Origin of the sequence: Methylosinus sp. LW3, assembly GCF_000527115.1 — a bacterium.
Taxonomy (GTDB): Bacteria; Pseudomonadota; Alphaproteobacteria; order Rhizobiales; family Beijerinckiaceae; genus Methylosinus.
Map to the genome: position 1 here is coordinate 112,479 of NZ_AZUO01000001.1, position 57,671 is coordinate 170,149.

Consider the following 57,671-nt stretch of genomic DNA (forward strand, 5'->3'; position numbering starts at 1 on the left):
AGCTTGTTGTCGACGTGAAAGCTGACGCCCGGACGAACGCCATGCTCGGAGCTCATGCGCTCGTCGAAATTATCCATGTCGAACTCGACGAACTTGCGGGTCGCCGCTGTTCCCTTGTCGAAGTCTTCCTTGCCGTGGCCGGGCGAGTTGCCGGAGAGATCCGCCAGCACGCCCATCACGAAGGGAAGCTCGACCTTCTCGTCGGCGGTCGGATCGACATATTCGATTTGAACTCGCGGAGGGCGGTTGCGCGCGATGAATTTCTGCCCACTCATCTTCGCCATATACAATTATCCTTTATGAATTCGCGATAGAGAAGCCGAGCATCGCGAATCTGTCAAGCCGTGGACGCGCCGAGTCGGCTCGTGTTCGCGCTGCCCTCCGTATACTCATCGAACCACTTAAAATCGCTGTGTGATGGCGCACACTCATGTCAATCTTGCGACGGCCGTCAGCTCTCCTCGCGTTCGAGCACGGCGCCGAGCACGGCGATGAAGTCCTTGTCGGCGAGCGCGCGGGCGCGATCGATGAGGCAAGGAATCGGGCTCGACGGCTCGGCGATGCGGAAGTAGCGCGCTATGTCGTCCAGCAGCAGCAAGGCATGCGTACGCGTCGTCGCCGAGAAGCTCGGAGCGTCGATCTCATAATCCTCGGCATATTCGATCGCCTCCTGCTGGGGCTCGGGCTGCCCCGGCTCGGCGAAGACGATCGGAGCCGGGGCCTCTATCTCGCTCGATTCCGCGTATCCGTCCTGCGCGGCGTCGCTCATCGCCGCATCCGGCTCCTCCGGGCTCGCCGGCGCCTCCTGCTCTATATTCTCCGGCTCCGGTCGCTCTTCCTCGAAGGGCGCCGGCTCCTCGTACGGCGCCGGCGGCGCCACGCGGCGGCGCGTCTTGCGCGGCGTCTGGCGTTCGTCGAAATATTCGGCGCGCGTCGGCGTCATGTCGCCGAGCGGCGCGATGGCCAGCTTGAACGCATTCTCGCCGCCGATCGAAAATTGCGCATAGGAATGGCGGTCGGGCAGCAGAGCCGCGAGAACCTCGATGAATGTCTTGCCCTGCAGCGCAATCGCCTGCGCGACCAGCGGCAGGGCCGGATTGGACGGCTCGAAGAGGCAGAAATAATCCTTCGCCGCATCGAGCGCGCGGCGCGCGTCCGCGGCGCAGCCGATGGCGCCGCGCTGCGCCTCCCCGCCTGCTTCCTCTCCGTCTTCCGGCTCCGGCGCCGTCGGATCGGGAAACGCCAAGGAAAAGAACGTCAGCACGCCGCCGACGACCTTCAGCAGCGCGCCGAATTCCGGCGTCTCCGCGCCGCTCGTATGCTCGGCGAAACGCGCGCGAATATTTTTCAGCGCCGCCTCGAGGCGCTGGAAGCTGGCGCGCGTCGCCGCGACGACCTCCTCGCCGGCGTCGGCGAGGGTGCGCACGATCTGCTCCTGCGTCATCGCCGCTATGCGGCCGCCCGCGGGCTTCTCGCCGCCCTCCGCGCCTTCGGCCGCCTTTTCCTGCTCGGCGAGCACGGTTGAGCGAAAGGCGACAATGCCCTTGCGCCGATCCGTGTGGAGCGTGACGAATTGCAGCGAGATCGTCACGACGGAGACGTCGAGCTCATCGAGAATATCGGCGCGCGCCTTCACCGATCCGTCGCGGGGACGCGGATGCACGCCGTCCCAATAGCGCTCCAGCAAGGTCGCCATGGCTGCGATCGTGTCGACGAACTCGTCGAGGTTGCGCTTGAGTATGGCGAGACGCGCCAGAAAAACCATGAGGCGCAGATCGCGTGTGCGCTTCATCACATCGGCGAGCATCGCCGGTATGTATTCTATGGCTTCTCGGAATTCATTGTCGGTCGGGTCGAAGGGCCGGCCGTCGGTAAAGAAGGTCTCGGGAAGTTGAAACGGCGCAAAGGCGAAGAAATTCATGAAAGCGGCGTCGCCGTTCTCGTCGAGATCGGGACCGCAAGGGTCCGCCTCGGTGACGGGCGACGACAGAAAGGCCGGATCGACGATCGCCATGGCGGCTCAATCCTCCGCGCGGGTTTCGACGCGGCGATTGGCCGGGTCGAGCGGATCGCGCGCCTTCGGCCGCGTGCGGCCATAGCCCTGCGCGTTGAGCCGCGCGCCGTCGATCCCCGCCGAAACCAGATAGTTGCGCACCGCTTCGGCGCGACGTTGCGACAGCCGCAGATTGGTCTCGTCGCGGCCGCGCGCATCCGTATGTCCGTCGACATGGAAATGTCGCACGGCGAGCGCCGGATCGCGCAGCGCCTTGGCGAATTCGTCGAGATTCTTGCGCGCTGGCGCCGTCAGCCGATCGGAGCCGAGCTCGAATGTCACCTCGAGGTCGAAGCTCTCGCTCCGCGTGGCTTTCTCTGCATCGCCGGGGCAATCCGCCGCTGCGCCGATGCACAGCGAGCGCGACGCTCCGAAGGACGGCTCCGCGGCGAAATGTCGAACGATATCCGATGCGGAATAGGCCGGCGCGTCATCGGCGCGGCTAAGAGTCGACGGCGCGCACGCCGCGGCCGCCGACAATGCGAGAGCGAGAAGAAGCTTGCGTCCCAATATGTCGTCCTCGGCGCAAAAATACTTCTCGACACTATTTTTGCCGTTACGTATCGTCAAGGGCTTACCCGTTTCGCTTTCCTGGACCGTTTCGAGCTTCGGATGCACCATGTCTGAGATATTGATTCAGGACGGCCGCATCGCAATCCTGTCCACTCCATTGGGGAAGGACAAGCTCGCGATCACGGCGCTCGACGCGACGGAAGGATTGAGCGAGCTGTTCGAGATTCGCATCGAGACGGTGAGTCCCGATGCGAATGTCGATTTCGATCAGCTGCTCGGCCGCGACTGCACAGTGGCTCTGACGCTGCTCGATCGTCCGAAACGTCATTTCAACGGAATCGTCGCGGAAGCGCAGGCGATCGGCGCCTTCGAGGATCTCTATGTCTATCGTTTCGTGCTGCGGCCGGCCTTATGGCTGCTGACGCGCACGACCAATTGCCGGATCTTTCATCACAAGTCCGCGCTCGCCATTGTCTCCGACGTGCTCGGCGAGCGCAACATAACGATCGAGAACGCGACCAAGGGCAACTATCCGAAGCTCGACTATTGCGTGCAATATCGCGAGACCGATTTCGATTTCGTCTCGCGGCTCATGGAGCAGCACGGAATCTATTATTACTTCAAGCATGAGCAAGGCGCGCACACGCTGGTTCTGTCCGACTCGCGCTCCTCGCATCAGGCGATAGAGGGCGGCGCCTCCATCATCTTCGCCAATGCGCTGGCCGGCCTCACGCAGCAGGAGCAGGCGCTGTTCTCCTGGTCGTCGGAGCGGCGCTTCCGCACCGGCAAGATAGAGCTGCGCGATTATGCGTTTCGCGAGCCCGGCTCCAATCTCAAGGCCACGACGCAGGGCTCCGAGCGCTACGCGCGCGCGACGACCTACGAATATTACGATTATCCCGGCAAATATCAGAATGCGAACGACGGGCGCCTCTATGCGGACGCAAGGCTCGGCGCCGAGCAGGCGATCGATTATCGCCGCTACGCATCCGGCCAGGCGGCCAATCTCTTTCCAGGCGGGCTCGCCACGCTCGAGCGCCATCCGACCGGCGCGGAGAACAAGCAATATCTCATCGTCCGCTGCTCGCATCATTTCGCCGATGAGGCGTTTCGCTCCGCAGGCGGGCTCGACGGGCGTCAGCCCTATCACGGCAATTACGAGCTTCAGCCGGTCGATCGCGTGTTTCGCGCGCCCTTGGTGACGCCACGGCCGCTCGTCCATGGGCCGCAGACGGCGAAGGTGGTCGCACGCGACAAGGACGCCGACAGCGAGGAGATCGACACCGATCCCGACGGCCATGGGATGATCAAGGTGCGCTTCCATTGGGACCGCGAGGACAAGCGCTCCTGCTGGATGCGCGTCGCGCAGCTATGGTCCGGCCCTGGCTGGGGAGCGCAATTCATTCCGCGCATCGGCATGGAGGTGGTCGTCGAGTTTCTGGAGGGCGATCCCGACAAGCCGATCGTCGTCGGCGCCGTCTACAATGGCGGCAATAAATTTCCTTATCGGCTGCCGGACAACAACACGCAGTCGGGATTGAGATCCGACTCCTCGAAGGGCCATGGCGGCTACAATGAATTCATGTTCGAGGACAAGGCGAGCTCGGAGAAGATCCGCATGCACGCCGAGAAGGATCACGAGGTGGTGATTCGCAATTCCGAGACGACCGAGATCGGCGAGGCGTTCTCCGGCGGCGGCGCCTCGCGCAAGACGACGCTGAAGCAGGGCGGCGACGAGCTGACGCTGGAGTCCGGCTCGCGCAAGACGACGATTCATGGCGGCAAGGATGCCACGACCGTCGATCAGAGCATAACGATCGAATCGCTCGGCGACACGATCACGCTGAAGACGGGCGCGAGCTCGATCAAGCTGACGCCAAGCAAGATCGAGATCAGCTCGACGGCGATCGCTTTGTCCGCCGCCAAGATCGATCTGAACTGAGGGGGAGAGGGTGAGCGCGCCGAGCAAGATACGCTTCGCCACCGTGCGCGACCTCTACGCCGCTTTTCCCACGGCGGAGGTCGACGTCGGAATCGAGAGCTGCGAGGAGCCTTCCGCAGGTTTCGTCTCCCGTCTCGCCAAGGAGGGCGATCGTCGCGCGGCCTTGTCCTATTGCGCCTATCTTCTGGCGCGGCGCGAGGCGGTGTGGTGGGCGGCGCGCTGCGTGCGGCAGACGGAGCCGGCGGACGCCGTGTCGCTGCGCTGCCTGCAGGCGGCGGAGGAATGGGTGAGCGAGCCGAGCGAGGCGCGGCGCCGGCGCGCGCTGGAGGAGGCCGCGCAGGCGCGAAAATCGCTGGCCGCGGCCTGGGTCGCGCAAGCGGCGGGATGGTCGGGCGGCAATGTCTCGCCCGATCCCGCCTTTTATCTGGAGCCGCCGCCGCAGGCCACGGCGCAGGCGGCGCGCGGAGCGGTGCTGATCGCGCTCGGCGCCATTGCGGGGGATCGCCGTGAGGCCGTCGAGACCGGATGGATAGAGGCGGCGCTGCGTTGCGCGCTCGGCGATCTTCAACGGTCGTGACGCTATGAGGCGCGGGCTCGCGGCCCGCTGAGGGAGCCATCGGGGAATGCGCCTGACATTGACGATCGAGAATTTCAGCCGAAGGCCGGACGGCGGCCCGCTGACCTATGTCGCGGAAGGCCGCCGCAGCATCGACATCGGCCGCAATCAGCATCTCGACTGGTGCCTGCCGGACGAAAACCATTTCATCTCGGGGCGCCATTGCGAGATCGCGCCGCGCGACGGCAGCTATTATCTCACCGATGTCTCGATGAACGGCACCTTCGTCAATCATCCGGACAATCGCGTGCAATCGCCCTATCGGCTACGCGATGGCGATCGTCTCTATATCGGCGAATATGTCGTGGTGGCGCATGTGGAGGGCGACGCGCCCGCCCTCGAGCCCGCCGCCGTCTCGTCGACGCAGCCGGTTCCGGCCTATGACGATTTCTGGAGCTCCTCGGAGCCGGCGCCGCCCCCCATCGATCCACGCTCGCTCGATCCGCGCCGGCTCGACCCCGGACCGCAGACCGATTGGATCGACCATGTCGCCGATGTGGCGACGCCGATAGCGCCGACCCCGCGCCGACCTTCCGCCGACCCCGCGCCCGCCTCCTTTTGGGGCGAGCCGCCACAGCCGGCCGCGGCCGCTCCACTCGCCGCGCCGAACGACATTTGGGGCGCGCCGTCGCCGGCCGCGTCGACTCCCGCGCCCGTTGTCGACTGGGGCTCGCCTCCGCCAGCTCCGGCGCCTTCCGTCGCGCCTCTCGCCGCCCCTGCGCCTCTCGCTGCACCTGGGCCGATCGCTTCTGCGCCGATCGCCGCCGCGCCCGTTCCGCCGCCGACCCCTGCCGCCGCTGCGCCGGGGACCGAGGGCGCCTATGCCGAATTTCTGACGAGCTTTGCGCGCGCGCTGAACCTGCCGGAGCAGACCTTCGCCGGCGCGACGCCGGCGCAGCTCGGCGAGCAGCTCGGAGCGCTGACGCGGCTCATCGCCGAGGAGACGCGGCAATTGCTGCGCGCCCGCGCCGAGGCCAAGCGGCTGACGCGCAGCGCCAGCCATACGATCATCGAGGCGCAGGGCAACAACCCGCTGAAATTCGCGCCGACGACGGAAGAGGCGCTGCGCATTGTGCTAGGTCCGCCGCGGCCGGGCTATCTCTCCGCCGGCCCCGCCTTCGCCCAGGCCTTCGTCGATGTGAAGGCGCATGAGCTGCGCACCTACGCCGCCATGCAGGAGGCGATGCGCATGCTGAGCGACAGCCTCGATCCCGCGAGCCTCGAGAGAGCGCAGGGCAAGGACAGCGGCATCGCCTCGCTGGTCGGCTCGCGCAAGGCGCGGCTGTGGGACCGCTATGTCGAGCGCTGGACGGCGATGAGCCCGCGCTCGGGCGACAAGCTCGCCGACGCCTTCATGCGCAATTTCGCCGACTGCTACGACCGGGCCGACGCCCGGAAATAAAAATACACAGGGGGAGCAAATGTCTTGGCGCAGCAAGGTCGTGTGGAGCGAAGGATTGTTCCTGCGCCCGCACCACTTCCAGCAGGGCGACCGCTATCTGGAATGGGCGACGACGGCCCGCACGCGCAATCTCGCGCCCTTCTCCTGGGGCTTCTCGCGCCTCGACATCGACCATGGTCTCGCGCAGCGCGGCAAGTTCGGGCTGGAGGCCGCATGGGGCGTGATGCAGGACGGCACGCCCTTTCAGCTAGAGGGCAAGGAAGAGCTGCCGGAGCCTCTGCCGATCGACGACAAGATCGCCAATCGCATCGTCTGGCTCGCCTTCCCGGAAGCCTCGCCCAACACGCGCGAGGTGGCGCGGCGCGACAGCGTTTCCGCGAGCCGCTATTTCCATGCCTCCGAGACCTTCATCGACTCCACATCCGAGCTGCGCGTGGAGGAGGAGATAGAGGTCGCGCATCCGCGCATGGAGCTGCATCTCGAGAGCGAGCGCAAGCGCGGCTACAATAATCTACCCATCGCGCGCATCGTGAAGATCGAGAACGGAGCCGTGCTGCTCGATCCCGAATTCGCGCCGACCGTGCTGATCTGCCGCGCGCATGACGTCGTCGTCGGCTGGCTCAATCGCGTCATCGGCTGGATCGAGAACAAGCTCGAATCCATCGCGCGCTACGCCGCCGATCCCACCGCCGGCGGCGGCCTGCAGAATCGCGACTATCTGCTGCTGCAGACGCTCAATCGCGCTATACCGGCGCTCCAGCATTTCGAGCATACGGCCAATCATCTGCATCCAGAGCGGCTCTATGTGTTCCTCGTCTCGCTCGCCGGCGAGCTCGCCACTTTCTGCGCCGCCGATCGCCGCGCGCCGAGCTATCGCGCCTATGACCACGACAGTCTGAAGAACACATTCGAGCCGGTGCTGCGCGATCTGCAGGACTTCCTCAGCAAGGACGCCGATCATCGCGCCATTCGCCTCGAGCTGCAGCAGCTCGCGCCCAACGCGTTCAAATCGCCGATCAAGGATCGCTCGCTGTTCCAGAACGCCTCCTTCTATCTGGAAGTGTCGTCGCGGCGTCCGCTCAGCGAGATACAGATGCAATTTCCCAATCTGCTGAAGATCGGTCCCGATACGCGCATGAACGAGATCGTGCATTACAATCTCCCCGGCGTGCCGATCGTGCATCGGCCGTCGCCGCCGCCGCAGATCCGCCTGCTCGGCGATCATGTGTATTTCTACATCGACAAGAAGAGCCCGCTGTGGCCCGATTTCAGCGTCGCCGCCGCGATCGGCCTGCATTTCTCGGGCGATTGGCCGGATCTCGAGCTCGAGCTCTGGGCCATTCGGGAGGATAAGAGATGAGCGACAAGGACAATCCTTTCGGCTCCTCCGGCGGCGACCGCACGGTCTTTCAGCCCAATCCCGGCGGGCGTCGCCCGCCGCCGCGCCCCGCCGCGCCGCCCCCGCCCGCTCCGCCGACGCCCGGCTACACGCCGCAGACGGCGCCCGCCTATGCTCCGCAACAAGATTTCGGCGCGCCGCGCCCGGCCGAGCACCCTTACGGCCAATTCGCGCCCTCGCCCTTCGAGACCGCGAGCGCGCCACGCGCGCCGGCGCCCGACGCCTGGGTGACGGGCCGCGGGCAGCAGCAGCAGGCGGCCGCGCCCTTGCAGCGCGCCGAGGATTTGGATTTCGACGCGCTCGTCGCGCAGCATCCCAATCCCATATTGCGCGCCGCCGGCCCGCTGCTGCATCTGCTCGGGCGGCTGCGCGTCGCCGCGCTCAGCGCCGATCTCGAGAGCCTGCTCGAGCAGGTCGCCGCAGCCGTCGCCTTTTTCGACAAGGATATCCGCAGCGCCGGCGTCACGCCGGAGCAGGCGAACGTCGCCAAATATCTCATTTGCGCGACGGCAGACGACATCGTGCAGAACATACCGACCGACGACCGCCATTTGTGGACGCGCTACAGCATGACCTCGCGCTTCTTCGGCGAGCGTCTCGGCGGCGTGAATTTCTTCAAGCAGCTCGAATGGCTGCAGCGCGATCCGAGCGCCAATTTCGACGTGCTGGAATTGCAGCATGTCTGCCTCGCGCTCGGCTTTCAGGGCCAATATCGCGCCGCCGAGGGCGGACCCAATCAGCTGCAATACATCCAGCGCAATCTCTATGAGCTGCTGCGCCGCGTGCGGCCGAAGCAAGTGCTCGATCTCTCGCCGCGCTGGAAGGGCCAGGCGCTGCCGCTCGGCCGCAAAGGCTTCGTCTTGCCCGTATGGGCGAGCGCGGCGGTGGCGACGCTCTTGCTCTTCGGCGTCTTCATTGGCCTCCGCGCAAAGCTCGGCGGAATCGGCGAATCGGTCGCCGCGGAAATCGAGACGCTGCATCCTTCCACCAAGATCGCCTTGCAAGAGCGGCTGAATCTGCCGCGCGTGGAGCCGCCGCCGAAACCGTCCGTGCAATGCAAGCGCATCGGCGAGCAAGTGGGCGACGGCGTGAGCGTCACCTGCAATGGCAAATGGGTGCAGATCAAGGTCGGCGACGCGGTTCTGTTCCAATCCGGCAAGGCGGCGGTGCTGCCGCAATTCTCGCCCATCGCCGAGCGCATCGCGCGCGCGATCGAAGGCGAGACAGGGCCGATCAAAGTGATCGGCCACACCGACAATCAGCCCTTGAGCCCGCTCAATCCGTTCCGCGACAATCAGCGTCTGTCGGAGGAGCGCGCGCGCGCCGTCGCGGCGCTGCTGAAGCCTCTGCTCAAAGATCCTTCGCGCGTCTCGGAGGCCGGCCGCGGCCCGTCCGAGCCGATCGCAGACAACGCCAATGAAGCCGGACGGCGCCTCAATCGGCGCGTCGAAGTGCTCATCAGCCGCATAGACTGAGGAAACTCCCAATGTCCGAGAAGCCCGGCGTCAAGGGCGACATCGTCCGCATCATTCTGCTCGGCCTCGGCCTCGCGTCGATCTCGAGCATCATCTATCTCGCCGGGCCTTTCATCGCCTTCGGGAGCTGGCGCCCGCTCGAGAATGAGATCGTGCGCGACATCGTCATCGTGCTGATCGTCGCCATTGCGGCCTCGGTCGCGGGCTTCTCCTTCTGGCGTCGGCGCAAGAACGCCGCATCGCTGGCCGATGGCGTCGCCGAGGCCGAGGCGGAAGACGATTCCATCGTGCTCGACGAGCGCATGAAGGACGCGCTCGCGACATTGAAGAAATCCGCGAAGGGCGGCGCCACCTATCTCTACGATCTGCCCTGGTATGTCATCATCGGCCCGCCCGGCGCCGGCAAGACGACCGCGCTGGTCAATTCGGGCCTGCGTTTTCCGCTCGCGGGAGGCGCGACGCCGGAGGCGATCGCCGGCGCCGGCGGCACGCGCTATTGCGATTGGTGGTTCGCGGAGGACGCCGTCTTCATCGACACCGCCGGCCGCTACACGACGCAGGATTCCGACGCCGCGCTCGACAAGCGCAGCTGGTTCTCCTTTCTCGATCTCATGAAAAAGCATCGCCCACGCCAGCCCATCAATGGCGTGCTGGTGGCGATCAGCGTTCAAGATCTGCTGCTCTGCTCGCGCGAGGAGCGCGCCGCCCATGCGCGCGCCATTCGCGCCCGCCTGCTAGAGCTGCACGAACGATTGAAGGTGGATTTTCCCGTCTACGCCGTCTTCACCAAAGCCGATCTCGTCGCCGGCTTCACCGAATTCTTCGCCAATCTCGACAATGACAAATTGCAGAGCGTCTTCGGCGCGACCTTCCAGACGGCGGACAAGAAGCTCAATCTCGTCGCCGATATTCCGCGCGAGTTCGATGCGCTGATCGAGCGTCTGAATCAGAACATGCTCGACCGTTTGCAGGAGGAGCCCAATCCCGCCAATCGCGTGGCGCTCTACGGCTTCCCCGCGCAAATGGCGGCGCTCAAGCGTCCCGTGCATGATTTCCTCAACGCCATATTCGAGCCGACGCGCTATCACTCCAACGCCAATCTGCGCGGCTTCTATTTCACCTCCGGCACGCAGGAGGGCACACCGATCGATCAGCTCATCAATGCGCTGGTCAAGAATTTCGGCGCGCATGATGTCGGCGGCATCGGCTTCCGCGGCTTCGGCAAGAGCTTCTTTCTCTATGATCTCGTCGAGAAGGTCATTATCGGCGAGGCCGCCTGGGTGTCGACCGATCCGCGCGCGGTGCGGCGCGGCTTCGTCCTGAAGACGGCCGCCTTCGCGCTCATCGCGCTCATCAGCACGGGCGCGGGCTTCGCGATGTGGAAGAGTTACGCCGCCAATGCCGAATTGACGGCGACCGCGCAGACTTTGGCGCGCGAATATGCGGCGGACGCCGCCTATCCGTTGACGCGGCAAATGGTCGTCGAGGATCGCGACTATGGCAAGATTCTCGGCCTGTTGCAGAAGCTGCGCGACGCGCCGACCGGCTACGCCCATCGGGGCGATCCCGAATCCTTCTTCGAAGGATTGGGCTTCGGCCAGCGGCCGCGTCTCGTCGAGGCTTCCGTCGCTTCCTATCGCCTCGCGCTCGAGCGTCTGTTGCGGCCGCGTCTCTTGTTCCGCCTCGAGGAGTTGCTCGAGGAGCATCGCGACGATCCGGGCTTCATCTATGAGGCGCTGAAGGTCTATCTGATGCTCGGCCATGCGCGCACGCCCGTCGATCGCGAGGCGATCCTCGCATGGGAGCGGCGCGACTGGCGCGACAATCTCTTCCGCGGTCCGCTCGCCGACAACGCCAAGGCGCTGGAGCAGCATCTCGACGCCATGCTCGAGCTCGACAATGGTGAGCTGCTCGTCCATCCCAATCAGACGCTCATCGACGAGAGCCAGAAGACTCTCGCGCGCTTGAAGCTCTCCGAGCGCGCCTATCAGCTGCTGAAGTCCGAAGCGCGCACGCTCGACATCGCCGATTGGACCGCGCCGGGCGCCGGCGGTCTTCTGTTCGATCAATTGTTCGAGGAGACGAGCGGCAAGGATCTCGACTCGATCCGCGTGCCGGGCTTCTACACTTACGAGGGTTTCCGGCGCGCCTTTCTGCGCGGGCTGCCGGGCATCTCGGACCGCGTGCGCAAGGAGCGCTGGGTGCTCGGGCGCCCGGGGGAGGAGGAGACGCTCGGCGACGAATATCGTTCGCTCGGCAATGATCTGCTCGCGCTCTACGGCCGCGATTTCGACGCCGGCTGGCGCAGCGCGCTCTCCCGGCTGAAGATGAAGCGCCTCAACGCCGACAAGCCGCAATATCGCGCGCTCGGCGCCGCGACCGCCTCCAACTCGCCATTGAAGGCGCTGTTCGAATCTGTCGTCGAGGAGACGTCTCTCACCAAGGAGCGCAAGCTGCGCAAGGAAGCGCCGGCCAAGGAAGGCGCCGCCGCGCCGCAGATCGCTTTGAGCGACCTCTTCCCTGGTCGCGGCGACCGTCCGCCGGGCGAGGAGATCGAGAAGCGCTTCGTCCCCTTCCAGATTTGGCTGGATGGCTCGGGACCGCGCAAGCCGATCGACGAATTGCTCGCCGAGCTGAACGACATAAAGGACAATCTCGTCGTCGGCGCGACTCTGCCGGAGAATTCGCCGCAGGCGAATGCGGCGCTCGCCATGCAGCTGAAGAAATTCCGCGGCACGGCGGATCGGCTGCCCGAACCCTTCCGCCCCATGCTCACCGGCGCGGCCTCCGATTTCGATCGCGCCGTGCTCGATTCGGAGCTGATCCGGCTGACCGGCGCCTTTCGCGAGCAGGTCGCGACCTCCTGCCAGCAGCTGACGCCGGGGCGCTATCCTTTCGTCAAGGGCGCGGCCAGCGAGATCGGCCTCGCCGAATTCGGCCGGCTGTTCGGGCCGAGTGGCATACTCGACAGCTTCTTCAAGCAGTCGCTCGCCAAATATGTCGACACGGCGAAGACGCCCTGGAGTTTCCGGCCGGAATATCCGCTGACCGCACGGCTCTCGGCGGCGAGCCTGCGCGAGTTTCAGCGCGCCGCGCAGATCCGCGACGCCTTCTTCCCGTCGGGCGGCAACATGCCCAATCTCGCGCTCACCGTCTTTCCGCCGCCGCTGAGCGGCGCGGGCCGCACGGCGAAATTCGAGGTGAACGGCCAAGAGGCGACCTCCGTCGCCGGAACCTCGGTGACGCCGCGCGCGATCCAATGGCCCGGCGCCGGCGGCGGCCGCGCGGCCGTGAGCCTCGCCACCGAGCTCGCGCCGAGCCAGACCGCCGCGGCGGACGGCTCGGCGCCGGCGGCGGCGCCCATCGTGCTCGAGCGCTTCGGCGGCTGGGCGCTGTTCCGCCTGCTCGACGCCGCCGGCCGCTCCTATGCCGGCGAGCGGCTCAACGCGACCTTCTCGCTCGGCAAGCAGACGCTGAGCTTCGGCTTTCAGGCGGGCTCCACATTGAAGCCGCTCACTCTGCCGGCGCTCGCCGAATTCCATTGCCCGACGCAATTGTGAGGGACGTGGAATGCGGCGCGGATTGTTCGGCAAGCTGCAGGCGAAGCGGGATTTCGTGTCCCAGGGCGCGGCGCGCGGCTTTCTCTCGGCCTTCGAGCCGTGGATTCAAAGCGGCGTCGCCTCCAGCCGCGCGCAGCTCGGCGGCGATTGGCAGGCGGCCTATCTCACCGCGCCCATCTGGCGCTTCTGGCTCGGCCCGCAGCTCTGCGGCGGCGTGACGACGCTCGGCGCCTTCATGCCGTCGGTGGATGGCGTCGGTCGCTATTTCCCGCTCAGCGTCGCGTTTTTCGCCGAGGCGGGCGAGGCGCTGCCGCCGCCCGAGGCCGATCCGCAGGACCTCTGGTTCGCGACGCTCGAGGATTTCCTGCTCTCGACATTGGAGCAGGGCGTCGCCTTCGAATCGGTGCTGGAATCGCTGGAGACTCTGCCCGCGCCGGCGCTGGAGCAGCCGCAGGCGCGTCTCGTCACGCCGAGGGCGGCCGCGGCTCGCGTCGGCGAGGCGGGCTTCGGCGAAGCCTGCCGCTCCGCCCGCGAGGCGCTCGCCCGCGCCCGCACCGTCGCCGATCAGAGCTTCTGGTGGACGCAAGGCGGCGAGGGTTTCGAGCCTTACGCGCTGGCTTCGACCGGCATGCCCGATCCGGCGATCTTCTCCGCCATGATCACCGGCCGCTTCACGCCCGCGGCGAGCGAGCAATGAGCGGCATGGCCGATCTTCGCCCGATGCGCGCCTTCGCGCTCTCCGACAAGGGCCGGGTGCGCGCGGAGAATGAGGATAATTTCCTGTCCAAGCCGCATATGGGCCTTTTCGCCGTGGCGGACGGCATGGGCGGCCACGCCGCTGGCGCGACGGCGAGCGCTGTGGTCGTCGACAGTCTGAGCCGCGTCGCGCCACAGGGCGCGGCGGCGGAGCTGCGCCGGCAATGCGAGGCGGCATTGCAAGGCGCGCATCGCGATATCCAGCGCCAGGCGGCGTTGCGCGGGGTCGGCACGATGGGCTCCACCGTCGTCATGCTGCTGACTTTCGACCGCTATTACGCGTGTCTGTGGGCCGGCGACAGCCGCGCCTATCTTCTGCGCGGCGGCGATATCGTTCAGATCACCATCGACCACACAGAGGCCGAGCAGCTGCTCGCCGATGGCGTGCTCACGCCCGAGGAGGCGCGCAACTGGCCGCGCCGCAATGTCATCACCCGCGCGGTCGGCGCCGGCGAGACGCTGGCGCTCGATTTCGTCAATGGCGAGCTGTTCGAGGGCGATATGTTCGTGCTCTGCTCGGACGGGCTCACCGGCCATGTGACGGCGGCGGAGATCGCCGGCCTCGCCAGCGGCCGCGCGCCGGAGGAGGCCTGCCGCGCGCTGATCGATCTGGCGCTGGCGCGTGGCGGGACCGACAATGTCACCGTGCTCGTCGCCGCCTATCGGCAGCAGGAGGAGGAGCCGACCCGCTTGCGTCCGGGACGGGAGGAGTCCAGAGAAACGACGAGGCCGCGTTGAAGACATTCACGCGGACCACCTATCATTCATGCTCATGCGAGAGCCGGAATTTCAGAGCGATCACATGTCTTACTCGCCGGATGTCCAATCGATCCACGGCGCCCTGCCGCCGGGCGCGCGGCTCAACGCCAATTACGAGATCGACGCCTTTCTGAAGGCGGGCGGCATGGGCGATGTCTATCGCGGCCATGAGATAGAGACCGGCGACACGGTCGCCATAAAGCTCATTCGCGATCAGCTCGCCGGCGACGAGGCCGTGCTGGCCATGTTCCGCAATGAGGCGCTGGCGCTGCGCCGCATCCATCACGAAGCGATCGTGCGCTATTTCGGCTTCACGCTGGAGCCGCAGCTCCGTCGGCATTATCTCGCCATGGAGTTCGTCGAGGGCCAGCCGCTCTCCGATATTCTCGACCGCGGTCCGCTGCCGGCGGCGCAGGTTCTCGCGCTGATGCGCCGCATCGCCGCCGGCCTGCAGGCCGCGCATGAGCAAAATCTCGTCCATCGCGACGTTTCGCCGGATAATATCATCGTGCCGGAGACAGGCATCGCCCGCTCGCGCATCATCGATTTCGGCATCGCCCGTTCGCTGCGGGTCGGCGACAGCACGGTGATCGGCTCTGGATTCGCCGGCAAATACAAATATGTCTCGCCGGAGCAGCTCGGCCTCTTCGGCGGCGATGTGCGCGCGGCCTCCGATATCTACAGTCTCGGCCTGGTGCTCGCGGCCTGCCTCATCGGCAAGCCTTTGCCGATGGACGGCACGCAGGTGGAGGTGATCGAGCGCCGCCGCGTCCTTCCCGATCTCTCCGCCATCGATCCGATGATGCGGCCGATCATCGCCGCAATGCTGCAACCGGACCCCGAGGCGCGGCCACGCAGCATGGCCGAGCTCGCCGCCTGGGCGCCCGACGCCGACGAGCGCGGCTCCACCGTCTTCGCGCCGCGTGGGCCGCGCGCGCAATCTTCCACGCTCGCCCCGGTTCCGCTGCCGATTCCGGTACCGATCGGCTCCGTTCCTCTCGCGCCGCCGAAACCCGTCTCGCCGACGAAGGCGGAAAAGCCTCGGCGCCTCGGCGTTCTCTTGGGCTCTCTCCTCGGCGTCGTCGCGCTCGCCACCGCGGGCTTCGGCGGCTGGCGCTATCTTCATCACGATGAGCCTGCGACGACGACCGAAGTCCAGACCACCACGACGACAGACGTCTCCGCTTCCAACGCCGAACCGCCGCAAGAGCTCGTCGAGACTCGGCCCGATCCTTTCGTGCGGCTGCGCGAATATGCGCGTGATTTCGACGGCGGCGATTGCTTCCTCGCGGTCGTCGGCGACATCGCCGCCGGCGAGGTGCAGATCGACGGCTATGGCCGCGGCCGCGAGCCCTTCGACGCGCTCGATAAATCCTTCAAGGACGCGATGGGCGTTCCGGCCGCGATCGGCGTGCGCAAAGTGACGGCGCCGCAATGTCCGGCGCTCGGCTTCGCCAAGAAATTTCTCGCCACGCGCGAGCCTCTGCGCTTCGACGTCGCGCGCACGCAATTGCAGCGCAGCGGCGACAAGCTCGAGGGCGCGATCGAGACGCGCGCCGAACATGTGCGTTTTCTCATAGTCGACGACGACGGACTGGTGAATGATCTCAGCGCTCGGCTCGGACAGGAGCCCGGACGGCGCGACTTCGCGATGGAGCTGCGCGCCACGAGGCCCGGCCCGGTGCTGCTGGTGGCGATCGCCGGCGCGACGCCCATTTCCCTGGCCGGCGCCGCCCGCGCGGCGACCGCTAGGGAAGTGTTCGCGAAGCTCGCCGAGGAGCTCGCCAATGCGTCGCCGCCTCCGGCGGTGGCGCTGAAATATGTGCTGCTGGTCTCGGGGCGCTGAACGCCGCCGGGGCCGGCGAAGAATAGCCCCGAGATTTTTCGACCTCGGAGTTTGGAATTCGCATTTTCCGGCGCTGCGCCGGGCGGAGGTTGCTCATGGCGCGATCAGTGACAGGATTTCCGATCGATCGCGCGGCGCTGGCCGCCTTCCTTCTCCCCGCATGCGGGGAGAAGGTGAGGATGAGGGGCCGGGGCGTTTTCCGCTGCGCCTCACGCCCTGAGCCCCTCACCCCATCCCTCTCCCCGCTCGCGGGGAGAGGGGGACATGCGCCGGCCGATCAATCGTGCGACGACCATTCCTCGAAGAGGCGTTTCCACCTCCCCCTCGCCCCCGCGACGTCATGGCCGGGCTTGTCCCGGCCATCCACGCCAGGACGCCGAGGCGTCTTGAAAGCTTGGCGTGACGCCGAAGCTCCGGTGGGGCGTCCGTGGGATGAATCCGTTGATAGCGGGCGTTTTCCCACGATTTCTCAGCTGCTTGGCGTGGATGGCCGGGACAAGCCCGGCCATGACGGCTGCAGCGTTTCGCGATGTGCGAATCCGATAGCCCTCGAGGGGGGAGGTCGAGCGCCGAAGGCGCTCGGGAGGGGGTGCTTCCCCAGTCTCGGGGTCTCACCCCACCCCGGACCGCTTCGCGGTCCGACCCTCCCCCTTAAGGGGAGGGTGAGCTCGCCCCTTCTGGCATTGGCGACGCTCGCTCTGCTGCACGGAAGCGCGCTCGCGGAGGATGCGCTCATCCGCAGCTTCCGCCAGGGCGGCGACGCCGCTTCCGTCGGCGTGGTGGAGGCCGGCGCCGACACCGAGATCGAAGGTCCGCAGGCAATCTATTCCGGCGCGGAAGGCGAGATCTATCTGCTCGATCAGGTCAATGGCCGCGTTTTGCGCTTCGATCCGCATAAGCCCGCCGAGGCGACGCGCTCGCTCGAATTGCCGAACGATCTGCGGCCGACCGACATCGTCGTCGCCAAGGATACGATCTATGTGTGGGACGAAGGCCCGCGCGCCTTGCAGGCGACCGGGCCGGAGGATGCGCAGACGCGCAACCTCGCGGTGACGCGCTCGGTCGCCGCGCCGGATGAGGCGACGCTCTCCGCCTTCGCGCAGACCGGCTCGCAGGAGATCGGCGACGAAGCCGCGACACGCAGCCTCGGCGACGGCAAGCCCATGCGCTCGCGGCAGACCATCGCCTCACATGGGCGCGGGCAGGTGGTGGCCGATGTGAACGCCCTCGACAAAAAGGGCGTCTCCATCTCCTTGCAGATCAAGGATGGGGCGGCGCTCGCCAAGCTCAAAATGCAGGTGCGCAGCCGCATCGGCTCGGTGGAGCTGCTGGATGTCGATCAGCGCGGCCGCATTTTCGTGCTGGGCGAGAATATTCCGACAGACGCGACCGACCAACCCTCGACCTTCGTCGCCCGCTACGCCTCCAACGGCGCGCTCGAGGGCGTTTATGAGCTGCCGCTGGACAAGCAGGTCGCCCTGTCGCGGCGCTTCGTCACCGTCTCGGCGGAGGGCGACGTCTATTTCCTGCGGACGCGCAAAGGCGCGGTCGATCTGCTCGGCGTCGGCTTCCGCCCGATGAAGAATGGGCAGGTCATCGATCTCGCGCCGCCGGCGCCCGCGATTCCCTCTTACGCGCTGACCGATTTCGGCAAGCGCAAGGGCGCGACGGCGGCGATGCGTCCGCTCGACCGCGCGCAGGTCGTGCAGACCGCGCTGCAATTCGCCAATGTGCGCTGGCGCGTCAACGCGGGCTCTTATGGCGCAGACCCGGACCGCTCTTGCAGCGGCTTCGCGCGCATCCGCCGGCCGGGCTATCTGCATGGCAAGCTGGGACAGGAGGTCGTCGGCATTCCCTATTGCTGGGGCTGCCATGGCGCGCTGCCGCGCATAGCGGCGGCGATCGGCGCCGGCCGTCTCGCCGGCAATGTCTGCACCCGCAACGATCCGCGGCCGGATGTCGCCGGCGTCGATTGCTCGGCTTTCGTCAGCGCCTGCTGGGGGCTCTCGACGCATTTCACCACAATGGCCATTCCGGCCATTTCGCGCGAATTGAGCAATCCTTGGGACCTGCTGCCGGGCGATGCGCTCAACAAGCCGGGCTCGCATGTGATGCTGTTCATGCGCTTCACGCCGGACCGCCGCGCCGAGGTGATCGAATCCTCGACCGGCGGCTGCAATGGCAAAGTGTGCCGCAACATCTATCCGCTCGCTTCCTTGCTGGCGCGCGGATATCGGCCGGTGCGCTTTCGCGGCCTCGCCAATGATATGAGCGCGCCGTCGCCGGTCGCCGCCGTCGCCACGGCGACGCCCATGGGCAAGACAAAACCCGAGACGCTGGATCAGAACGGCGCCGAGAAGCCCGCCAAGGGCGCGGTCAAGACGCGGACGCGGTGAGAGCGGCATGATCCTGCGCCTGCGCACCGGCTCGGAGACGCTGATCCTCGGCCCGCGCTCCGCTTTCGCGGGCCTCGCCGGCCGCGACCGCCGCGCGCTGGTCAGCGAATATGAGGTGCGTCGCCGGCTGCGCCTCGCGCTCGCCGATCCCGAGGGCGCCGATGCGCTGCGCCGCGCCTTCGCGCTTTGGCGGGAGGAGGGCGCGCGCATTCGCGAGGCCGACGATCACGCTTTGATCGATCGCGTCGCGCGCATGAGCCGCAATGGCGCGCTGGCGGCTTTCGTCGTCCAGGATCGCGCCAAGGGCCTCGGCGTCTCCACGGCCGCCGCCGGGCCGGGCAGCGCGAGTCCCGCCGGCGCGAATGTCACGGGCGCGAATGTCACGGGAATGAATTTGCAGGAACGCTTGGCGGCGACGCTCCGCCTCGTTCCGAACCATTTGAGCGGAACGACGAAGCAGGCCTTCGCAGAGCTCATCGAACCCAAAGCGCTGGCGACCACGGTCGAGGTGCTGGCGCTCTGGGCGATCTCCCATGCTTTCGGCGCGGGCGAGGCGATCGACGCGGTGCTGCTCGCCGCCGGCCTCTATTTCGGCGGCGCGCAGGTCTGGGGTGGGCTGCATGCGCTGTTCCATGCGCTCGATCTGATCCGCATGGCGCAGAGCGTGACGCAGCTCGACGAGGCTGCGGCGATTTTCGCGGAAGGTGTGACGAAGCTCGGAATCGCCGTTCTGATCGCCGCGCTGACCCATGGCGCCACGAAAAAAGCCGCGCGCTGGACCGAGAAAAAGCCGAGCCTGCGCAACACGCCGCAGGAGAGGGCGCCGAAGGCGGAGAGGTTCGAGGAGCGGCCGGCGCGAACGGAACACCCGCCGTCACGGCCAAAGCAATCGGAAACGCCAAAGCCGACAGCGAAAGTCGCGGCGGCCCGGCTGCGTCAGCAGAAGCTTCTCGATGAAAACGTCGGATACAATGTGAGTCCGATCGGCTGGGACAGATATCCGACCATCGGCCGCAATGGGACGTATCTGACCGATCGAGAAGCGATTTCGAGCGTCATCGGAGAGGCGAAGGGATCGGTGGCGACCATTTCGAAGGAACGCGCCGCTGCTCTGGAGCAGGCAATGGGGCTCGAGCCGGGCTCGCTGGCGAAAGGATTCAAAATCCGTAGAGTGGAAGACGTCGCGAATCTCGCGCCCCGCAGCCCGTTGGAAGGCAATTCGCTCTTCCTCGGTCCCGGCCGGCATTTGCCCGGCGGCGGACCGGAAATCGTCGTCGACTCGATCCCAACGACGGACTCGGCCACAGTCAAGACTCTAACAACGGTTCTCGTCCAATGACAGCCACGACGCCACCTCATGTCACGCGCGCCGACGGAGACGACGTCGTGATCGCATCGCCGACGGACGACTTCAAAAACGCCCTCGCTCAAGCTGGATATTCGGTAACGATCGAGAGCGGAAATCTCGTGGTGGCCACGGCCGACGACGATGCGAAAGCCGCCCTTTTCGCCGAGATTCGAAAGGCCGGCGGCGCCTTTGCCGTCGGACGGGAATGGTCCCCCGCGGAAATATTCGAGTTGCTGCGAGACAAGGGCCTCCTTTCCGGCGCTTTCACCGAAATCGGTTGGCGTGGCCCCGGAAGCTGGTTCACACGGACAAACGGATAGCGCTCACACGATCGACCTGTGCGAGAACGCACATGGTCGTCGCCTCGTTTCCTGTAAGCATCGTTGCGAGAGGTGGAACGGGCTGCTAATTTGACAGCCATTCTGCCGTCTAACCGGCGTTGGCGAAATGACGAAGCATTGGAAAAATTTCGTCCTTGCCCTCGCGAGCTTCGCTCTCGCGGCCGTCGTCGCGTCTCCCGCTTTCGCAGAGCGCCGCGTCGCTCTCGTGCTCGGCAACGCCGAATATGACCACATCGCCAGGCTGAAAAATCCGGTCAACGACGCCAAGGACGTCGCCGAGACTCTGGCGAGGGACCTCGGCTTCGAGGTCATCTCGCTCGTCAACGCCCGCAAGGAGCAGCTGGACGGCGCGCTCGCCGATTTCTCGCGCAAGGCCGCCGGCGCCGATGTCGCGCTGTTCTATTACGCCGGCCATGGCGTGCAGAACGAGGGCAAGAATTATCTGCTGCCGACCGACATCGCCGTGAAGGACGTCGCCGATGTCGAGTTCAAGGCGCTGGACATGGACCGCGTGCGTCTCGCGCTGTCGAAATCCGCGGGCGTCAATATTCTCATCCTCGACGCCTGCCGCAACAATCCCTTCGACAGTCTCGTCACCGCCTCGCGCTCGGTCGACGGCGGAATGCTGCCGCGCGGCCTCGAGCGGATGGCCGTCGCGGTGAACAAAGGCGCCAAGGGCATTCTCGTCGCCTATGCGGCCGCACCGCATGAGGTGGCGCTGGACGGCTCCGGCCGCAACAGCCCCTTCGCCGAGGCGTTGCTCAAGAATCTGAAAGCGCCGGAGGTAGAGATCCGCCGGCTGTTCAACCTCGTCAGCGACGATGTCGCGCGCACGACCAAGGGCAAGCAGTCGCCGGAAATCTCCAGCCGCATCTATGGCGACTTTTATTTCCTCAGCCCGGATGAGATGGCCGAGCGCGCCTGGCAGAAGGCCTCCAAGACGCAGGATCCGGCCGATTTCCGCAGCGTGCTGACGCTCTATCCGACCTCGCCCCGCGCGCGCGACGCGCAGCTGCGGCTCGATCTCTTCGAGAGCGTGCAGCGCTGCAACGCCGAGCAAAAGGAGCTGGAGGCGATCGCCCCCGCTGATCTTTCGCGCCTGCGCGCCGCCGCCGGGCGCTTCTCCTGCGACGCCGCGCGCAAGGGCGCCGAAACGCTCGTCGCCAAGGCCGAGGAGAAAGAGCGTCGCGAGCTGGCGAGCTGCGAGGCCGACAATAGAGCGCTCGGCGCGCTCGGCGAGGACAACCTCGCCGGCCTGCGCGCCGCCTCGGCGAAAATGAGCTGCCCCGACGCGCGTCGCCGCGCCGGCGATCTCATCGCCCGGCTGGAGGCGAAGGAGCAGCGCGAGCGCGAGATCTGCAACGCCGATCTCGCGGCGCTGCATTCGGTTGCGCGCGACGATCTTTTCAGCCTGCGCGCCGTTTCCGGCCGCCTGGCCTGCCGCGCGGCGATCGAGGAAGCCAAGCCGCTGGTCGCGGCGCTGGAGGCGAAGGAGCGCCGCGAGCGCGAGACCTGCGACGCCGAGCGCAAGGCTTTCGCCGCGGTCGATCCGAGCGATCTTCCCGGCCTGCGCGCCGCCGTCGGCCGCATGAGCTGCGCCGCCGCGCTGGAAGGCGCGCGTTTCGTGCTCGCGCGTCTCGAGGAGAAGGAGCGCCGCGAGCGCGATATTTGCGACACCGACCGCAAGGCGCTGGGCGCCGCCGGCGTGAGCGATGTCGCCGCGCTGAAATCCGCCGCCGCCAAAATGCGCTGCGAGGCGGTGCGCAATGACGCCAATCTTCTGGTCGCCGAGCTGGAGAGCAAGGCGATCCGCATCGAAGGGCAGAGCTGCGACGCCGAGCGCAAGAGCGTCGCCGGAATGGGCGGCGACCTCGCCCGGCTGCGCGCCGCTTCGCTGGGCATGAGATGCGACGCCGCGCGCGACGATGCAAAAGCCCGCCTCGCCAAGCTCGAGGAGCAGGAGACGCTGGCCCGCCAGACCTGCGACGCCGAGCGCAAGACGCTGCAATCCAAGGCGGACGACCTCATCGCTCTGCGCGCCGCCGTGCTGGCGACCACTTGCGAGGATGTGCGCAAGGACGGCAAGGCGCTCGCTGCCGAGCTCGAGAAAAAGCAGCGCCTCGCCAAGGAGAGCTGCGACGCGGATCGTAAGGCGCTGGACGGCAAGTCCGGCGATCTCTCAGGCCTGCGCGCCGCGCTCGACGGCATGAGCTGCGAAACGGCGCGCGCCGAGGCCCGCCGCAAGATCGCCGAGCTGGAAGGCGCCTGCGCCGCCGATCGCAAGAGCGTCGCCGACGTCGATGCGACGAGCTTCGACGCGCAGCAGAAATTGGGCGCGCTGCGCGGCCGCAAATTCTCCTGCGCCGATGCGCGCGGCGATCTCGACAAGGCCGTCGCCGCGACCGAGACGCGCGTGCGCACCGCGCAGACGCAGCTGAAGACGCTCGGCTGCTATGCGGCCGCCGCCAATGGCAAGCTCGACGAGCCGACCAAATCCGCCCTCGCCGCCTATGCGAGCAAGAAGGGCGAGGCCGCGCCGACGCGCCTCACCGACGAGCTGGTCGCGCAGCTGCAGGGCCAGACCGAGATCGTCTGCCCGCATCAGGCCGCGCCCGTCGCCGCCAAGCCCGTGGAAGCGCCGGTCAAGGACGCCGCCCGCGAGGAGGCGGCTCCGGCCGCCAAGCCGGCCAAGCACAATGCGCGTCGTCATGAGGAAGAGAACGAGGAGCCGGCGCGTCCGACGCGGGCTGGCAAGCGCAATCAGATCGCTGCGCCGGTCGTCGCCCCGCGCCATCTGCGCGAGCGCGCCCCCGTCGAGCGCCCGGTCGTCGCCCGCCCAGCGCGTCCGGCGGCCCCGGCCGTGGTCGCCGCCCCCGTCGCCGCGACGCCGAAGCCGCTCTCATGGTCGCATAATCCGGGCTTCTGATTTTTAGATTCGTCGCTCAGGCGTGAGGATCGCGCGTCAGGCCCCACATCGCGAAAGTCGCGAGCGCCGCCTCCACCTGCGCGCGCGTGCGGCTCTCCTCCGCCTCGCCAGACATTGCGCGGGTGAGATCGTCGACCGTTCGCGTTCCGTCGAGCAGCGCCAGAAAACGGCGCGTGTCATCACCCTCGAGCGCGACTTGCGAATGCCGATAGCTCGTCACCGAGCCGAGGCCGAGCCGCGCCTGCGCGCGCGCCAGCGGATTGGCGAAAGGCTTTTCGCCCGGCTTGCGCCCGACAGGAAAAGGCTCCGTCGCCAAGCGCGCCATATTGCCCGCAAAGAGCCGCAGCAGCGCCGAGCGCGCCGCGGGCTCGGCCGCGATCTCGTCGATCGCGAGCGCGCGCGGATAGGCCTCGCCGAGCCGGCGCATGGCCGCTCCGAAAGCCTGATCGCGCGTCGAGACCTCACCCTTTCCGGCCGTTTTGAAAGCGTATTCGCCCTCGGAGACGCTGGCGTCCACGAAGGGCTCGAGCGGCGCCTCGAGATAGAGACCGGAAAGACGCTCCGGCGCGAAGCGCCGTTCCAGCGGCGCGCCGGCGCGGCAGAACAGGCTGCGACGAAAAAACCGCGTCTCGACGAAATCGAGCGCCTGCTCATAGGCGATCTGATCGCCGCCGGTGAGCGGCAAGGATTGGCTCCACAGCTCGCTCTCCCATAGCGCATGTCCCACCAGCGAGGGGTCATTGTCGCAAAGATAATCGAGCCCATGCGCCCGCGCCGCGGCGACGACAGTGGAGAAGAGCTGCGGATCATAGATCTCGCCGAGCTCGTCGTGGAAGATGAGCCCATCCGGCCGGCCGAGAAAATCGCGCGCCTCCAGCGCCAGCGCCTTGCGAAAGGCGTTGTCGCTCGTCGACCATTGCTCGGCGTAGAAGCTCGCCGTCGCGCGCGCGGCGGCGATTCTGCGCTCTGGCTCCACTATTCCCGCGACGGCGCTGAGAAGCATGTCGCGCAGGCCCTGGCGCAAGCGGCATCCCGGCAGCGCATTATAGCTGATCATGGCGACGCCACGCTGCGACAGCAGCCGCCCGCACAGCGCCATCACCGCATCCTGAACGACCTTCGGCGCCCAGGCGTAGACGCCATGCGCGATGATGTAATCGAAGGATTGCGGCTCGGCTTCGAAATCACGCAGATCGGCGCAAACGAGCCGCAGATTAGAGACGCCCGCCGCCGCCGTCAGCTCACGTCCTGCGGCGACGGCGCGCTCGGAGAGATCGACGCCGATAAATTGCGCGCGCGGCGCGCCGATCGCCATGCTGGCGAGATTGACGCCATCGCCGGCGCCGATCTCCAGCACGCGGCAGTCCTGAAACGGCGCCGCGGGCCGCCCCATCAATTGCGAAAGAGCGCCGAGCTGCGTGGGATGCGTCCAATGGCGGACAGCATAAGGATAGTCCTGCTCGTCATAGACATTCGTCATGGGAATGGGCTCGCAATATCGACGCTCGATCCTCGGTGAATTCGCCGCGTCTTGCAAGGCGCGGCTGCCGGACGGTCAGGCGAGAGCGAGCGACGCCGGCCGAAACGAATCCGCGCGCGCGCTGCGCCAGGCGGCGGCGAAGCGCGCGTCCATCTCGCCGTAGAGAAACGCGCCCGGCGCCGGCGCCGGATAGAGCTCGGCGAAAGTCGCCGCCTCATGCGGAGAGATGCGGCGACAAAAATGCTCCGGCGTGAAATCGCTCGGATGATCGAGCCCGGCGGCGGCGGCGAGCTCGGCGAGAGCGACGAGCGTCGCATGATGAAAATTGCGCACGCGCTCCGCCTTGTCCGAGACGACGAGCGCGCGGCCGCGCGAGGCGTCCTGCGTGGCGACGCCGGTCGGGCAGCGATCCGTGTGGCAGGACAGCGATTGAATGCAGCCGAGCGCGAACATGAAGCCGCGCGCGCTATTGCACCAATCGGCGCCGAGCGCGAGCGCCCGCGCCATGTCGAAGCCGGTCGCGATCTTGCCGGCGGCGCCGATGCGGATGGCGTCGCGCAGGCCGACGCCGATCAGCGCGTGATGCGCGAAGGCGAGGCCGTCGCGCATCGGCATGCCGATGTGATCCATGAATTCCAGCGGCGCCGAGCCCGTCCCGCCTTCCTTGCCGTCGACGACGATGAAATCGGGATGGAGGCCCGTCTCCAGCATCGCCTTGCAAATGGCGAGAAACTCCCATGGCTGGCCGAGGCAGAGCTTGAAGCCGACCGGCTTGCCGCCAGAGAGAGCGCGCAGCTGCGCCAAAAATTGTAGCAATTCGATCGGCGTCGAAAAGGCGGAATGCGCCGCCGGCGAAATGCAATCCTCGCCCATGGGCACGCCGCGAATGCGCGCGATCTCCTCGCTCACCTTGGCGGCCGGCAGCACGCCGCCATGGCCGGGCTTCGCGCCCTGGCTCAGCTTCACCTCGATCATCTTGATCTGATCTCGCGTGGCGATCTCGGCGAATTTCTCCGCGTCGAACGCGCCCTCGCGCGTGCGGCAGCCGAAATAGCCGGAGGCGATCTGCCAAACGACGTCGCCGCCAGCCTCCTGATGATAGGGGCTGAAGCCGCCCTCGCCCGTATCCTGCGCGAACTCGCCCTTGCGCGCGCCGAGATTTAGCGCGCGAATGGCGTTGCGGCTCAAGGCGCCGAAGCTCATCGCGGAAATATTCAAGAGCGAGATGTCGTAAGGCTGCGCGCAGGCGCCTCCGACGCGCGTGCGAAAATGCTCATGTGAGACCGGCCGCGCCGCGATCGAATGGCGCAGCCATTCGAAGCCTTCCTCATAGACGTCGATTTCCGTGCCGAAGGGTCTTTTGTCTATGTTCATCTTGGCGCGCTGATAGACGATGGCGCGCTTGTCGCGGCTGAACGGACGGCCGTCCTTATTGTCCTCGAAGAAATATTGCCGCAGCTCCGGCCGTACATGCTCGAGCAGAAAACGCAGATGCGCGGAAATGGGATAGGCGCGCAAAATCGCATGCTCGCGCTGCAGCAGGTCATGCGCGCCGAGCGCGCAGAGCGCGGCGCAGGCGATCGCCGCCGGAAAGAAGGCGCTCGATAGATCGCCCTTCATCGCGATGGCGCAGAGGAGAAAGCCCACGACGCTGAGGGTGAGCGTGATGAAGCGCGGCGTGAGGGGGAGAAAGAGCAGGCGGAGCATGTTCGAAATCTCCTTCCCAATTGTGACGCGGCGGCTGCGGCGCGGGGGCGGATCGACGGCTTTTCCGGGGCGAATGCGCCGAAAGCTCTCACGAGACGGCTGCATTCGCGCGACGATCACGCTCGCGAACGCTTTTTTCGCGCGCTTGCCGGCGCGGAGGCGCGAATGATAGTCTCGCCTCGCTTGTTCGGGCCTTTTGCGTCATTCGAGATCCCTCGCGCGCATGATCGCTTTTCCTGATTTTTCCTGCGCTGTGCAGCTGATCGCGTCGCGCCGCCTTCGCCGCCTTTCTTCTCCCCGTTCACGGGGAGAAGGTGCGGATGAGGGGCTCGGGGCGTTTTCCGTTTCTGGCCAACGCCACGAGCCCCTCACCCCGGCCCTCTCCCCGCGAGCGGGGAGAGGGAGGATGCAGCGCAAAGGCCTATCGTCTGCGCTACGGCGAAGTGTGGGCGCCGTCGCTTGCGCTATGCTCGGTCTTTTCACGCACGCCGCATCGGCCGAGACGCGCGCCATTGTCATCGGCGTCGATCGCTACGAACATGCGCCGCCCTTACGCGGCGCGGCGGCCGATGCGCGCGATCTCGAGGCGAGCCTGCGTGGACGCGGCGCGCGCGATATTGTGACATTCATTGACAGCGCAGAGCGCGCCGCAGTGATGCGCGCGCTCGACGCCATGCTGGCGCGCGCGCAAAAGGGCGACGCCATCTTCTTGACCTTCGCCGGCTATGGCGCGCAGCAGGACGGCCCCATTCTGCTGTTGCCGAAGTTCGATCCGAAACATACGCGCGACAATGGCGAGAAGGTCGCACGCGCCGAGCTCGATTCCCTGATCGACGCTTTCGAGAAGAAAGGCGCGCGCGTCTTTCTCATCGCCGACGCCTCTTTCGGCGACGGCCTCGCGCGCGAGGCGGACTCACGCGGCGCAAAGCTCGTCTATCGCTCGCTGAATGAACGCGCTTCCGCCGAATCGGCGAAGCACGCGCCGCGGAATTTCGCACACTCGGTCGTTCTCATGGCGGCGGATGCGCAGTCCAAAGCGCCCGAGCTGGAAATCCCCGGCGTCGGCCAGCGCGGCGCGCTGAGCTACGCTGTGGCGCGCGCGCTGGAGGGCGCGGCGGACGCCAATGGCGACGGCGCCGTCACGACGGAGGAGCTCATCGCCTATGTCAGGGGGCTCGCCTATCAGCTCAGCGATCAACGTCAGAGCGTCGCCGTCATCGCGCCGCGGGGGCTCGACGCCTCGAGGGATGTGATCGCGCAGCTCGGGCGCGGCGTCGGCGTGCAGGCGGTGGGCGGATCGCCGGCGGAAGAGGAGGAAGCAGCGGCTTCCTCGGGCGGCGGGGGGCTGACGATCACGCCGCTGACGCCCAAATCCATGGCCATCGGGCCGGGCCAGAGCCTGCCGCCGGCAAAGCCCGCCGCTCTGCCGCCGCGGCCCAAGGAGCCGATCCGCCTCGCTTTGCGCGGCGCCGCGGCGGAGCGCGGAACCGGCGCCGGCGCGCATGCGCCTTTCGTGCTCGTCGGCGCCGATGCGGCGGCCGATATCGTCTGGGATGCGGCGAGCCGCGACGCGCTCGCCGGCGGTGACGTGCTGGCCCATAATGTCGATGCGCATGAGCTCGACGTTCTGATCGATCGCGCCGCGACGGTGCGCTGGCTGAAGCTCGTCGCCGGCAAAGGGCCGTTGCCGATGCGGGTGGCGCCGGAGGGGCTGCGGCGCAAGGGCGAGCGCGTCGAGATCACCATAGGCGGAGTCGCCGGCCGCAATCTGCTGCTGTTCGACCTCACCGGCGACGGCGTGCTGCAATTGCTCTATCCGCTCGCCTCCGACCCGCCCGTCGTGCAATCTTCCGACTATCGGCTGAGCGTGGTCGCGGGCGAGCCCTTCGGCGCCGATCAGATCGTCGCCATCGCCTCGACGCGGCCCATGCCGCAGCTCGAGCAGGCGCTGCGGCAGCTCGATCGGCTGCGCAATCCGGCCAAGGTCATCGATATCGTCTCGCAATTTTCGAACGGCGAGGCGCAGCTCGGCACAGTCGGCATTTTCACGGCGCGTTGAAAAGGAGGAGAGAATGATGCGGCGTCTTTGTCTCCCGCTTCTCTGCTGCGTCTCGAGCGTCGCGCTCGCCGAGCCGCAGGATATGACGCGCTCGGTGCGCATCATCGACGATCCGCCGGCGGAGGCCGCGCCGTCGCCGCAGACGCAAGCGCCGGCGATCCCCAAGGAGCCGGCCAAGGCCGCCGGCGCGGGCGTGCGGATCGAGGTGCTGCCGCAGGACGAGTTCGCGCTCGGCGCGCCGATGAGCTTTCGCGTGACGGCGGAAAAGCCCGGCTATGTGATATTGGTCGATGTCGACGCGCAGGGAAAACTGGCGCAGATCTTCCCCAATATGGTGACTTTGGCGGACCCCGCCGGCGTCGATGAGAAGGCCAATTTTCTGAAGGCCGGCCAGTCGATGACGCTGCCGGACGCCGGCGGCAAGGCCGCCTATCGCTTCGTCGCCTCGCCGCCGACGGGCGTCGGCATGGTGGTGGCCATATTGAGCGACGCGCCCTTGCAGATCGTCGATCTGCCGGATGTGCCGGCGGCCATCGCCGGGCAGGCCAAGGCCGCGGATTTCGTGAAGGATTCGACGCGAATGCTGCAGATATTGCCGGCCGAAGGCGAGCGCCCGATCCGTGCGCCCAAATGGTCCTTCGCGACGAAATTCTACGGAATCAAGTGAGCCGCCGAGCCTTCCCGTATCGGCTATTTCGCTCCGCGCGGGCGCCTGATCTGCACATAGAGCGCGCCTTCCCCGCCGTGATTGCGCGCCGCCTCGCCGAAGCCGACCACGAGATCGCGCATGGCCGGGGCGCTCAGCCATAAAGGTACGACACGGCGCAGCACGCCGCCCTCCTCGCTGCGGACGCCCTTGCCCGTCACCACGATCGCCATGCGGGCGCCGGCCGCCTGGGCGTGGCGCAGAAAATCATAGAGCGCCGTCTGCGCCTCGGCTTGGCGCAGGCCGTGGAGATCGAGCTTGGCCTCCACCTCGAGCCGGCCGCGACGCAATTTCATGCGCGTGCGGTGATCGATCTCCGCCGGCGGCGCGGCCGGATGGGGCCGCAGCTTTTTTTCCGCCGGAGCGGGCGGAGGAAGAGGCGAAGCGGCGGCGCCTTTCTTCGGCTCGCTGGCCTCGGTCGGCTGCTCCTCTAGCGGGCGACGACGACGCCCTCGCGACGGCCGCACATCGGCCGTCACCTTGTTCCAGAGCTCGATCTCTTCGCGGGACAGAAAACGCGAGCGACGCGATTCGCGCGGCGGATCACTCATCGCCGCCCGCTCCTCGCGGCAGCAGCACGGTGAAATCCGCATTGTGGCGCACGAGCCCGGCGAGCGCCCCAGCCTCGTCGCCGGCGCCGAAGAAGAGATCGGCGCGCGCGGGTCCGAGAATCGCCGAGCCCGTGTCCTGCGCGATCATCAGCCGGGCGAAGGGCTCCGCCGCCGCCGCGCTGCGCCAGGGCAGCGTCGCGCTGATGAAGAAGGGCAGGCCGTAGCTCCACAGCGAGCGATCGACGGCGATGGAGCGAAGCGGAGTCAGCGCGCAGCCCTCGCCGCCTATGGGGCCGTCGCGCCGCTCCGGCGAGGAATCGGCGCGGAAGAAGACATAGGAGCGGTTCTCCTGCATCAGCCGGGCGCCGGGCGCGCCGTCTTCCTGGCCGAGGGCGCGGATTTCCGTCTTCAAGCGCTCGAGCGACATCTCATTCTGCGGCACGAGCCCGCGCTCGATGAGCAGGCGGCCGATCGAGGTATAAGGACGTCCATTGCGGCCGTCATAGGTGAGCGGCAAATCGCGTCCGTCCGGAAAGCGCAGCCGCGCCGAGCCCTGCACCTGAATGAGAAACAGCTCGACCCTGTCGCGAACATAGGCGATCGGCCGCGGCCGCAGCTCGGGCGCGCCTTCCTCCAAGGCCCGGCGATCGGGATAGGGCTCGAGGCCGCCATCGGCCCGCCGCCGGGCCGAGGTGAGCGCCTCGCCCGCCTCGCCGCGGATGGGCGTCTCGTTCAAGGTGACGAGATCGGCGGGACGGGCGGGAACGGGCGTGCGGAACCCTGCCTCGGGCGCCTCACGCGCCTCGATCACCGGCTCGTAATAGGCGGTGACGAATCCGGGTCCGCGCGGCCGAAAGGGACGGAAATTCGCGGCGAAAAAATCGAGCGCCGCGTCCTGGGCGAGCGTCGCCGCATCCATGCCCGCAGCGATGCGGCAGACGCGGGCCAAGGCTGCATCCGCCGGCAGAGCCGAGCGGAGAGGGGGAGCGGCGGAGAGGATGATTTCGGCCGAACGGCGAAAGACGCGAAAGGCCTCGCGGAGATCGTCCCGAAAAATGGCGTCGATCGAATCGAAACCGACCGGATCGAGATCGACGGACGCCACGACGCAAGATCCGCCTAATGAACCGTTTCGGTGGCCACGAGCTTCCAATTCGGATCACGCGACGCGACATCGCGCGCGAAAGTCCAGAGGTCGACGATCTCGAGCGGCCGATCGGACTCGCCCTCGATCGCGGCGCCGGCGCTGTCGCGGCGGACCGATTGGAGCTTGGCGACGAAACGAATGGTGATCTGCGCCTTGCGGAGCTCGACCTTGGCGTCCTCCACCGTGGCGGAATCTATGGAGACGACATGGGCCTCGGCCGTCTCGCCGCGCTGCTCACGCCCGGCGATCTCGCCGGAGAAGCTGTCGAACACCTCGGTCGAGAGGAGATTGCGCAGCGTGTCGCGGTCGCCCCTGGCGAAGGCCTGGACGATCATCTCATAGGCTTTCTTGGCGCCCTCGACGAAGGCCGGGCCGGAGAAGCTGCGATCGGAGGCGGCGATCTGGTCCAGACCGCGCCAGCCATTGCTGCCCGACTCGGCCAAGCCCTTCCAGCGGTCGGCGTCCAGCGCCCCATTGGCCGGCGAAGGCGCGAAAGCGGAGCCTTGTGGCGCCGGAGCCGGGCCGATCCGCCGGGCGGGGCCGGCGCGATCGGAGGCGGGGCCTTCGCGATCGACGCGCACGCCGAGGACCGACCACAATTTCCAGACGACGAAAGCCGCGAGCGCGGCGAAGACCAAGATGGATGGGTCGAAATCGGATCCCGACAAAGGGCGTCTCCCGGTCGCAGGGATTGTCCGGTATCATGTCGCGTCCCAGATGTCACGAATCAACCCCTCGCAGGGGTCTCTCATGGCGGGAACGGAGGGCGCGCCGAGGTGAACAAGTCGAAACTCGTCGCCTATGTGCTGACAAGCTGGCTCTTCGTCGAGATCGTGGCCTTCGTGCTCGTCGTGCAATTTCTCGGCGTGATGGCGGCCGTGGCTCTCGGCGTCGGCACGACGCTGCTCGGCCTCGCCGACGTCAAGCGGCTGTTCGTCTATCTGCGCAGCCGCGTCGGGCAGCCGCGCGACGAGCTGAAATCCGGCGTCGCTCTGCTCGAGGGCGGCCTCGAGGCGGTGGGCTCGCTGCTGCTGATCCTGCCCGGCTTCGCCTCCGATCTCGTCGGCCTGGCGCTGAAGTCGCCGTCGATCCGCGCGCAGGTCGCCGATCGCATTCGCGGCAAGACCGAGCGGCAGGGTCCGCAGACCATCGATCTTTCGCCTGGCGAGTGGAAAGCCATTGTCGATGAAGGTCCCAAGCGCCGCGTGCGCGCGCGCCGCGCCCCTCCCGCCAAAGTTGTCTGACCACCGTCAAATCCGTTGTCGCAGGCAAGGGGACGTGTTAGGCGGGCGCCGTGACAGGCGCCGCCATACCGTCGCGCCTGTCAGGAGCCGAAATCGGCAGGGAGTTCGACGATGACCGATACGAATGGAAGCGGCTCCGGCCCGACCGGCGCCCCGGCGCTCAACGTGCTCGTGCAATATGTGAAGGATCTCTCCTTCGAGAATCCCAATGCGCCGCGCTCGCTGCAGCCGCGCCAGAATCCGCCGGAGATCGGCATTCAGGTCAATGTCAACGCCCGCCAGATGTCACCCGAGGATTTCGAGGTCTCGGTGACGCTGGAAGCCTCGGCCACCGAGGGCGGCGAGGTGCTGTTCAAGCTCGAGGTCGATTACGGTGGCGTGTTCCGCCTGCTGAACATTCCGGCCGAGCAGATTCATCCGATCGTGATGATCGAATGCCCGCGCCTGCTGTTCCCCTTCCTGCGCCAGGTCGTCGCCGACGCCACGCGCAATGGCGGCTTCCCGCCTCTCTATATCGATCCCATCGACTTTTTCGCGCTCTATCAGCAGCGCGCGGCTCAGGAGCAGCAAGCTCCGGCCAACGCCAACTGAACTATCCCCGGTCGTCATTAAGCGACGAAGCAATCCAGCGACCGCCCCACGGCTCTGGATTGCTTCGCTGCGCTCGCAATGACGGCGAATCGATCATTCGGAAACCGTACGAAATCGCAGAGGCGAGCCGTCAGGCTCGCTTCTCCATCACGGTTTCGATGGCTGGCTCGGCCGTCTCCGGCTGCGCGAGATAGCGTAGCCACATAGGCTCCTTGCCCAGCTTGGCGATAAAGGCCTCATGCGCGGCGCGTTCCGCCTCGGTGAGCAGCGGCGCCAGCTTTTGCGGGCGGCTACGCAAAAATTCGCCGCCATTCTCCTCCGCCAGAGTCGCCGCATCCGCTTGCAGAATGAGCGCCGATTGGCGGCCGCCCATCAGCTCCGCATAGACTTCCGCGAGCAGGCCTGCGTCGAGCAGAGCGCCATGCTTGTCGCGTCGCGTGAGATCGACGCCATAGCGCTGGCAGAGCGCATCCAGAGTATTGGAGGCGCCGGGATGCCGACGGCGGGCGATGGTCAGCGTGTCGACGACGCGATCGAAAGGGATCGCCGCTTTTCCCAGCTGGCCGAGCTCGAAATTGACGAAGCGCATGTCGAATTCGGCGTTATGCGCGACGAGATTGGCGTCCTCGACGAATTCCAGAAAGCTGTCGGCGATCTCGCGGAATTTCTTTTGGCCCGTGAGAAAGGCCGAGGAGAGGCCATGCACGCGAAACGCCTCTTCCGGCATGTCGCGTTCTGGATCGAGATAGAAATGCAAAGTGCGGCCGGTGGGGATGAGATTGGAAATCTCCACCGCGCCGATCTCGACGATGCGATGGCCCTTGGTCGGGTCGAGACCGGTCGTCTCCGTGTCGAAGACGATCTCACGCATCGTCGGCCTCTCTCGGTCGGATCAGCGGGACGGTTTTCGTCGCGCCAGCTCCTCGAGGATTAGCCGAACTTCCTGCCGAGCGGAATCCAGCCCACGCTCGCTATGCACCACGAAATCGGCGCCGGCGCGCTTTTGCGCGTCTGGAACCTGCTTGGCGAGTATGGCGGCGAATTTTTCCTCCGTCATGCCGGGACGCGCCAGCACACGCGCGCGCTGAATATCCGGCGGGGCGGAGACGACGACGACGGCGTCGACATCCTTTTGGGCGCCGATCTCGAAGAGGAGCGGAATGTCGAAGACGACGAAACGCTCGCCCGCGCGGCGACAATTCTCGAGAAATTCGTCGCGGCCGATGGCGACGAGCGGATGCACCAGCGCCTCGAGACGGCGCAACGCCTCGCTGTCGCCGAGCACGTGGGCGGCGAGGCGGGCGCGATCGACGACGCCATCCACCGTCGCGCCAGGGAACATCTCTTCTATCTGCGCCGCCGCGGGGCCACGGTAGAGCTCATGCACGGCGCGATCGGAATCATAGACGGGGACGCCCTCGGCGCGAAAGAGATCGGCCGTCGTCGATTTGCCCATGCCGATCGAGCCGGTGAGGCCGATGACCAGAGGACGGGGCGCGGCGTCGCCGCTCATGACAGAATCGCTCCCTCGCGGCGAAGCGCATCGAGCACCGGCAGCAGCGGCATTCCGATAATGGTCCAATGATCGCCGATTATGCGCTCGAAGAGATGAACGCCGAGTCCTTCTATCTGATAGGCGCCGGCGCTGGTCGTCGCCTCCTCGGCCACGATCTCGAGATAGCGGGCGAGAAAATCATCCGAAAAAGCGCGCATTGTCAGATCGGCATGGGCGACGGTCTCGAAGATTATGGCGCCGTCGCGGGCGAGGGCCACCGCCGAATGCAGGCGGTGGGTCCGCCCGGAGAGAAAGCGCAGCTGCTCGCCGGCGGCGGCGACGGTCGGCGGCTTGCCGAATCTCCGCCCCTCGCAGCTCGCAACCTGATCCGCGCCGAGGACGAGAGCGCCCGGCCGCGCCAGTGAGACGAGCTTCGCCTTGTCGCCGGCCAATCGCGCCGCGACAGCGTCGGCGTCGCCGCCAAGGGCGACGACCTGCGCTTCCGCAGAGCGCTCGTCGATCTCTGCTGGCTCGACGAGAAAAGGCGCGCCAGTCTGCTCCAGCGCCATGCGCCGGCCTTTGCTCTTGGAGGCGAGAATCAGCGGCTCGGCGAGAAGCCAGAAGGCGCCGGGGCGATCCTGCGGCAGTCGAACCTCCTCCGATCGATTCCCACAGGCCGGACGTGGTCGTGGGCATTATGGGGACAAATGAGCGCCGTCGGGCCGGGCATGTGCACAGCTGCGCATAACCAGGGGCAGCGATCAACAGGCGACGGAACGGGTGGGGATAAACAGGAGCTTTGGCATTGCAGCGTGGGATTCTCCGCCGTCAACCGCGAGGCTTGTGGGTAGACGCCCACAAGCCATTGTTAATGTTTCGTTTACCATTGTGTCCACAGCGGGCTGGCAAAACTCTCTACAGCATGGTTCTAGCTACGTAAGATGTGGACAAAAGGTTGACGGAAATTAACCTTCGTTAATGAACCGTCAATAAAATCAAAAAAATCTCTTAAAGATTGAATTTTCTTTTTGTGTCGTTTTGGGCTAGCTCCAATGACGGAAGGAGCGCTGGACGTCGCCTTCCATTCCCGATCCTGCCGGAGCAATAAGCGAAATGGGTGATCTCAAGCCTCTCCTCGCCGTTCTGGGCGGAGAAGCACGCGCCGTGCCGCCGATCTGGCTGATGCGACAGGCCGGCCGCTATCTGCCGGAATATCAGGAGCTGCGCGCCAAAGCCGGCAGCTTTCTCGACACTTGCTACAATCCGCAGACGGCGGCGCGGATCACTTTGCAGCCGATCGAGCGTTTCGGCTTCGATGCCGCGATCCTGTTCAGCGACATTCTGGTCGTGCCGGATGCGCTGGGGCAGAAGGTCTGGTTCGAGACGGGGCATGGGCCGCGGCTGATTCCGCTGGAGAGCGACCGCGACATAGAGGCGCTCGCCGAGAATTTCGACCTGGGCAAGCTCTCGCCTGTCTTCGAGACGATCGACCGGGTGAAGGGTGAGCTGCCGAAGTCAGTGACTTTCATCGGCTTTTGCGGCGCGCCCTGGACGGTGGCGAGCTATATGATCGCCGGCCGCGGCACGCCGGATCAGGCGCCGGCTCGGCTCTTCGCCTATCGACGGCCGCAGGCTTTCGCACGGCTCATCGATATTCTGGTCGAGGCCTCCATCGCCTATCTCACTCGGCAGATCGACGCCGGCGTCGAGGTTTTGCAGCTCTTCGACAGCTGGGCCGGCGTGCTGCCTGCTCATGAGTTCGAGCGCTGGGTCGCCGAGCCGTTGAAGAAGATCATCGACGCGGTGAAGGCCGCCCGGCCCGGCGTGCCGATCATCGCTTTCCCGCGTGGCGGCGCGACGCATCTCCCCCGTCTCGCCGGGACGCTCGGCGCCGATGCGTTGGGACTCGACACGGCGATCGATCCGGCCTGGGCGGTGAAGGAAATCCCCGCAGGCCCGGCGCTACAGGGAAATCTCGATCCTCTGGCTCTGCTGGCCGGTGGGGCGGCGCTCGATCGCGAGATCGACGCAATATTGCGGTGCTTCGCCGGACGGCCGCATATTTTCAATCTCGGCCATGGCGTCCTGCCGGAGACGCCGCTCGAGCATGTCTCGCAATTGATCGAGCGTATTCGCGGAACAGGGAATTGAAGTCATGTATCTCTGGATCAAAGCTCTGCATGTGATCGCAGTTATCTCCTGGATGGCCGGGCTGCTCTATCTGCCGCGGCTGTTCGTCTACCATACGGAAGTGGGGCAGGGCGCGCCCTCCGCATTGTTCAAGAAGATGGAACGCCGGCTGGCGCTCTACATCATGGCGCCGGCGATGATCGTCTCCTGGCTGGCCGGCTTGGCGCTGATCTATTTCGGCTCCTTCCATGGCGCCGGATGGCTGCACGCCAAATTGGCGCTGGTGGTCCTTCTGACTGGCGTCCACTTCTATTTCGGCGTCACGCAAAAGGCTTTCGAGCGCGACGAGAATCACCGGCCGGCGAAATTCTTCCGATTCATCAATGAGGTTCCGACTCTGCTGATGATCGGCATCGTCATTCTGGTGATCATCAAGCCATTCTGACGACTGGGGATTTTCCCCGCCTTTCACGGAATTGTCATGAGTTTCGGGCGGATGGCTTGCGTTTCCGCCCGAAAAGGATTAATTGCTGACTTGCTCACCTAAAGGCAGATCGTCGTTTCGCACGACAGCCGGATCCAGACCGGCTCACCGGGGCATCGTGTCCCGCTTCCTTATCTGCCCTACCCCGCCGCCCTAGGCCAAGTTTCATCCGAATATCGTCGAGGATTGTCCCAAATGGGGGAAATCAAGCTTCAGGACCTGAAGTCCAAATCGGCCGCCGAGCTTCTCGCCTTCGCTGAGGAGCATGAGGTCGAGGGCGCGTCGCTCATGCGGCGTCAGGAACTGCTCTTCGCAATATTGAAGCAATTCGCCGGTCGCGACGTCGAGATCGTCGGCGAAGGCGTCGTCGAAGTGCTGCAGGACGGCTTCGGCTTCCTGCGCTCGCCGGACGCCAATTATCTCGCCGGCCCCGACGACATTTACGTGTCGCCCTCGCAGATCAGGCGCTTCGGCCTGCGCACCGGCGATACAGTCGAAGGCATGATCCGCAGCCCCAAAGAGGGCGAACGCTATTTCGCGCTGCTCAAGGTCAATTCGATCAATTTCGAAGACCCGGAGAAGGTGCGGCACAAGGTCCCCTTCGACAATCTGACGCCGCTCTATCCAGATGAGCGCTTGAAGCTCGAGATCGACGATCCGACGCGCAAGGACCTTTCCGCACGCGTCATCGATCTCGTCGCGCCGATCGGCAAGGGCCAGCGCGCTCTGGTCGTCGCGCCGCCGCGCACCGGCAAGACGGTGCTGCTGCAGAATATCGCGCAGTCGATCACCACCAATCATCCCGAGTGCTATCTGATCGTTCTGCTGATCGACGAGCGCCCGGAGGAAGTGACCGATATGCAGCGCTCCGTGAAGGGCGAGGTCGTGTCCTCGACTTTCGACGAGCCGGCCGTGCGTCACGTCCAGGTCGCGGAGATGGTCATCGAGAAGGCCAAGCGCCTGGTCGAGCATCACCGCGATGTCGTGATCCTGCTCGATTCGATCACGCGTCTCGGCCGCGCCTACAACACTGTGGTGCCGTCCTCCGGCAAGGTGTTGACCGGCGGCGTGGACGCCAATGCTCTGCAGCGTCCTAAGCGTTTCTTCGGCGCCGCGCGCAATATCGAGGAGGGCGGCTCGCTGACAATCATCGCCACGGCGCTGATCGACACCGGCTCCCGCATGGACGAGGTGATTTTCGAGGAATTCAAGGGCACGGGCAATTCGGAGATCATTCTCGACCGCAAGGTCTCCGACAAGCGCGTCTTCCCTGGAATCGACATTACCCGCTCCGGCACCCGCAAGGAAGAACTGCTGGTGCCCGCGGACGTGCTCAAAAAGATGTATGTGCTGCGCCGCATCCTCAATCCGATGGGCACGGTGGACGCGATCGAGTTCCTGCTCGGCAAGCTGCGCGAGACGCCCAAGGGCAACGCCAGCTTCTTCGATTCGATGAACACCTGAGTTGGCGCCCTCGGACGCGCCGGCGATGTGAATTCGCGGGGAGAGCGTGTTCGAGGGTTTCGCCAATGTCTGGACGATCGTCGGCCTCGCACGCGAGCTGAAGGCCGACGCGCCTCTGCCGCTCACTGTGGCCGGCGAAAAAATCGTGCTGTTCCGCGGCCTCGATGGCGCGCCGGCTGCGCTGATCGACCAATGCCCGCATCGTGGCGTCGCCCTTTCGCTCGGCTGTGTCGAGCAGGGCGACATTCGCTGCCCCTTCCATGGCTGGCGCTTCGGCGCAGATGGAAGCCTTCGTCACATTCCCTGGAACCCGGAGGCGAAGCGCGACACGATTCGCGCGACGCGGCTTCCTGTGCGTGAAATCGATGGCGTCATCTGGTTGCGCACGGCGCCGGGCGAGACGGCCGACGAGCCGCCGCCGATCGAATCGCTGACGTGCGGCCTGCGGCTCTGCGCGCAAAGCTTCGTCTGGCGCGTGCATTGGACGCGCGTCATGGAGAATATGCTCGATTCGCCCCATGTCGCTTTCGTGCATCGCCGGACCTTCGGCGGAGCCATGGCGCGCGCGCTCGACGAAAATTCCCTGGCGCGGATGGATGTGAGCTTCGAGCCGCATGAATATGGCGGCAAGATCGCGGCCTCCGTGGTGGGGAGGCGACGCCCGGCGGCGCTGGATTATGTGTTTCCCAATCTGATGGAGCTGTCGCTCGATTTTCGCGGCCGCGTCTTTCGCATCTTCGCGATCTGCATTCCTGTCGGGGAACGGGAGACACGTCTTCTCTTGCTCACCGCCCGCGGCTTTTTGCGCGCTGGTCTCTTCGATGCGCTGTTTCTCTGGTCCAATCGCCGGATCGCGGAAGAAGATCGCGCGATCGTCGAATCCTCGACGCCGCCATTCTCGCCGCTAGGTGGGGAGGAGGCATCCATGCCGACGGATGCGGCCACTCTGGCCTTTCGCCGGCTCTATCGTCAGCGCCTCTTCGGCTCCAGCGCCTGATTTCCTTCGGCAAAGCTCCGCGGCCCTTTGCCGACGCCACGCGCTGCGATTTGGGAAAGACCAAAAGTTAACGAATTCTCAATTCACCTCTAAAGTCATTCCTTCAGATTGAAAAAGCCGTATTCTTTCTCGGCGAGAGAAATTCGAGTAGAGCATCAGGATCATGTCCAGCGACACGATCTTCGCCTCGGCCTCTGGCGCCGGCCGCGCCGCAATCGCGGTAATTCGCCTGTCCGGTCCGTCGGTCGGGCGTGTGCTCGAGGTTTTGGCCGGGCTCACGCCTCAGCCACGCTTCGCCCATTATGTGACGCTGCGCGCGCCGGGCGCGGTCGAGCCGCTCGATCGCGGTCTCGCGCTCTATTTTCCAGCGCCGAATTCGCCGACCGGGGAAGATTACGCCGAGCTGCAAATTCATGGCGGCCGCGCTGTGGCGCGCGCGCTGCTCGGCGTTCTGAACGGCCTTCCCGGCTTGCGCGAGGCGGAGCCGGGGGAATTTGCGCGGCGCAGCCTCGCCAATGGCAAAATGGATTTGTCGCAGGTCGAAGGGCTCGCCGATCTCATCGATGCGGAGACAGAGTTTCAGCGCCGTCAGGCGATACGGGCGCTCGGCGGGGCTCTGCGCAAAAGAGTCGAAGGCTGGCGCGAACGGCTGATTCGGGCTCTGGCGCTGGTCGAGGCGGAGCTGGATTTTTCCGATGAGGGGGATGTCTTCGAGCCGGCGACGGCGCTTCGTCCCTTGCTCGAGCCCGGGATCGCCGAAATGGCCGGGGCGCTGGCGGCGAGCGAAGCCAGCGAGCGGCTCCGCGACGGCTTCGTGGCGCTGCTGCTCGGCCCGCCCAATTCCGGCAAATCGACGCTGCTCAATGCTCTGGCGCGGCGCGAGGTGGCGATCGTCTCCGCCATCCCGGGAACAACGCGCGATATGATCGAGGTTCATCTCGATCTCGGCGGCATGCCGATCACATTGGTCGACACGGCGGGTCTTCGCGAGGCGGAGGATGAGATCGAGCGCATCGGCGTCGCGCGGACGCGGGCGAGGATCGGGGAGGCCGATCTGCTGCTGTGGCTCTCGGAAGGGGGCCGTGAGACGCCGCAATTGGAGCCTTTGGGCGACGCCGAGCTGATCCGTGTCGCAACCAAGGCGGATTTTCTAGATTGCACATCAGATAATCTTGCAATTTCCGCTCGAACAGGGTTTGGAATAGACCGACTTCTGGAGGAAATTGCGGGTCGCGCGAAGCGACGTCTGGGCGACGGCTCGACGGCGCTTCTCACGCGTGAACGGCATAGGCGGCTCATTCAGGGGGCGAAAATGGCGATCGAGGCGAGTCTCGATTCTGGCAAGCCGCTCGAATTCGTCGCGGACGATCTTCGTGTCGCAGGCCGGGCGCTCGGCCGCATCGTCGGCGCTGTCGATGTGGAGGAGGTGCTGGATGCGATTTTCTCGCAATTCTGCATCGGCAAATAGTTTCACGTGAAACAGGATCGAGGATAGGAAATTGAGCCGACCGGCCTATGACGTGATCGTGATCGGCGGCGGCCATGCTGGCTGCGAGGCCGCCGCCGCCGCTGCGCGACGTGGCGCGCGCACGGCGCTCGTCACCCATTCGCTCGCGACGATCGGCGCAATGTCGTGCAATCCGGCGATCGGCGGGCTCGGCAAGGGCCAGCTGGTCCGCGAGATCGACGCGCTCGACGGGCTCATGGGCCGTGTCGCCGACGCCGCCGGCATTCAATTTCGGCTGCTCAATCGCTCCAAAGGCCCGGCCGTGCGTGGTCCGCGCGCGCAGGCGGATCGCAAGCTCTATCGCGAGGCGATGCAGGCGGCGATTGCGGCGACGCCGAATCTCGAGGTCGTAGAGGGCTCGGCGGAAGGTCTCGTGCTGGAGCAGGGCCGCGTGATCGGCGTGACTCTGGACGGCGAGACGCTCGCCGCGAGCGCGGTGGTTCTGACCACCGGCACCTTCCTCAATGGCGTGATTCACATTGGCGCGACGCGCTATTCTGCCGGACGCATGGGCGAAAATCCATCGATCGGCCTCGCCGAGGATTTGCGCCGCATCGGCTTTGCCACGCGGCGTCTGAAGACCGGCACGCCACCTCGGCTCGATGGCCGCACGATCGATTGGGCGCGGCTCGAGGAGCAGCGCGGCGATGAGATCCCCGAGCCCTTTTCCTATCTCACTCGTTCGATCGTCAATCCGCAGATCAATTGCCACATCACCCGCACCAATACCGCCGCGCATAGGGTCATTCTCGATAATCTCGAGCACTCGCCCATGCGCAGCGGCGCCATCTCGGGGCCGGGTCCGCGCTATTGCCCCTCGATCGAGGATAAGGTCACGCGCTTCGGCGATCGCGACGCACATCAGATTTTCCTCGAACCGGAAGGTCTCGACGACGACACGGTCTATCCCAATGGCGTCTCGACCTCGTTGCCCGAGGAGGTTCAGCGCGCTTTCATCCAGAAGATCGAAGGATTGGAAAAGGCGCAGATACTTCGCCCCGGCTATGCGATCGAATATGACTTCGTCGATCCGCGCGAGCTCGACGCCACGCTGGAGACGAAAAGTGTCGTGGGACTCTTTTTCGCCGGCCAGATCAATGGAACGACCGGCTATGAGGAGGCGGCGGCCCAGGGCCTCGTCGCCGGGCTCAACGCCGCGGCGCGGGCAGGCGGCTGGACGGCGAGCGTTTTCGATCGCGCCGAGGCCTATCTCGGCGTGATGATCGACGATCTCGTCACGCGAGGCGTCAGCGAGCCTTATCGCATGTTCACCTCGCGCGCCGAATATCGTCTGTCGCTGCGCTCCGACAATGCCGATGAGCGCTTGACCGGCAAGGGGCTGGAGATCGGCTGCGTCGGGCGCGAGCGTGAGCTGGCGCATCGGGACAGAATGGACAAGCTCGCCCGCGCCCGCGCGCTGCTGCAGCAATTGTCCTTGACCTCTGCCGCCGCGGCGCGGGTCGGCCTCCCCATTAATCAGGATGGGCAACGACGCAGCGCCTTTGCTCTGCTGTCCTTCCCGGAGATCGATCTGCGGCGGCTCGCGGCGATCTGGCCAGAGCTCGCCGAGATCGATGCGGAGACGGCGGCGCGTGTCGAGACCGACGCCCGTTATGCGGTCTATCTCGATCGGCAGAGCGCTGATATCGAATCCTATCGGCGGGATGAGCAGCTCGCTCTGCCTTCGACGCTCGACTATCGCGAGATCGGCGGACTCTCGGCGGAGCTCTGCGCCAAGCTGTCGGTGTTGCGTCCGCGCACGCTCGGCCAAGCCCAGCGCATAGAGGGCGTCACTCCAGCTGCGCTGACCCTTTTGGCGGCGCGGGCGCGGCGTGGGTGAGCGACAAAATGGCGGGGAAGGGGAAGGATCGCGTCAGCGATCGGGACAGAGCTCTGCAGGTCGCGCCGTCGCTGCAGCCTTATATTCGCGAGCTGGAGATTTACGAATCACTGCTGCGTAAATGGCAGAAGTCCATCAATCTCGTCGCCGAGAGCACATTGGACGAGCTTTGGACGCGGCATTTTGCCGATTCGGCGCAGATTCGCGAATTTTTTCCGAGCCTCGAAAGCTGGGTCGATCTCGGCTCCGGCGCGGGCTTTCCCGGCATGGTTCTGGCGATCTGCCTGAAGGACCATGCCGGCGCGAAGGTTCATCTGATCGAGAGCGATCAGCGCAAGGCGGCGTTTCTGCGCGCTGTTTCACGTGAAACAGGGGCCGCCGCAGAAATCCACGTCGGCCGAATCGAAAATGTGCTGCCGCTGATCGCCGATCCCGTGGCCGGCCTGACCGCCCGCGCGCTCGCGCCAATGCCGCAACTGATCGAATGGTCGCACGAACTTCTGTTGAAAAACGTCAAAGGCGTGTTTTTAAAGGGTGAAGACTGGGCCGCTGAATTGACCGGCTCGAGCGCCGCGGATAGTTTCCAGATCTGGACATTGCAGAGCCGCACTCATTCGTCCGGCCGCATTATCGCCCTTGCGCGAGATTTTGGAGCTTGACGTGACCGACGTTCCTCAGCCCCGAATCCTCGTTCTCGCCAATCAAAAGGGCGGCGTCGGCAAGACGACGACGGCCATTAATCTCGGCACCGCGCTCGCCGCTGTGGGTGAGACGGTGCTCGTCATCGATCTCGATCCGCAGGGCAACGCCTCGACTGGCCTGGGCGTCGATCGCAAGGCGCGACGCATCTCCACCTATGACGTGCTGCTCGCCGAGAGCAGCCTCGCCGACGCGATCATCGCGACCGCCGTGCCGCGGCTCTCGATCGCGCCATCCACGCTCGATCTGCTCGGCGTCGAGCTGGAGATCGCCGGCGATAAGGACCGCGCCTTTCGTCTGAAGCGCGCCGTCGCCGAGCTGATCGCAGCCGAGCGCCATGGTGAGGCTCCGGCCTTCACCTATGTGCTGATCGACTGCCCGCCGTCGCTCAATCTGCTGACCATCAACGCCCTCGCTTGCGCCGACGCCGTGCTGGTTCCTCTGCAATGCGAGTTCTTCGCCCTCGAGGGTCTGTCGCAGCTGCTGTCGACGGTCGATCAGGTCAGGCGCTCGCTCAATCCGCGGCTGTCGATCCATGGCATTGTGCTGACCATGTTCGATCCGCGCAATAATCTCGCGACCCAGGTCGTCGCCGATGTGCGGCGCTTCATGGGCGACAAGGTCTATGAGACGGTGATCCCGCGCAATGTGCGCGTGTCGGAGGCGCCGTCGCATGGCAAGCCCGTGCTGCTCTATGATCTCAAATGCAGCGGCAGCCAAGCCTATCTGAAGCTCGCGACGGAAGTCATCCAGCGCGAGAAGCGGCTGCGGGCCGCTTGATCCAGGGTTTCTCGGCGCGCGAATGGCGCGCTTCTCGATCGAAGGACCTATCCCGAAATGGCCGAAGAAGCGACGCGCAGAAGATTGGGGCGGGGGCTGGCGGCTCTGATCGGAGACGCCGGCGAGGAAGCGCCGGCCGTGGAGCGCGCGCGCGGCCAGCGCCGGGCGCCGATCGAGTTTCTGCGGCCCAATCCGCGCAATCCGCGCGTCGCCTTCCACGAGGATGATCTCGCCGATCTCGCCGCCTCCATTCGCGAGAAGGGCATTATTCAGCCCATAGTCGTGCGCACGGTTCCGGGTGTCGCCGACGCCTATGAGATCATCGCCGGCGAGCGCCGCTGGCGCGCCGCCCAGCTCGCCAGTCTCGCCGATGTGCCGATCATCGTGCATGAGGCGGATGATCGCGAGGCGCTCGAGCTGGCCATTATCGAGAATGTCCAGCGCGCCGACCTCAATGCGATCGAGGAAGCGCGGGGCTATGAGCGGCTCGGCAAGGAGTTCGGCTATTCGCAGTCCGATCTCGCCAAGATCATCGGCAAGAGCCGGTCCCATGTCGCCAACACGCTACGTCTGCTCAATCTTCCCGAAGCGAGCCGGCGTCTGGTGACGGAAGGCGCGATCTCGGCCGGCCATGCGCGCGCGCTGCTCGCCCTCGACAATCCCGATTCGGTGGCGCGACGTGTCGTCGAGGAGGGCCTCACCGTGCGCGACGTCGAGCGGCTCGCGCAGGAGGATTCCGGCGCTAAGCTGGAGACGAAGGCGCGCAAGCCGCGTGTCGAGAAGGACGCGGATACGGTGGCGATGGAAAAATTGCTGACCGATGCGCTGGGGCTCTATGTGTCGATCCATCATAGCGGTGAGAGCGGCGAATTGCGCATCCGCTACACGACGCTGGAGCAGCTCGATGGGCTGTGCCGGCGGCTGACGGGGTGAATGTGGGGCGCTGTTTTTATCGCCTCGACGTCGACCGAGAATCGGGACGCGCGCTTTCTTTTAGATTCTTCGAATCACTCGGCGGTTCTATGCGCCCTTCGCCGCTTCACTCGCTCGTCTGCGCTGTCCAGCTCGCATGCTCGACACCCGGGATCTTCTCGAGATCGGCGGCGACGGCGTCCAGCTCTTTCGGGTCGACGCTGGTCGAGGTCAATATTGCGACGAGCTCCGCCTCGTCATCGCCGCGTTCCAATTCCTCAATTTCGCGCACGGGATAATCGGCAGCCTCGAGCTTCTCGACCATGAGATCGCGCAATTCGTCGCGTCGTGTCTGGGAGACTGTGACATGCACGCGGTAGATCGCCTCCGTCGATCGCTCGTCGATCGGCGCGCGCTCGATGAGATGGACCAGCGGCCGCAGCAGCATGTTTCCGGCGAGGGTGAAGATCGCCATCAATATGGCCTCGGCGGCATGATCCGCGCCAGCGAAGGCGCCGGTCACGGCCGAGCACCAGATTGTGGCGGCGGTGTTGAGGCCGGTGATATTGGCCCCGTCTTTTATGATGACGCCGGCGCCGAGAAAGCCGACGCCTGAGGCGATATAGGCGAGCACTTGCGTCGCGCCGACATTGCCATTGAGGCGCATGCCGAGATCGACGAAGGCCGCCGCGCCCAGCGCCACCAGCGCATTGGTGCGCAGCCCGGCGGTGCGCTGGCGATATTGTCGCTCCGCGCCGATCAGCGTGCCGAGCAGCAGCGCAACGAGCAGAGATATCAGGGAATTGAAAAATTCCGGCGCGTTGAAGTTGGTAATGAACGCCATCTTTCCTGTCCGTGTCTTCGTGCGGTCTCGCGCCGTCGCCGAATCATTGTAACCGATTGGTCACATTGGCAGAGCTTCGCGACGTTTTTTACTCGCGGAGCGGTCGTTATGATTGAATCTTGCTCCAAAAAGCTTAAAGCTGAAATTGTTGTTGTTCCTAAAACTCAGGGGGAGATTCATGGAACGTCGGCAATTTGTGACTGCAATGGGCGCATTGGCCGCCGCAACCGCCGCCACGGGGACATTGGCGGCCGAAGATCCGCACGCTCACCATCGTGGCGGCGGCGCCAAATATAAGGCTTTGTTCGAGTCGACCAGCAAATGCGTTGCCGCTGGCGAGGAATGCCTGCGTCACTGTTTCGAGATGCTCGCGGCCAATGACGCCAGCATGGGCGCCTGCACCAAGTCCACCTTCGAGGTCGTCGCCGCCTGCAAGGCGCTGGCGTCGCTCTCTGGCGTCGGCTCTGCCCTCACCCCGGCCTTCGCCAAGGTCGTGGCCGAGGCCTGCCTCGCCTGCAAGAAGGAATGCGACAAGTTCCCGAATATCGCGGAATGCAAGGCTTGCGGCGATGCGTGCAAGGCCTGCGCCGACGATTGCCAGAAGGTCGCGGCCTAAAGGCCGATCGATTTTGCGGGACGCGCTTTGGCGCGTCTCGTCTTTGCTGAAGCGACGATTATATTCAGTTTCGCGCCCCGGGGCGGCCGATGCGCGATTTGAGACGATATCAGGAATTTTCCAGGAGCCGCCGGCCATTCTCTCCCCGTGTCGCAGGATGCGGGTCGAAACGGAGCCTTCACAGTGAGCCACCGAGCGCCGGAAATCCTTTCTGCCGAGACGCATCATCACGGCGTCGCCTCCTTCTTCCTGCGGCAGTGGCCCTATTTTGTCATGCTCCTGCTGGCGCTGTTCGGCGTCGCTTATACGAGCGTGACGCGCCAGGGCATGACGACCTATTGGATCGCGCTGGCCCCGATCTTCGGGCTCATCAGCATCGCCGGCGGCTGGCAGGAGGCGGAGACCGCAGAGGAAAAATGGCGTCTGGTGCGTACCCAGGTCCTGCATTGGGGCGCGGTCCTCGCCGCAATGTGCCTCATCTTCATCGGCGATGTGAAGCAGATGATGAATTCCGATAGCAGCGCGCTCACAGTGCTCACCGTGCTGGCGCTCGGCTCCTTCACAGCGGGCATTCACGCGGACGCTTGGCGCGTGTCGCTCGTCGGCCTGCTGCTCGGCCTCGCCGTTCCGGCGATAGCCTGGCTCGAGGAATCGACGCTGCTGATCCTGCTGATCGTTGCTGTGATCGCGGCTTTGGGCGCCTTTATCTTCCTGCGCGATCGCAGGCCGGCCTGAAGCTGACATAAAGACTTGTTTATATCTTTATTGCATCTGCTCCCCCGCCTTGCTATAGGCGGCCAGCCCGTCCCGCTCGCCTTCCCGAGGCGAGACAACGCCTGAAGGGAGCGTCATGACCACCCATTTCAACGATTATGTCGTCGCCGACATCGGTCTCGCCGATTGGGGCCGCAAGGAGCTCAACATCGCCGAGACCGAAATGCCCGGCCTCATGGCGACCCGCGCCGAATATGGCCCGTCGCAGCCGCTGAAAGGCGCGCGCGTCGCCGGGTCTCTGCATATGACCATTCAGACGGCCGTGCTGATCGAGACGCTGAAGGCGCTCGGCGCGGATGTGCGCTGGGCGTCCTGCAATATTTATTCGACGCAGGATCACGCCGCCGCCGCCATCGCCGCCGCCGGCACGCCGGTCTTCGCCATCAAGGGCGAGAGCCTCGAGGATTATTGGGACTACACCCATCGCATCTTCGAATGGGGCGACGGCGGCACGCCGAACATGATTCTCGACGATGGCGGCGACGCCACGCTGCTCATCCATCTCGGCCTGCGCGCCGAGAATGGCGACACCGCCTTTCTCGACAAGGCCACCAATGAGGAAGAGGAAGTCCTCTTCGCCGCGATCAAGAAGCGCCTCAAGGCCAATCCCGGCTTCTACAAGCGCAACGCCGAGGCCATCAAGGGCGTGACCGAGGAGACCACCACCGGCGTGCATCGCCTCTATGTGATGCACAAGGAGGGCAAGCTGCTGTGGCCGGCGATCAACGTCAATGATTCGGTCACCAAGTCGAAGTTCGACAATCTCTATGGCTGCCGCGAATCGCTGGTCGACGGCATTCGCCGCGCGACCGATGTGATGATGGCCGGCAAGGTCGCGTGCATCGCGGGCTATGGCGATGTGGGCAAGGGCTCGGCCGCTTCGCTGCGCAACGCCGGCTGCCGCGTGCTCGTCACCGAGATCGATCCGATTTGCGCCCTGCAGGCGGCGATGGAAGGCTATGAGGTCACGACGATGGAAGACGCCGCGTCGCGCGCGGATATCTTCTGCACCGCGACCGGCAATGTCGACGTCATCACGACCGAGCATATGCGCGTCATGAAGGACCGCGCCATCGTCTGCAACATCGGCCACTTCGACTCTGAGATTCAGGTCTCCGGCCTGCGCAATCTCAAATGGCACAATGTGAAGCCGCAGGTCGACGAGGTCGAGTTCGCCGACGGCAAGCGCATCATTCTGCTCGCCGAAGGCCGCCTGGTGAATCTCGGCTGCGCGACCGGCCATCCGTCCTTCGTGATGTCCGCCTCCTTCACCAATCAGACGCTGGCGCAGATCGAGCTGTTCACTAAGCAGGGCCAGTATCCGGTCGGCGTCTACACGCTGCCCAAGCATCTCGACGAGAAGGTCGCCTCGCTGCATCTCGACAAGATCGGCGTGAAGCTCACCAAAATGACCGAGCAGCAGTCCGCCTATCTCAACGTGCCGCAGAACGGCCCGTTCAAGCCGGACCACTACCGCTACTGATTTCTCTCGCCTCGCGAGAGCGAGACGGCGGAGCGATTCTCTCGCTCCGCCGTTTTTTTTGCGCGACGCCAGTTCGGCGAAATCCTTAGGCGCCATTCTCCCGGTCACGATCCGCGTTTCACTTTTCGACGGCGCGCTTTAGATTAGACGCGATTCGAGACGGCGCCTCGGTGGCGCGCGGACGGCTTACGGCGTTTGTTTGCGATGAGCCTTTGCAAATCGAACGTGGAGACCGGTTCGCATGTTTCACGATACGGCCTTCGGGCCGAAAGCGTTGCCGCCTGCGCGACGTCGGGGAGCGTCCTCGACGCTCGTTCGCGGCGTCACGCGCGGGCTCGCGACGGCCAGTCTGCTGCCATTCGGCGGACCGGCGCGGGCGGAAGCGCTCGCCAATCTTCTCGCCACCACTGACAACGCCGAATTCGTCAATCTCGCGCTGACCGGCGGTCTCGCGCTCTTCGCCGTCGTCGTCGCCTTTACTCATCTCGGCGAGCGCAAGGTGTGGAGCCGGCGAGAGGCGGGGCTCGCGGCGGAGCTGGAAGCGACGCGCCAACGGCTCGATCGCGCCGAGATTTTTCTCTCCAGCGAGCCGCAGCTCTTCGTCTCCTGGGACAACGCCGCCGGCGAGCCCGACATTGAGAACGGACTCAATGATCCGGCGTTCGCGCGCCGCGTGCTCGCCTTCGGCTCCTGGCTCGGACCGGACGAGGCGGCTGCGCTGCAGGAGCGCGTCGATCGGTTGCGCCAGAATGGCGAAGGCTTTCATCTCTCGCTCGCCAGCCTGCAAGGACGCCGTTTCGATGCGGAAGGCCGCGCCGTCGCCGGCCGCGCCGTGCTGCGCATTCGCGAGGTCTCCGGCGAGCGGCTCGAGCTTCTGTCCTTGCGCGAGCGCCATACGCGCAGCGTCACCGAGGTGGACGGGCTGCGCGCGCTGCTCGAGGCGCTGCCGACGCCCGTGTGGATGCGCGACGTCGAGGGCCGGCTCATCTTCGTCAATTCCGCCTATGCGCAGGCGGTGGAGGCGGAAAGCTCGGCCGACGCGCTGCGCCGCCAGATCGAGCTGCTGGACAATGACGCGCGCATGGAGGCGCAGACGGCGCGCGGGCGCGACGAGGTTTGGCGCGCGCGTGTGACGGCGGTCGTCGCCGGCGAGCGGCATCGTCTCGATATCGTCGAGGCGCCCTGCCACGGCGCCGCCGCGGCGCTCGCCATCGACCGCCAAGAGATCGACACGACGCGCGCCGATCTCGAGCAGCAGATGCAGGCGCATTCGCGCACGCTTGATCAATTGCCGATCGCCGTCGCCATTTTTGATCGCGCCAAGCGCCTCACCTATCGCAACGCCGCCTATGAGAGTCTCTGGCCGCTCGATCGCGCCTATCTCGACCAGGGGCCGAGCGACAGCGAGATCCTCGATCGCCTGCGCGCCGAGCAGCGCCTTCCCGTCGAAGCCGATTACAAGGCCTGGAAGGCGCGTCTGCTGGAGGCCTATCAGGCGTCCGAAGAGCATCACGTGCATGTCTGGCACATGCCGAACGGGCGCACGCTGCGCGTCGTGGTGAACGCCAATCCGCAAGGCGGCGTCACCTATCTCTATGACGATGTGAGCGAGCGCTATTTCCTCGAATCGCGTTTCCATGCGCTCGATCGCATGCAGAACGAGACGCTGGAGAATTTGCGCGAGGGCGTCGCCGTCTTCGGCGCCGACGGACGCTTGCGCTTCTGCAATCCCGCTTTTCTCGCGCTATGGGCGCTCGAGAAGAGCATTCTCGACGAGAAGCCGCGCTTCGACGCTGTCGCCAATCTCTGCCGGCCGCTGCATCTCAATGAGGAGACCTGGAGCGAGCTGCGCGGCTTCGTCACCGGCCTGCAGGATATGCGGCAGGGCTTCACGCGGCGCATCGAGCGTTCCGACGGCGTGGTGCTCGACTGCACCGCGCAGCCGCTGCCGGAAGGCGCGGCGCTGCTCACCTTCGTCGATGTGACGGCGGGCGTGAATGTCGAGCGCGCGCTCACCGAGCGCAATCAGGCGCTGATCGCGGCGGAGAAGATCCGCAATGATTTCGTCCATCATGTTTCTTACGAGCTGCGTTCGCCGCTCAACAACATCATCGGCTTCATTCACCTGCTCGGCGAGAAGACGACCGGCGAGCTGAACGCCAAGCAGCTCGAATATCTCGGCTATGTCGGCAAGTCGTCGGCGGCGCTGCTGGCCATCATCAACGATATTCTCGATCTCGCCACCATCGACAGCGACGCCATGGAGCTGGAGCTCGAGGAAGTGAACGCCGCCGACGCCATGCGCGCCGCGGCCGAGGGCGTTCAGGACCGGCTGGCGGAAAACGACATAGAGCTGCAGATCGTCGCCACCGGCGAGGTCGGACGCTTTCGCGGCGACGCCAAGCGCATCCGCCAGATCCTGTTCAATCTGCTCGCCAATGCGATCGGCTTTTCTCGGCCGGGACAAACCATTACCCTCGCGGCGATGCGTCGGGAGGGGGAAATCGTGTTCAAGGTCGCCGATCGGGGGCGGGGCATCGCCCCGGAGGTCCTCGAGAAAGTCTTCGACCGTTTCGAGTCGCACACCTCGGGCTCGCGCCACAGGGGCGTCGGGCTCGGCCTCTCCATCGTGCGCGCCTTCACCGAGCTGCATGGCGGGCGCGTGCTCATCGACTCCGCGCTCGGCGAAGGCACGACGGTCACTTGCATCTTCCCGGCGCAAGAGAGCGGCGGACAGCAGGATCTCACCACGCGTGAAAAAGGACAGGCCTCATGAGCGAAGAGGCCGAATGGCTGATCGACGTCGCCGATGAAGCGCAGACCGCAGAACTCGCCGCCCGCCTCGCCCCGCTCATTCGCGACACGGTGAAGCTGGTCACCCTCTCCGGCGATCTCGGCGCGGGCAAGACGGCCTTCGCGCGGGCGCTGATCCGCGCGCTGGCGCAGGATCCGACGCTGGAGGCGCCGAGCCCCACCTTCACGCTGATGCAGCTCTATGAGACGCCCTCCTGCCGCATATTGCACGCCGATCTCTATCGGATCGCCGGCGGCGAGGCGGAGCTCGAGGCCATGGGCTTCGAGGAGGAGGCCGAGGATGCGCTGGTGCTGGTCGAATGGCCGGAACGCGCGCCGAGCCTCTTTGCCGGCGAGCGTATGGAGGTGCGGCTCGCCTTCGCCGCGCCCGAGACGCCCGATGCGCGCCGCATCGGCATAAGCGCCCATGGCAAGGCGGCGGGGCGGCTCAAAGCCTTCCGCACCATGCGGGAGTTTCTGGAGCGCGCCGGCTGGAGCGACGCCGCCCGCGAATATCTGCAAGGCGACGCCTCCTCGCGCGTCTATGAGGTGCTGCGTCGGCCGGATGGCGCGCAGGCCATATTGATGATCTCGCCGGCGCGGCCGGACGGCCCGCCGATCCGCTATGGCAAGCCCTATAGCGCCATCGCGCGCCTCGCCGAGACGGTGAAGCCCTTCGTCGCCATGGCGGATGCGTTGCGCGGGCAGGGCCTCTCCGCGCCGCAGATCTACGCCTATGATCTCTCCGCCGGCTTCGTGCTGCTGGAGGATCTCGGCCGCGACGGCGTCGTCGCCGGCGGCGCGCCCATCGCCGATCGCTATTTGGAGGCGCTGGCGGCGCTCGCGCCGCTGCATGCGCGCCGCCTGCCGGATGTCCTGCCGGTCGAAGGCTCGACGCCCTATCACATACCGCCCTATGATCTCGACGCGCTGCTGATCGAGGTCGAGCTGCTGCTGGAATGGTATGCGGCGCGGGTCGGCGGCGGCGGCATATCGTCGGGCTCCAAGGCGACCTTCGTCAATCTCTGGCGCCAGGCGCTGATCGAGATCGTGATGTCGGCGCCGACCTGGACCTTGCGCGACTTCCACTCGCCCAATCTCATTTGGCTGCCGGACCGTCAGGGAACGGCGCGCGTCGGCGTCATCGATTTCCAGGACACTGTGCTCGGCCATCCGGCCTATGACGTCGTGTCGCTGACGCAGGACGCGCGCGTCGACGTGCCGGACGAATTGGAGATGCGGCTGCTCGGCCATTATGCGCGCAAGCGCCGCGAGGCCGATCCGCTGTTCGACATGGCGGCTTTCGCGCGCGCCTACGCCATACTCGGCGCTCAGCGCGCGACCAAAATCCTCGGCATTTTCGCGCGGCTCGATCAGCGCGACCACAAGCCGCAATATCTCGTGCATCTGCCGCGCGTGGAAAGCTATCTGCGCAAGGGCCTGCGCCATCCCGCGCTCGCCGATCTCGAGGCCTGGTATGTCGCCAACCTCCCCGCGCTCTTCCATGCCTGAGGCGGCTTTCGTCTTCGCCGCCGGGCTCGGCACGCGCATGCGGCCGCTGACCGACCGGCTGCCCAAGCCGCTCGTTGCGATCGACGGCGTCGCTCTGCTCGACCGTTCGCTGGACGCTTTCGCGCAGGCGGGCGTCGGCATGGCGATCGTCAATGTCCATCATCTCGCCGATCAGATCGAGACGCATCTCGAGGGCCGCCAAACGCCGCGCATAATCCTCTCCGACGAGCGCGAGAAGCTGCTCGATCAAGGCGGCGGCATAAAGAAGGTCTTGGACCGTTTCGCGGGACGGCCCTTCTTCATCTGCAATACCGATGCGTTCTGGATCGGCGCGCGCGCAGACAATCTGCGCCGCCTCGCCGAAATCTGGAATCCGGAGATCATGGATATCGCTCTGCTGCTGGCTCCGCGCCTCGGCAGCGTCGGCGTCGATTGGGACGGCGATTTCCATCGGGCGGCGGATGGCCGGCTGACGAAGCGCGCCGCCGGCGAGACGGCGGATTTTGTCTATGCCGGGATCGGCATAGTGAAACCGCAGCTCTTCGAGACAGTCGAGCAGGATGTGTTTCCGCTCGCGCCGTTCTTTTTTCGCGCGGCGGAGCAGGGGCGGCTCTTCGGCGTCGCGCTCGACGGCAAATGGCTGCATGTCGGCACGATGGGCGCGATCGAGGAGGCCGAAAGCGCCGTCGCCGAGGAGAAAGACCGGCTGCGACAAGTCGCAGGGGAAGGATAGAGCAAAGGCTCCAGGATTTTTTTACCCTTGCGACGTCTTGTCCGGCCGCGACGCGGTTGCGCTGCTGTTTATGACTTTCAGACCATGGCATATTCGATGCTACGCTTGCGCTCCAGGAGCGGAAACACTCGGCATTCGTGCAATTTGCAACTCATAGGACCGTGAACGGCGATGATCGCATTGGCGCCGACCCTGTATTTATTCGGCGCCTTCATGCTGTCGCTGCTCGGCGTTTTCCTCTACGCGATCTGGCGCGGCGACGAAGAAGCCGAAGAATTATGGTGGTGGGCCGCGGTCTTCGCGACGGCGGGCGCCTCGGCGCTCTGCTACGCTTTCCGCAATGAGGTCGAATGGCTGTCGATCATTTTCGGAAACGCGCTCACTTTATGGGCATGCGGTCTGCTGTGGACGGGCATTCTCGTTTTTGTCGGCGAGCCGGTTCGGCCGCTGCTGGCCCTACTCGGCGGCGTGATTTGGGCCGCCGGCCTGTGGCGCGCCGACATTCACTTTCGAATTTCAGAAATCTCCGCGATCTCGGCGATCTATGAAATCGCCGCCGCCGTCGAATTGTTCCGCTACAATCGCATAGGCGGCCAGCGTCTCGTCGTGTCCCGCGTCACGGCCTGGATCATCGCGCTGCAAGCGGGGATCGAATTCACGCTCGCGATCGCCGCGCCGTTTATCGCGGTCGACGAAGCGAGCTTCCTCACCAGCCCATATCAGAAATACCGCTTCCTCGAGCTCTCCGGCTTTATCGCCGTTCTCGGCTTTCTATTGGCGACGCTCTCCAAAGAGCGCCTCGCCAAGCGACGAGAAGTCGCGGCGATGATCGATCCGCTGACCGGCCTTCCCAATCGGCGGGCCTTCGACCGGGCGGTCGAGCGCTCGAAGCGATCGGCCCCTGCGCCGTCGACGGCGGTGCTCGTCTTCGATCTCGACAATTTCAAATATATCAACGACCGCTTCGGCCATGCCGAGGGAGACCGCGTGCTGGCCGCCTTCGGCGCGACCGCGACGCGAAACACTCGAGCGAACGACATGCTGGCGCGCATCGGCGGCGAAGAATTCATCGCCATCCTCTCTCCGGCCGATCGGACGAGCGCATTGGTGATCGCGGAGCGCATTCGCTCGGCTTTCATCCGCGACGCCGCGCATCTCGCGGACGGCGCGGCGACCGTCAGCGTGGGCGTCACCGTGCTCGAGAATGCGCAGCCGGATCTCGCCGTCATGACGCGCGTCGCCGATGATGCGCTCTATCGCGCGAAGGCGGAGGGACGCAACCGCGTCATTTTCGCCAGCGTGCAGCATGAGCCGAAGACCCTCGCATCCTGAGCGTAACAGCACGTTAACCAAAGCGCATCCATACTGCCCCTACGTGCCGTGAGCCTCGCCGCGTGACGCGGGCGGCCGGCGCACGCCACGCTTGTCTCAGGGCCGTCATGGGCGAGATCATCGAATCGATAGTGATCGGCGCGGGGCCTGCGGGCCTCACCGCCGCTTATGTTCTGGCGAAGAACGGCCGCGAGGTTCTCGTCCTCGAGCAGGATCGATCCTATGTCGGCGGCATCAGCCGCACCGCGAGCTACAAGGGCTTTCTCTTCGACATAGGCGGACACCGCTTTTTCTCGAAATCGAAAGAGATCGTCGATCTGTGGGACGAGATTCTCCCGCATGATTTCATCGAGCGGCCGCGTCTGTCGCGCATCTTCTATCGCGAAAAATTCTACGCCTATCCGCTGAAAGCCTTCGAGGCGCTGAAGAATCTCGGGCTCTTCGAGAGCGCGCTGTGCATGGCGTCCTTCGCTTTCGCCAAGGCCTTTCCGGTGAAGGAGCCGCGCTCCTTCCATCAATGGGTGCGCAATCAATTCGGCGAGCGGCTGTTCGGCATCTTCTTCAAGACCTATACGGAAAAGGTCTGGGGCATGAGCTGCGACGATATCTCCGCCGATTGGGCGGCGCAGCGCATCAAGGGGCTCAGCCTCGGCGCGGCGATCATCGACGGGCTGCGCCGCTCTCTGAAGCTCCGCAAATCCAGCGGCGCGGCGAAGACGCTGATCGAATCCTTCCGCTATCCGCGTCGCGGTCCCGGCATGATGTGGGAAGCCGCCGCGCGCAAGATGCAGAAGCTCGGCGGCCGTCTGCGAATGGGCTGCAAGGTCGAGCAGCTCGCCTTCGATGAAGCGAGCGGAATTTGGACCGTCACGACACGCGATTCGCAGGGCGCTGTCGAGACTCATCGCGCGCGCAATGTGCTCTCCTCCGCGCCGCTGCGCGAGGTGATGAATGCGCTGACGCCGACGCCGCTCAGCCTGTTCAACGCGCGCGCGCTGGCCTATCGCGATTTTCTCACCGTCGTGCTGATCGGACGGCCGCAGGAGGAATTCCCCGACAATTGGATCTATATTCATGATCCGTCGGTGAAGGTCGGCCGCGTGCAGAATTTCAAATCCTGGTCGCCGGAGATGATCGCCGATGGCGTCTCAACCTGTCTCGGCCTCGAATATTTCTGCTTCGAGGGCGATGGATTGTGGAACGCGGCGGACGCCGATCTCATCGCGCTCGCCAAAGACGAGATCGCGAAGATCGGCCTCATGACGGCGGAGGATGTGCGCGACGCCTGCGTCGTGCGTCAGGCCAAGGCCTATCCGGTCTATGACGATTCCTACGCCGCCAATGTGCAGGCGATTCGTCTCGAGCTCGCGGCGCGCTATCCCGGCCTGCATCTCGTCGGCCGCAACGGCATGCACAAATACAACAACCAGGATCATGCGATGATGACCGGCATGTTGACGGCGCTCAACATCATCGCCGGCCGCGCGATCTATGACGTCTGGGGCGTGAACGAGGACGCAGAATATACGGAAGCCGGCGTCTCCGGCGCCGAGCAGGCGCTGGCGAGCGAGCGTCTCGTGCCGAAGCGGGTCGCTTAACGTGCCGACGCATCGCGTCTTCGCCGCAACGCGCGTGCTGCGCGATCTCATCGCCTATGGGCTGGCGAGCGGCGCGGCGCTGGCGCTCGATTATGGCCTCATGCTGCTCTGTCTCGAGACGCTCGGCATGCCCTATCTCGTCGCGGCGGCGATCGGCTTTTGCGGCGGGCTCGCGCTCGTCTATGCGCTCAGCATAGCGGTGGTGTTCCGTGATCGGCGCAGCGTGCGGCCGGCGTCGGAATTCACGCTCTTCTGCGTCATCGGCCTCGCCGGCTTGCTCGTCACCGAGGCGCTGATGCTCCTCCTCGTCGGACGTCTCGGCTTCGATCCCGCCTTTGCGAAAATTCCGACCGCGGGCGTCGTCTTCCTGTTCAATTTCACCGCGCGCCGCGCGCTTCTGTTCTCGGCGCCGGCCGCGAAGGCCTCTGCGTGAGCGCGCTCGCCGGCGAGGCGATGGAGCTTCGCGCGCGCGCGAGTGGTGACATTCCGCTTCTCGCCGCCATTATCCCGGCGCTCGCCGGCGCCGCGCTATTGACGCTGCCTCGCGCGCGCGCCGTGTGGAACGCTGGCGAATTCTACGATTCCGACGACGCCATGCGCGCCGTGCAGCTTCGCGATCTCGTCGCCGGCCAAGCCTGGTTCGATATGACGGCGCGAAGGCTCGATCCGCCGGATGGCCTCTTCATGCATTGGTCGCGCATCGTCGATACGCCGCTCGCCGCGCTCGATCTGTTATTCGGACTGTTTCTCGCGCCGGAGATGGCGGAGCGCGCGACGCGGCTCGCCTTTCCCTTTCTCTGCCTGGCTCTGCTCTTCGCGCTCGCGGCCTTTGCGGCGCGCGTCATGGCGGATCGCGCGGCG

Annotated in this window: 47 protein-coding genes (2 of these 47 cut by a window edge); 35 read left to right on the forward strand and 12 right to left on the reverse strand. The window is 65.7% G+C overall.

Going from position 1 to position 57,671, the window contains the following annotated elements:
- The 3 genes from tssB to METLW3_RS0100575 all read right to left on the reverse strand — a co-directional run.
- Positions 1 to 284, reverse strand: partial view of a type VI secretion system contractile sheath small subunit gene (gene tssB, locus METLW3_RS0100565; RefSeq protein WP_024878082.1) — the 5' portion only. It extends 256 nt beyond the left edge of the window; only the first 284 of its 540 coding nucleotides appear in the window; the start codon lies at positions 282 to 284; its stop codon lies off the left edge, out of view.
- A 167-nt stretch (positions 285 to 451) separates the two neighbouring features.
- Complete coding sequence (locus tag METLW3_RS0100570) at positions 452 to 2,014, reverse strand: type VI secretion system ImpA family N-terminal domain-containing protein (RefSeq protein ID WP_024878083.1); 1,563 nt, start codon at positions 2,012 to 2,014, stop codon at positions 452 to 454.
- A gap of 6 nt (positions 2,015 to 2,020) precedes the next feature.
- A complete protein-coding gene (locus tag METLW3_RS0100575) occupies positions 2,021 to 2,623 on the reverse strand; it encodes an OmpA family protein (protein ID WP_198022726.1) in 603 nt (200 codons plus the stop codon).
- A gap of 49 nt (positions 2,624 to 2,672) precedes the next feature.
- On the opposite strand from METLW3_RS0100575, the gene tssI reads away from it, so the two are divergent.
- From tssI to METLW3_RS26660, 12 genes are all read left to right on the forward strand, one after another.
- A complete protein-coding gene (gene tssI / locus METLW3_RS0100580; RefSeq protein ID WP_024878085.1) occupies positions 2,673 to 4,508 on the forward strand; it encodes a type VI secretion system tip protein TssI/VgrG in 1,836 nt (611 codons plus the stop codon).
- Positions 4,509 to 4,518: 10 nt separating this feature from the next.
- On the forward strand, positions 4,519 to 5,085 hold the full coding sequence (locus tag METLW3_RS24945; RefSeq protein ID WP_024878086.1) for a hypothetical protein: 567 nt from the start codon (positions 4,519 to 4,521) through the stop codon (positions 5,083 to 5,085).
- 46 nt (positions 5,086 to 5,131) lie between these two features.
- The gene (gene tagH, locus METLW3_RS0100590; protein WP_024878087.1) at positions 5,132 to 6,526 is read left to right on the forward strand and encodes a type VI secretion system-associated FHA domain protein TagH; all 1,395 of its coding nucleotides are present in this window, start codon (positions 5,132 to 5,134) and stop codon (positions 6,524 to 6,526) included.
- A gap of 19 nt (positions 6,527 to 6,545) precedes the next feature.
- The gene (gene tssK, locus METLW3_RS0100595) at positions 6,546 to 7,886 is read left to right on the forward strand and encodes a type VI secretion system baseplate subunit TssK (protein ID WP_024878088.1); all 1,341 of its coding nucleotides are present in this window, start codon (positions 6,546 to 6,548) and stop codon (positions 7,884 to 7,886) included.
- Complete coding sequence (gene icmH / locus METLW3_RS0100600) at positions 7,883 to 9,400, forward strand: type IVB secretion system protein IcmH/DotU (RefSeq protein ID WP_024878089.1); 1,518 nt, start codon at positions 7,883 to 7,885, stop codon at positions 9,398 to 9,400. The genes tssK and icmH overlap by 4 nt, the downstream gene beginning before the upstream one ends.
- Before the next feature lie 11 nt (positions 9,401 to 9,411).
- Positions 9,412 to 12,960: a type VI secretion system membrane subunit TssM gene (tssM, locus tag METLW3_RS0100605; RefSeq protein WP_024878090.1), complete on the forward strand. Its 3,549-nt coding sequence runs from the start codon at positions 9,412 to 9,414 to the stop codon at positions 12,958 to 12,960.
- A gap of 10 nt (positions 12,961 to 12,970) precedes the next feature.
- Positions 12,971 to 13,657 carry a type VI secretion system-associated protein TagF gene (gene tagF, locus METLW3_RS0100610; protein ID WP_024878091.1) on the forward strand — a complete coding sequence of 229 codons (687 nt, stop codon included), beginning with the start codon at positions 12,971 to 12,973 and terminating at the stop codon, positions 13,655 to 13,657.
- Entirely contained in the window at positions 13,654 to 14,454 is an 801-nt protein-coding gene (locus METLW3_RS0100615; RefSeq protein WP_024878092.1) for a protein phosphatase 2C domain-containing protein, read from the forward strand. Before tagF ends, METLW3_RS0100615 begins: the two co-directional genes overlap by 4 nt.
- Positions 14,455 to 14,518: 64 nt before the next feature.
- Positions 14,519 to 16,321, forward strand: coding sequence for a serine/threonine-protein kinase (locus tag METLW3_RS0100620; RefSeq protein WP_024878093.1), 1,803 nt, complete (start codon positions 14,519 to 14,521; stop codon positions 16,319 to 16,321).
- A 662-nt stretch (positions 16,322 to 16,983) separates the two neighbouring features.
- Positions 16,984 to 18,717, forward strand: a complete 1,734-nt coding sequence (locus METLW3_RS0100625) for a hypothetical protein (RefSeq protein ID WP_245267193.1) — start codon at positions 16,984 to 16,986, stop codon at positions 18,715 to 18,717.
- Positions 18,718 to 18,724: 7 nt separating this feature from the next.
- Positions 18,725 to 20,056, forward strand: a complete 1,332-nt coding sequence (locus tag METLW3_RS28680) for a hypothetical protein (RefSeq protein ID WP_024878095.1) — start codon at positions 18,725 to 18,727, stop codon at positions 20,054 to 20,056.
- Positions 20,057 to 20,512: 456 nt separating this feature from the next.
- On the forward strand, positions 20,513 to 23,332 hold the full coding sequence (locus METLW3_RS26660; protein WP_024878097.1) for a caspase family protein: 2,820 nt from the start codon (positions 20,513 to 20,515) through the stop codon (positions 23,330 to 23,332).
- Between the two features lie 16 nt (positions 23,333 to 23,348).
- Here METLW3_RS26660 and METLW3_RS0100645 read toward each other — a convergent pair whose 3' ends face one another.
- Both METLW3_RS0100645 and METLW3_RS0100650 read right to left on the reverse strand, forming a co-directional pair.
- The gene (locus tag METLW3_RS0100645; protein ID WP_024878098.1) at positions 23,349 to 24,812 is read right to left on the reverse strand and encodes a class I SAM-dependent methyltransferase; all 1,464 of its coding nucleotides are present in this window, start codon (positions 24,810 to 24,812) and stop codon (positions 23,349 to 23,351) included.
- A gap of 75 nt (positions 24,813 to 24,887) precedes the next feature.
- Positions 24,888 to 26,519, reverse strand: a complete 1,632-nt coding sequence (locus tag METLW3_RS0100650) for an FMN-binding glutamate synthase family protein (protein WP_024878099.1) — start codon at positions 26,517 to 26,519, stop codon at positions 24,888 to 24,890.
- A gap of 466 nt (positions 26,520 to 26,985) precedes the next feature.
- Between METLW3_RS0100650 and METLW3_RS0100660 the strand changes: the two genes are divergently transcribed.
- Together METLW3_RS0100660 and METLW3_RS24960 are read left to right on the forward strand one after the other, a co-directional pair.
- Positions 26,986 to 28,578, forward strand: a complete 1,593-nt coding sequence (locus METLW3_RS0100660; RefSeq protein WP_024878100.1) for a caspase family protein — start codon at positions 26,986 to 26,988, stop codon at positions 28,576 to 28,578.
- A 13-nt stretch (positions 28,579 to 28,591) separates the two neighbouring features.
- On the forward strand, positions 28,592 to 29,245 hold the full coding sequence (locus METLW3_RS24960) for a DUF4384 domain-containing protein (RefSeq protein WP_024878101.1): 654 nt from the start codon (positions 28,592 to 28,594) through the stop codon (positions 29,243 to 29,245).
- Between the two features lie 23 nt (positions 29,246 to 29,268).
- On the opposite strand, the gene METLW3_RS0100670 is transcribed toward METLW3_RS24960, so the two are convergent.
- Genes METLW3_RS0100670 through METLW3_RS0100680 form a run of 3 tightly spaced genes read right to left on the reverse strand, consistent with a single transcriptional unit; the run spans position 29,269 to position 31,650 of the window.
- A complete protein-coding gene (locus METLW3_RS0100670; protein ID WP_024878102.1) occupies positions 29,269 to 29,835 on the reverse strand; it encodes a Smr/MutS family protein in 567 nt (188 codons plus the stop codon).
- Positions 29,828 to 30,940: an MltA domain-containing protein gene (locus tag METLW3_RS0100675; protein ID WP_024878103.1), complete on the reverse strand. Its 1,113-nt coding sequence runs from the start codon at positions 30,938 to 30,940 to the stop codon at positions 29,828 to 29,830. Before METLW3_RS0100675 ends, METLW3_RS0100670 begins: the two co-directional genes overlap by 8 nt.
- Positions 30,941 to 30,954: 14 nt before the next feature.
- The gene (locus METLW3_RS0100680) at positions 30,955 to 31,650 is read right to left on the reverse strand and encodes a Tim44/TimA family putative adaptor protein (RefSeq protein WP_024878104.1); all 696 of its coding nucleotides are present in this window, start codon (positions 31,648 to 31,650) and stop codon (positions 30,955 to 30,957) included.
- A gap of 108 nt (positions 31,651 to 31,758) precedes the next feature.
- Here METLW3_RS0100680 and METLW3_RS0100685 point away from each other — a divergent pair, with 108 nt between their 5' ends.
- The gene (locus METLW3_RS0100685; RefSeq protein ID WP_024878105.1) at positions 31,759 to 32,226 is read left to right on the forward strand and encodes an FxsA family protein; all 468 of its coding nucleotides are present in this window, start codon (positions 31,759 to 31,761) and stop codon (positions 32,224 to 32,226) included.
- Positions 32,227 to 32,337: 111 nt separating this feature from the next.
- Positions 32,338 to 32,817, forward strand: coding sequence for a protein-export chaperone SecB (gene secB, locus METLW3_RS0100690; RefSeq protein WP_024878106.1), 480 nt, complete (start codon positions 32,338 to 32,340; stop codon positions 32,815 to 32,817).
- A gap of 130 nt (positions 32,818 to 32,947) precedes the next feature.
- Here the strand turns inward: secB and dnaQ are convergent, their stop codons facing one another.
- Genes dnaQ through METLW3_RS0100705 form a run of 3 tightly spaced genes read right to left on the reverse strand, consistent with a single transcriptional unit; the run spans position 32,948 to position 34,914 of the window.
- Entirely contained in the window at positions 32,948 to 33,688 is a 741-nt protein-coding gene (gene dnaQ / locus METLW3_RS0100695) for a DNA polymerase III subunit epsilon (protein WP_024878107.1), read from the reverse strand.
- A 21-nt stretch (positions 33,689 to 33,709) separates the two neighbouring features.
- A complete protein-coding gene (gene coaE / locus METLW3_RS0100700) occupies positions 33,710 to 34,330 on the reverse strand; it encodes a dephospho-CoA kinase (RefSeq protein WP_036308521.1) in 621 nt (206 codons plus the stop codon).
- Positions 34,327 to 34,914: a Maf family protein gene (locus METLW3_RS0100705; protein WP_026599768.1), complete on the reverse strand. Its 588-nt coding sequence runs from the start codon at positions 34,912 to 34,914 to the stop codon at positions 34,327 to 34,329. Before METLW3_RS0100705 ends, coaE begins: the two co-directional genes overlap by 4 nt.
- A gap of 511 nt (positions 34,915 to 35,425) precedes the next feature.
- Here METLW3_RS0100705 and hemE point away from each other — a divergent pair.
- The 9 genes from hemE to METLW3_RS0100750 all read left to right on the forward strand — a co-directional run bounded on the left by hemE (position 35,426) and on the right by METLW3_RS0100750 (position 45,146).
- Complete coding sequence (hemE, locus tag METLW3_RS0100710) at positions 35,426 to 36,463, forward strand: uroporphyrinogen decarboxylase (protein ID WP_036308526.1); 1,038 nt, start codon at positions 35,426 to 35,428, stop codon at positions 36,461 to 36,463.
- 4 nt (positions 36,464 to 36,467) lie between these two features.
- A complete protein-coding gene (gene hemJ, locus METLW3_RS0100715) occupies positions 36,468 to 36,887 on the forward strand; it encodes a protoporphyrinogen oxidase HemJ (protein ID WP_024878111.1) in 420 nt (139 codons plus the stop codon).
- A gap of 234 nt (positions 36,888 to 37,121) precedes the next feature.
- Entirely contained in the window at positions 37,122 to 38,390 is a 1,269-nt protein-coding gene (gene rho / locus METLW3_RS0100720; protein ID WP_024878112.1) for a transcription termination factor Rho, read from the forward strand.
- Positions 38,391 to 38,436: 46 nt separating this feature from the next.
- On the forward strand, positions 38,437 to 39,387 hold the full coding sequence (locus METLW3_RS0100725) for an aromatic ring-hydroxylating dioxygenase subunit alpha (protein ID WP_024878113.1): 951 nt from the start codon (positions 38,437 to 38,439) through the stop codon (positions 39,385 to 39,387).
- A gap of 163 nt (positions 39,388 to 39,550) precedes the next feature.
- Positions 39,551 to 40,855, forward strand: coding sequence for a tRNA uridine-5-carboxymethylaminomethyl(34) synthesis GTPase MnmE (gene mnmE / locus METLW3_RS0100730; RefSeq protein WP_024878114.1), 1,305 nt, complete (start codon positions 39,551 to 39,553; stop codon positions 40,853 to 40,855).
- A 31-nt stretch (positions 40,856 to 40,886) separates the two neighbouring features.
- Positions 40,887 to 42,734 carry a tRNA uridine-5-carboxymethylaminomethyl(34) synthesis enzyme MnmG gene (mnmG, locus tag METLW3_RS0100735; RefSeq protein WP_024878115.1) on the forward strand — a complete coding sequence of 616 codons (1,848 nt, stop codon included), beginning with the start codon at positions 40,887 to 40,889 and terminating at the stop codon, positions 42,732 to 42,734.
- Positions 42,731 to 43,393 (forward strand): 16S rRNA (guanine(527)-N(7))-methyltransferase RsmG, encoded by a 663-nt coding sequence (gene rsmG, locus METLW3_RS0100740; RefSeq protein ID WP_245267195.1) that lies wholly within the window; start codon positions 42,731 to 42,733, stop codon positions 43,391 to 43,393. The genes mnmG and rsmG overlap by 4 nt, the downstream gene beginning before the upstream one ends.
- A 1-nt stretch (position 43,394) precedes the next feature.
- Positions 43,395 to 44,213: a ParA family protein gene (locus tag METLW3_RS0100745; protein ID WP_024878117.1), complete on the forward strand. Its 819-nt coding sequence runs from the start codon at positions 43,395 to 43,397 to the stop codon at positions 44,211 to 44,213.
- Positions 44,214 to 44,270: 57 nt separating this feature from the next.
- Positions 44,271 to 45,146 (forward strand): ParB/RepB/Spo0J family partition protein, encoded by an 876-nt coding sequence (locus METLW3_RS0100750; protein WP_024878118.1) that lies wholly within the window; start codon positions 44,271 to 44,273, stop codon positions 45,144 to 45,146.
- Between the two features lie 106 nt (positions 45,147 to 45,252).
- Here METLW3_RS0100750 and METLW3_RS0100755 read toward each other — a convergent pair whose 3' ends face one another.
- Positions 45,253 to 45,969: an MgtC/SapB family protein gene (locus tag METLW3_RS0100755; RefSeq protein ID WP_024878119.1), complete on the reverse strand. Its 717-nt coding sequence runs from the start codon at positions 45,967 to 45,969 to the stop codon at positions 45,253 to 45,255.
- 178 nt (positions 45,970 to 46,147) lie between these two features.
- On the opposite strand from METLW3_RS0100755, the gene METLW3_RS0100760 reads away from it, so the two are divergent.
- From METLW3_RS0100760 to METLW3_RS0100805, 10 genes are all read left to right on the forward strand, one after another.
- Positions 46,148 to 46,585 carry a four-helix bundle copper-binding protein gene (locus METLW3_RS0100760; protein ID WP_024878120.1) on the forward strand — a complete coding sequence of 146 codons (438 nt, stop codon included), beginning with the start codon at positions 46,148 to 46,150 and terminating at the stop codon, positions 46,583 to 46,585.
- Between the two features lie 183 nt (positions 46,586 to 46,768).
- On the forward strand, positions 46,769 to 47,320 hold the full coding sequence (locus tag METLW3_RS0100765) for a hypothetical protein (protein ID WP_024878121.1): 552 nt from the start codon (positions 46,769 to 46,771) through the stop codon (positions 47,318 to 47,320).
- A gap of 115 nt (positions 47,321 to 47,435) precedes the next feature.
- Positions 47,436 to 48,842 carry an adenosylhomocysteinase gene (ahcY, locus tag METLW3_RS0100770; protein WP_024878122.1) on the forward strand — a complete coding sequence of 469 codons (1,407 nt, stop codon included), beginning with the start codon at positions 47,436 to 47,438 and terminating at the stop codon, positions 48,840 to 48,842.
- 241 nt (positions 48,843 to 49,083) lie between these two features.
- Entirely contained in the window at positions 49,084 to 51,618 is a 2,535-nt protein-coding gene (locus METLW3_RS0100775) for a PAS-domain containing protein (RefSeq protein WP_024878123.1), read from the forward strand.
- Positions 51,615 to 53,147: a tRNA (adenosine(37)-N6)-threonylcarbamoyltransferase complex ATPase subunit type 1 TsaE gene (gene tsaE / locus METLW3_RS0100780; RefSeq protein WP_024878124.1), complete on the forward strand. Its 1,533-nt coding sequence runs from the start codon at positions 51,615 to 51,617 to the stop codon at positions 53,145 to 53,147. The genes METLW3_RS0100775 and tsaE overlap by 4 nt, the downstream gene beginning before the upstream one ends.
- On the forward strand, positions 53,140 to 53,880 hold the full coding sequence (locus tag METLW3_RS0100785; RefSeq protein WP_036308527.1) for a nucleotidyltransferase family protein: 741 nt from the start codon (positions 53,140 to 53,142) through the stop codon (positions 53,878 to 53,880). Before tsaE ends, METLW3_RS0100785 begins: the two co-directional genes overlap by 8 nt.
- A gap of 171 nt (positions 53,881 to 54,051) precedes the next feature.
- A complete protein-coding gene (locus METLW3_RS0100790) occupies positions 54,052 to 55,212 on the forward strand; it encodes a GGDEF domain-containing protein (RefSeq protein WP_024878126.1) in 1,161 nt (386 codons plus the stop codon).
- Between the two features lie 107 nt (positions 55,213 to 55,319).
- Complete coding sequence (locus tag METLW3_RS0100795) at positions 55,320 to 56,810, forward strand: NAD(P)/FAD-dependent oxidoreductase (RefSeq protein WP_024878127.1); 1,491 nt, start codon at positions 55,320 to 55,322, stop codon at positions 56,808 to 56,810.
- Between the two features lies 1 nt (position 56,811).
- On the forward strand, positions 56,812 to 57,243 hold the full coding sequence (locus METLW3_RS0100800) for a GtrA family protein (protein WP_024878128.1): 432 nt from the start codon (positions 56,812 to 56,814) through the stop codon (positions 57,241 to 57,243).
- Positions 57,240 to 57,671, forward strand: the beginning of a protein-coding gene (locus METLW3_RS0100805) for a hypothetical protein (RefSeq protein ID WP_024878129.1). Its footprint extends 1,371 nt past the window's final position; 432 of the gene's 1,803 nt are visible here — the first part of the coding sequence; its start codon is at positions 57,240 to 57,242; the stop codon falls past the right edge of the window. The genes METLW3_RS0100800 and METLW3_RS0100805 overlap by 4 nt, the downstream gene beginning before the upstream one ends.

Bases quoted from the DNA above. Each gene is read 5' to 3' on its own strand.
- METLW3_RS0100570 (WP_024878083.1), bottom strand. From the start codon at position 2,014: ATGGCGATCGTCGATCCGGCCTTTCTGTCGTCGCCCGTCACCGAGGCG.
- tssI (WP_024878085.1), top strand. From the start codon at position 2,673: ATGTCTGAGATATTGATTCAGGACGGCCGCATCGCAATCCTGTCCACT.
- tagH (WP_024878087.1), top strand. From the start codon at position 5,132: ATGCGCCTGACATTGACGATCGAGAATTTCAGCCGAAGGCCGGACGGC.
- tssK (WP_024878088.1), top strand. From the start codon at position 6,546: ATGTCTTGGCGCAGCAAGGTCGTGTGGAGCGAAGGATTGTTCCTGCGC.
- icmH (WP_024878089.1), top strand. From the start codon at position 7,883: ATGAGCGACAAGGACAATCCTTTCGGCTCCTCCGGCGGCGACCGCACG.
- tssM (WP_024878090.1), top strand. From the start codon at position 9,412: ATGTCCGAGAAGCCCGGCGTCAAGGGCGACATCGTCCGCATCATTCTG.
- tagF (WP_024878091.1), top strand. From the start codon at position 12,971: ATGCGGCGCGGATTGTTCGGCAAGCTGCAGGCGAAGCGGGATTTCGTG.
- METLW3_RS0100615 (WP_024878092.1), top strand. From the start codon at position 13,654: ATGAGCGGCATGGCCGATCTTCGCCCGATGCGCGCCTTCGCGCTCTCC.
- METLW3_RS0100620 (WP_024878093.1), top strand. From the start codon at position 14,519: ATGTCTTACTCGCCGGATGTCCAATCGATCCACGGCGCCCTGCCGCCG.
- METLW3_RS28680 (WP_024878095.1), top strand. From the start codon at position 18,725: ATGATCCTGCGCCTGCGCACCGGCTCGGAGACGCTGATCCTCGGCCCG.
- METLW3_RS26660 (WP_024878097.1), top strand. From the start codon at position 20,513: ATGACGAAGCATTGGAAAAATTTCGTCCTTGCCCTCGCGAGCTTCGCT.
- METLW3_RS0100645 (WP_024878098.1), bottom strand. From the start codon at position 24,812: ATGACGAATGTCTATGACGAGCAGGACTATCCTTATGCTGTCCGCCAT.
- METLW3_RS0100650 (WP_024878099.1), bottom strand. From the start codon at position 26,519: ATGCTCCGCCTGCTCTTTCTCCCCCTCACGCCGCGCTTCATCACGCTC.
- METLW3_RS0100660 (WP_024878100.1), top strand. From the start codon at position 26,986: ATGCTCGGTCTTTTCACGCACGCCGCATCGGCCGAGACGCGCGCCATT.
- METLW3_RS24960 (WP_024878101.1), top strand. From the start codon at position 28,592: ATGATGCGGCGTCTTTGTCTCCCGCTTCTCTGCTGCGTCTCGAGCGTC.
- METLW3_RS0100670 (WP_024878102.1), bottom strand. From the start codon at position 29,835: ATGAGTGATCCGCCGCGCGAATCGCGTCGCTCGCGTTTTCTGTCCCGC.
- secB (WP_024878106.1), top strand. From the start codon at position 32,338: ATGACCGATACGAATGGAAGCGGCTCCGGCCCGACCGGCGCCCCGGCG.
- dnaQ (WP_024878107.1), bottom strand. From the start codon at position 33,688: ATGCGTGAGATCGTCTTCGACACGGAGACGACCGGTCTCGACCCGACC.
- coaE (WP_036308521.1), bottom strand. From the start codon at position 34,330: ATGAGCGGCGACGCCGCGCCCCGTCCTCTGGTCATCGGCCTCACCGGC.
- hemE (WP_036308526.1), top strand. From the start codon at position 35,426: ATGGGTGATCTCAAGCCTCTCCTCGCCGTTCTGGGCGGAGAAGCACGC.
- hemJ (WP_024878111.1), top strand. From the start codon at position 36,468: ATGTATCTCTGGATCAAAGCTCTGCATGTGATCGCAGTTATCTCCTGG.
- rho (WP_024878112.1), top strand. From the start codon at position 37,122: ATGGGGGAAATCAAGCTTCAGGACCTGAAGTCCAAATCGGCCGCCGAG.
- mnmE (WP_024878114.1), top strand. From the start codon at position 39,551: ATGTCCAGCGACACGATCTTCGCCTCGGCCTCTGGCGCCGGCCGCGCC.
- METLW3_RS0100750 (WP_024878118.1), top strand. From the start codon at position 44,271: ATGGCCGAAGAAGCGACGCGCAGAAGATTGGGGCGGGGGCTGGCGGCT.
- METLW3_RS0100755 (WP_024878119.1), bottom strand. From the start codon at position 45,969: ATGGCGTTCATTACCAACTTCAACGCGCCGGAATTTTTCAATTCCCTG.
- METLW3_RS0100760 (WP_024878120.1), top strand. From the start codon at position 46,148: ATGGAACGTCGGCAATTTGTGACTGCAATGGGCGCATTGGCCGCCGCA.
- ahcY (WP_024878122.1), top strand. From the start codon at position 47,436: ATGACCACCCATTTCAACGATTATGTCGTCGCCGACATCGGTCTCGCC.
- METLW3_RS0100775 (WP_024878123.1), top strand. From the start codon at position 49,084: ATGTTTCACGATACGGCCTTCGGGCCGAAAGCGTTGCCGCCTGCGCGA.
- tsaE (WP_024878124.1), top strand. From the start codon at position 51,615: ATGAGCGAAGAGGCCGAATGGCTGATCGACGTCGCCGATGAAGCGCAG.
- METLW3_RS0100785 (WP_036308527.1), top strand. From the start codon at position 53,140: ATGCCTGAGGCGGCTTTCGTCTTCGCCGCCGGGCTCGGCACGCGCATG.
- METLW3_RS0100790 (WP_024878126.1), top strand. From the start codon at position 54,052: ATGATCGCATTGGCGCCGACCCTGTATTTATTCGGCGCCTTCATGCTG.
- METLW3_RS0100795 (WP_024878127.1), top strand. From the start codon at position 55,320: ATGGGCGAGATCATCGAATCGATAGTGATCGGCGCGGGGCCTGCGGGC.